This window comes from Turicimonas muris (assembly GCF_002221595.1).
In the GTDB taxonomy this organism is placed as follows: domain Bacteria; phylum Pseudomonadota; class Gammaproteobacteria; order Burkholderiales; family Burkholderiaceae_F; genus Turicimonas; species Turicimonas muris.
Genome location: NZ_NHMP01000004.1, coordinates 286,111 through 334,904 on the forward strand (window position 1 = coordinate 286,111; position 48,794 = coordinate 334,904).

At 45.9% G+C, this 48,794-nt stretch carries 45 protein-coding genes (1 of these 45 running past the window's edge); 6 read left to right on the forward strand and 39 right to left on the reverse strand.

Translation table 11 applies throughout. The features are described 5' to 3' along the window. The 20 genes from mnmC to bcsA all read right to left on the reverse strand — a co-directional run. Positions 1-354: the 5' portion of a bifunctional tRNA (5-methylaminomethyl-2-thiouridine)(34)-methyltransferase MnmC2/FAD-dependent 5-carboxymethylaminomethyl-2-thiouridine(34) oxidoreductase MnmC1 gene (gene mnmC / locus ADH67_RS08365; protein ID WP_066595338.1), read on the reverse strand. The gene continues 1,527 nt to the left of window position 1, outside the view; only the first 354 of its 1,881 coding nucleotides appear in the window; the start codon lies at positions 352-354; the stop codon falls past the left edge of the window. Further along, on the reverse strand, positions 354-2,015 hold the full coding sequence (gene ettA / locus ADH67_RS08370) for an energy-dependent translational throttle protein EttA (protein ID WP_066595340.1): 1,662 nt from the start codon (positions 2,013-2,015) through the stop codon (positions 354-356). Before ettA ends, mnmC begins: the two co-directional genes overlap by 1 nt. A gap of 80 nt (positions 2,016-2,095) precedes the next feature. Beyond that, a complete protein-coding gene (locus ADH67_RS08375) occupies positions 2,096-2,743 on the reverse strand; it encodes a protein kinase family protein (RefSeq protein ID WP_066595342.1) in 648 nt (215 codons plus the stop codon). A 2-nt stretch (positions 2,744-2,745) separates the two neighbouring features. Next, complete coding sequence (gene tatC, locus ADH67_RS08380; protein ID WP_066595344.1) at positions 2,746-3,522, reverse strand: twin-arginine translocase subunit TatC; 777 nt, start codon at positions 3,520-3,522, stop codon at positions 2,746-2,748. Between the two features lie 4 nt (positions 3,523-3,526). Then, on the reverse strand, positions 3,527-4,333 hold the full coding sequence (locus ADH67_RS08385; protein WP_066595345.1) for a twin-arginine translocase TatA/TatE family subunit: 807 nt from the start codon (positions 4,331-4,333) through the stop codon (positions 3,527-3,529). Positions 4,334-4,350: 17 nt separating this feature from the next. Further along, a complete protein-coding gene (gene tatA, locus ADH67_RS08390) occupies positions 4,351-4,587 on the reverse strand; it encodes a Sec-independent protein translocase subunit TatA (protein ID WP_066595346.1) in 237 nt (78 codons plus the stop codon). A gap of 9 nt (positions 4,588-4,596) precedes the next feature. After that, positions 4,597-4,941 carry a histidine triad nucleotide-binding protein gene (locus ADH67_RS08395; RefSeq protein WP_066595347.1) on the reverse strand — a complete coding sequence of 115 codons (345 nt, stop codon included), beginning with the start codon at positions 4,939-4,941 and terminating at the stop codon, positions 4,597-4,599. Between the two features lie 100 nt (positions 4,942-5,041). After that, positions 5,042-5,365 (reverse strand): phosphoribosyl-ATP diphosphatase, encoded by a 324-nt coding sequence (locus tag ADH67_RS08400; protein ID WP_066595350.1) that lies wholly within the window; start codon positions 5,363-5,365, stop codon positions 5,042-5,044. A 9-nt stretch (positions 5,366-5,374) separates the two neighbouring features. Continuing rightward, on the reverse strand, positions 5,375-5,761 hold the full coding sequence (hisI, locus tag ADH67_RS08405; protein WP_066595352.1) for a phosphoribosyl-AMP cyclohydrolase: 387 nt from the start codon (positions 5,759-5,761) through the stop codon (positions 5,375-5,377). A 1-nt stretch (position 5,762) separates the two neighbouring features. Then, positions 5,763-6,524: an imidazole glycerol phosphate synthase subunit HisF gene (gene hisF / locus ADH67_RS08410; RefSeq protein WP_066595354.1), complete on the reverse strand. Its 762-nt coding sequence runs from the start codon at positions 6,522-6,524 to the stop codon at positions 5,763-5,765. Continuing rightward, the gene (hisA, locus tag ADH67_RS08415; RefSeq protein ID WP_066595359.1) at positions 6,524-7,279 is read right to left on the reverse strand and encodes a 1-(5-phosphoribosyl)-5-[(5-phosphoribosylamino)methylideneamino]imidazole-4-carboxamide isomerase; all 756 of its coding nucleotides are present in this window, start codon (positions 7,277-7,279) and stop codon (positions 6,524-6,526) included. Before hisA ends, hisF begins: the two co-directional genes overlap by 1 nt. Before the next feature lie 30 nt (positions 7,280-7,309). Continuing rightward, a complete protein-coding gene (gene hisH, locus ADH67_RS08420) occupies positions 7,310-7,945 on the reverse strand; it encodes an imidazole glycerol phosphate synthase subunit HisH (protein WP_066595361.1) in 636 nt (211 codons plus the stop codon). Further along, a complete protein-coding gene (gene hisB, locus ADH67_RS08425; RefSeq protein ID WP_066595363.1) occupies positions 7,942-8,532 on the reverse strand; it encodes an imidazoleglycerol-phosphate dehydratase HisB in 591 nt (196 codons plus the stop codon). Before hisB ends, hisH begins: the two co-directional genes overlap by 4 nt. Further along, complete coding sequence (gene hisD, locus ADH67_RS08430) at positions 8,532-9,848, reverse strand: histidinol dehydrogenase (RefSeq protein ID WP_066595365.1); 1,317 nt, start codon at positions 9,846-9,848, stop codon at positions 8,532-8,534. The genes hisB and hisD overlap by 1 nt, the downstream gene beginning before the upstream one ends. Further along, positions 9,838-10,482, reverse strand: coding sequence for an ATP phosphoribosyltransferase (hisG, locus tag ADH67_RS08435; RefSeq protein ID WP_066595367.1), 645 nt, complete (start codon positions 10,480-10,482; stop codon positions 9,838-9,840). The genes hisD and hisG overlap by 11 nt, the downstream gene beginning before the upstream one ends. Next, entirely contained in the window at positions 10,479-11,732 is a 1,254-nt protein-coding gene (gene murA, locus ADH67_RS08440) for a UDP-N-acetylglucosamine 1-carboxyvinyltransferase (protein WP_066595368.1), read from the reverse strand. The genes hisG and murA overlap by 4 nt, the downstream gene beginning before the upstream one ends. A 111-nt stretch (positions 11,733-11,843) precedes the next feature. Continuing rightward, complete coding sequence (bcsG, locus tag ADH67_RS08445; RefSeq protein WP_066595369.1) at positions 11,844-13,478, reverse strand: cellulose biosynthesis protein BcsG; 1,635 nt, start codon at positions 13,476-13,478, stop codon at positions 11,844-11,846. 20 nt (positions 13,479-13,498) lie between these two features. Next, positions 13,499-14,599: a cellulose synthase complex periplasmic endoglucanase BcsZ gene (gene bcsZ, locus ADH67_RS08450; RefSeq protein ID WP_066595370.1), complete on the reverse strand. Its 1,101-nt coding sequence runs from the start codon at positions 14,597-14,599 to the stop codon at positions 13,499-13,501. Between the two features lie 10 nt (positions 14,600-14,609). After that, entirely contained in the window at positions 14,610-16,916 is a 2,307-nt protein-coding gene (gene bcsB, locus ADH67_RS08455; RefSeq protein WP_236578425.1) for a cellulose biosynthesis cyclic di-GMP-binding regulatory protein BcsB, read from the reverse strand. Positions 16,917-17,064: 148 nt separating this feature from the next. Next, positions 17,065-19,725 (reverse strand): UDP-forming cellulose synthase catalytic subunit, encoded by a 2,661-nt coding sequence (gene bcsA / locus ADH67_RS08460; RefSeq protein ID WP_066595371.1) that lies wholly within the window; start codon positions 19,723-19,725, stop codon positions 17,065-17,067. Positions 19,726-19,949: 224 nt separating this feature from the next. Here bcsA and ADH67_RS08465 point away from each other — a divergent pair, with 224 nt between their 5' ends. Together ADH67_RS08465 and ADH67_RS08470 are read left to right on the forward strand one after the other, a co-directional pair. Then, on the forward strand, positions 19,950-20,459 hold the full coding sequence (locus tag ADH67_RS08465; protein WP_066595372.1) for a glycine zipper 2TM domain-containing protein: 510 nt from the start codon (positions 19,950-19,952) through the stop codon (positions 20,457-20,459). A gap of 17 nt (positions 20,460-20,476) precedes the next feature. Then, positions 20,477-20,959: a hypothetical protein gene (locus ADH67_RS08470; protein WP_066595377.1), complete on the forward strand. Its 483-nt coding sequence runs from the start codon at positions 20,477-20,479 to the stop codon at positions 20,957-20,959. 100 nt (positions 20,960-21,059) lie between these two features. Here ADH67_RS08470 and ADH67_RS08475 read toward each other — a convergent pair whose 3' ends face one another. The 4 genes from ADH67_RS08475 to ADH67_RS08490 all read right to left on the reverse strand — a co-directional run bounded on the left by ADH67_RS08475 (position 21,060) and on the right by ADH67_RS08490 (position 29,204). Then, positions 21,060-21,785: a hypothetical protein gene (locus ADH67_RS08475; protein ID WP_066595379.1), complete on the reverse strand. Its 726-nt coding sequence runs from the start codon at positions 21,783-21,785 to the stop codon at positions 21,060-21,062. Positions 21,786-21,854: 69 nt separating this feature from the next. Beyond that, positions 21,855-26,666, reverse strand: coding sequence for an autotransporter outer membrane beta-barrel domain-containing protein (locus tag ADH67_RS08480; RefSeq protein WP_066595381.1), 4,812 nt, complete (start codon positions 26,664-26,666; stop codon positions 21,855-21,857). Between the two features lie 648 nt (positions 26,667-27,314). Then, entirely contained in the window at positions 27,315-28,145 is an 831-nt protein-coding gene (locus tag ADH67_RS08485; protein WP_066595383.1) for a hypothetical protein, read from the reverse strand. A 468-nt stretch (positions 28,146-28,613) separates the two neighbouring features. Continuing rightward, positions 28,614-29,204: a surface-adhesin E family protein gene (locus ADH67_RS08490; protein WP_066595385.1), complete on the reverse strand. Its 591-nt coding sequence runs from the start codon at positions 29,202-29,204 to the stop codon at positions 28,614-28,616. A gap of 218 nt (positions 29,205-29,422) precedes the next feature. Between ADH67_RS08490 and ADH67_RS08495 the strand changes: the two genes are divergently transcribed. The 3 genes from ADH67_RS08495 (at position 29,423) to ADH67_RS08505 (ending at position 32,265) form a co-directional block, all read left to right on the forward strand. Then, positions 29,423-29,713, forward strand: coding sequence for a hypothetical protein (locus tag ADH67_RS08495; protein WP_066595386.1), 291 nt, complete (start codon positions 29,423-29,425; stop codon positions 29,711-29,713). Beyond that, positions 29,710-30,066 carry an IS66 family insertion sequence element accessory protein TnpB gene (gene tnpB, locus ADH67_RS08500; RefSeq protein ID WP_066591535.1) on the forward strand — a complete coding sequence of 119 codons (357 nt, stop codon included), beginning with the start codon at positions 29,710-29,712 and terminating at the stop codon, positions 30,064-30,066. Before ADH67_RS08495 ends, tnpB begins: the two co-directional genes overlap by 4 nt. A 177-nt stretch (positions 30,067-30,243) precedes the next feature. Next, positions 30,244-32,265 carry an IS66 family transposase gene (locus ADH67_RS08505; protein WP_066595387.1) on the forward strand — a complete coding sequence of 674 codons (2,022 nt, stop codon included), beginning with the start codon at positions 30,244-30,246 and terminating at the stop codon, positions 32,263-32,265. A 153-nt stretch (positions 32,266-32,418) separates the two neighbouring features. On the opposite strand, the gene ADH67_RS08510 is transcribed toward ADH67_RS08505, so the two are convergent. The 14 genes from ADH67_RS08510 to ADH67_RS08575 form a co-directional block, all read right to left on the reverse strand. After that, positions 32,419-32,688, reverse strand: a complete 270-nt coding sequence (locus tag ADH67_RS08510; protein WP_066595388.1) for an STAS domain-containing protein — start codon at positions 32,686-32,688, stop codon at positions 32,419-32,421. A 1-nt stretch (position 32,689) separates the two neighbouring features. Further along, positions 32,690-33,304, reverse strand: a complete 615-nt coding sequence (locus ADH67_RS08515) for an MlaC/ttg2D family ABC transporter substrate-binding protein (protein ID WP_066595389.1) — start codon at positions 33,302-33,304, stop codon at positions 32,690-32,692. Further along, positions 33,301-34,089, reverse strand: a complete 789-nt coding sequence (locus ADH67_RS08520) for an MlaA family lipoprotein (protein ID WP_066595391.1) — start codon at positions 34,087-34,089, stop codon at positions 33,301-33,303. The genes ADH67_RS08515 and ADH67_RS08520 overlap by 4 nt, the downstream gene beginning before the upstream one ends. A 10-nt stretch (positions 34,090-34,099) precedes the next feature. Further along, complete coding sequence (gene mlaD, locus ADH67_RS08525; protein WP_066595395.1) at positions 34,100-34,573, reverse strand: outer membrane lipid asymmetry maintenance protein MlaD; 474 nt, start codon at positions 34,571-34,573, stop codon at positions 34,100-34,102. A 13-nt stretch (positions 34,574-34,586) separates the two neighbouring features. Then, on the reverse strand, positions 34,587-35,375 hold the full coding sequence (mlaE, locus tag ADH67_RS08530) for a lipid asymmetry maintenance ABC transporter permease subunit MlaE (RefSeq protein WP_066595396.1): 789 nt from the start codon (positions 35,373-35,375) through the stop codon (positions 34,587-34,589). After that, a complete protein-coding gene (locus tag ADH67_RS08535) occupies positions 35,372-36,142 on the reverse strand; it encodes an ABC transporter ATP-binding protein (protein WP_277017739.1) in 771 nt (256 codons plus the stop codon). The genes mlaE and ADH67_RS08535 overlap by 4 nt, the downstream gene beginning before the upstream one ends. Before the next feature lie 324 nt (positions 36,143-36,466). Beyond that, positions 36,467-36,649: a PD-(D/E)XK nuclease domain-containing protein gene (locus ADH67_RS08540; protein ID WP_066595397.1), complete on the reverse strand. Its 183-nt coding sequence runs from the start codon at positions 36,647-36,649 to the stop codon at positions 36,467-36,469. Beyond that, complete coding sequence (locus ADH67_RS08545; protein ID WP_084081576.1) at positions 36,580-36,882, reverse strand: AAA family ATPase; 303 nt, start codon at positions 36,880-36,882, stop codon at positions 36,580-36,582. The genes ADH67_RS08540 and ADH67_RS08545 overlap by 70 nt, the downstream gene beginning before the upstream one ends. 193 nt (positions 36,883-37,075) lie before the next feature. Next, entirely contained in the window at positions 37,076-38,593 is a 1,518-nt protein-coding gene (locus ADH67_RS08550) for an FAD-dependent oxidoreductase (RefSeq protein WP_066595398.1), read from the reverse strand. Between the two features lie 146 nt (positions 38,594-38,739). Next, a complete protein-coding gene (locus ADH67_RS08555; protein ID WP_066595399.1) occupies positions 38,740-39,204 on the reverse strand; it encodes an acyl-CoA thioesterase in 465 nt (154 codons plus the stop codon). A gap of 15 nt (positions 39,205-39,219) precedes the next feature. Further along, a complete protein-coding gene (locus ADH67_RS08560) occupies positions 39,220-40,689 on the reverse strand; it encodes a glutamate synthase subunit beta (RefSeq protein ID WP_066595405.1) in 1,470 nt (489 codons plus the stop codon). A gap of 2 nt (positions 40,690-40,691) precedes the next feature. Next, positions 40,692-45,368: a glutamate synthase-related protein gene (locus tag ADH67_RS08565; RefSeq protein WP_066595407.1), complete on the reverse strand. Its 4,677-nt coding sequence runs from the start codon at positions 45,366-45,368 to the stop codon at positions 40,692-40,694. Between the two features lie 142 nt (positions 45,369-45,510). After that, positions 45,511-46,209: a hypothetical protein gene (locus tag ADH67_RS08570; protein ID WP_066595409.1), complete on the reverse strand. Its 699-nt coding sequence runs from the start codon at positions 46,207-46,209 to the stop codon at positions 45,511-45,513. 111 nt (positions 46,210-46,320) lie between these two features. Continuing rightward, positions 46,321-47,217: a LysR family transcriptional regulator gene (locus ADH67_RS08575; RefSeq protein ID WP_066595413.1), complete on the reverse strand. Its 897-nt coding sequence runs from the start codon at positions 47,215-47,217 to the stop codon at positions 46,321-46,323. 110 nt (positions 47,218-47,327) lie between these two features. Between ADH67_RS08575 and ADH67_RS08580 the strand changes: the two genes are divergently transcribed. Further along, positions 47,328-47,975 (forward strand): LysE family translocator, encoded by a 648-nt coding sequence (locus ADH67_RS08580; protein ID WP_066595414.1) that lies wholly within the window; start codon positions 47,328-47,330, stop codon positions 47,973-47,975. An 81-nt stretch (positions 47,976-48,056) separates the two neighbouring features. Here ADH67_RS08580 and ADH67_RS08585 read toward each other — a convergent pair. Continuing rightward, on the reverse strand, positions 48,057-48,794 hold a 738-nt coding region (locus ADH67_RS08585; RefSeq protein ID WP_473826331.1), incomplete at its 5' end, for a deoxyguanosinetriphosphate triphosphohydrolase family protein.

Sequence of the window (48,794 nt, forward strand, 5' to 3'; positions counted from 1 at the left end):
CAACTCGACGGTTTCGCTTGCGACATCTGGATCGGCAAAGCGGAGCAAATCTTCTTTGGATACGGGAAACTTTTCAATAGAAACGAAATGAAGAGATTCCGAGCGATTTAGATCTTCTCTCCATGTTTTTAAAGTAGTAAGAAAATTCGTCCCGAGCCCGAAACCATTTTCCAGAATGACAAACTCCGGACGGTTCTGCCAGGCCTGAGGCAGATTGTTTCCCTTAATAAAAACATGCAGAGCTTGGCCAACTGCTCCTTGACGAGAGGCATAAATATCTCCGAACTCCGCACTGTAAGGGTGCCCGTCCTGATCAGTGATTTGAGCAGGACGAATTTCCTCCTTCTCTGACATTAGTCTTTGAGAGGCTTGAATCTAAGGCGATGCGGTGTGGCACCCTCACCAAGACGGCGCTTCTTATCTGCTTCATACTCGGTGTAGTTGCCTGCAAAGAATTCGACCTTGGAATCACCTTCAAAAGAGAGGATGTGCGTGGCGATTCTGTCCAAGAACCAACGATCATGGGAAATAACCATGGCGCAGCCCGCAAACTCCAACAGAGCTTCTTCCAAAGCACGGAGAGTTTCAACGTCCAAGTCATTGGAAGGTTCGTCAAGAAGAAGAACATTGCCGCCGTTCAAGAGGGTCTTGGCCATATGAAGACGTCCGCGTTCACCACCGGACAAATTACCAACGATCTTCTGCTGATCTCCGCCCTTGAAGTTGAATCTGCCGATATACGCACGGCTCGGCATTTCGAACTTACCTACCTTGAGAATATCCAGACCGTTAGAGACTGCTTCCCAAACAGTCTTATCGTTCGGGAGAGACTCTCTTGTCTGAGTGACGGAGCTAATCTTAACTGTAGAACCAATATCAATCTCACCCGAATCAGGCTTCTGGTCTCCGGTAATCAACTTGAATAATGTGGACTTACCTGCACCGTTCGGGCCGATAACACCGACAATTGCTCCGGGCGGAATCGTAAAGCTCAGATTATCGAACAAAAGCTTATCGCCGAATGCCTTGGAAACATTCTTGAACTCAATGACCTTATCGCCGAGACGGTCTGCGACAGGAATAAAGATTTCGTTGGTTTCGTTACGTTTCTGGTATTCGTAAGAACTCATCTCTTCGAAGCGCTGCAAACGTGCCTTGCTCTTGGCTTGTCTGCCTTTAGCATTCTGACGGACCCATTCAAGTTCGTGCTTCATGGCTTTGATTCGAGCGTCTTCTTTCTTCTGTTCCATTAAGAGACGCTGTTCTTTTTGATCCAACCAGGAAGAATAGTTTCCTTTCCAAGGAATACCATGACCGCGGTCCAGTTCCAGAATCCATTCAGCCGCATTGTCCAAGAAGTATCTGTCGTGAGTTACGGCAACAACTGTTCCCGGGAATCTCTGGAGGAATTGTTCAAGCCAGTCAACGCTTTCCGCATCCAAGTGGTTAGTCGGCTCGTCAAGAAGGAGCATATCCGGTCTGGAAAGCAGCAGACGGCAAATTGCCACACGGCGTTTTTCACCGCCGGAAAGATTGCCGATACGTGCATCCCATGGAGGCAGACGTAATGCGTCAGCAGCAATTTCCATTTGAGTCTCGGCATTGGTACCGCTGGTTGCAATAATGGCTTCCAATCTAGCTTGCTCAGCTGCCAATGCATCAAAATCAGCTTCCGGATCCGCATAGGCTTCGTAGATTTTGTTCAGCTTATCCTGGGCGGAAAAAACTTCACCCAGACCTTCAGCGACGGTTTCTTTAACTGTTTTTTCAGGATCAAGAACTGGCTCCTGCGGTAAATAACCGATGTTTAAGCCCGGCATTGGAATGGCTTCGCCTTCAATCTCTTTATCTATGCCTGCCATAATTTTCAGGAGAGTAGATTTACCTGCGCCATTCAAACCCAAAACACCAATTTTTGCACCAGGGAAGAAAGACAAAGAAATGTCTTTCAGAATTTGTCTTTTTGGTGGAACGATTTTTCCAACTCGGTTCATCGTATAAACGAATTGAGCCATACCATATCCTTTAAAAAAATGCCCGCAATTTATATGCGGGAGTAATGTAATTGAATTTTATTTGTTCAACGTTCGAATTGTTATTTCTTCTTTGGATGGAATAACCAAATTTTACGTATTTTTTCAAAGCGTTCCGCGGCTTTTTTCCTCTTCTCACCCATTTCATTGGGACGGAAGGCAATCCACTTTTTATATACGCCTCGCAGATCCATCGCCTTTAAGAAACCAACTAACCTAGAAGGCAGGCCCTTTGTTTTCATCGCTGTCTGGAAATCAATCAATGCCGGCCGATTATCCGGTTTAACAATCCAATTTCCCATTGCTCCGGTATCAAGATGAACCAATCCTTTCTTGTGGATGTCTCGAAGAATTCTCTCACACTCAGTTAAGAACTCCGGTGTAATTTTGTCCGCAGGATAGTCCCTCAAAGAGGCTCCCTCAACATATTCAAATGCCAGACAGCAAGAGTCAACAAAGAAGGGATTCTGAGGGACGCCCTCTATGCCGTTAAGCATTGAAATCGCGTTAAGTTCGCGATTGAGAAGAATCTTGGCATAAGAATTTCTGACGAACCAATTGCAATCAGAATAGTCCTTTACGGTCCATTTCTTGTTGCCAAAGGTGAGAATTCCGACTTCCGGATGCCAATGTGACGATGTTCTGAGACGAACATAGTCACACTGGTGAGTCAGAAGATAAATTCGATCAAAAGGCTTTCGAAGTTCCAAAGTTATTCTTCCTCATCTTCATCCAAATTTTTAGCCGTTCCGAAAATGGAGCAAAGCCAAATTCCAACTTGGTAGAGAATTACCAAAGGCAAAGCCAGGAGAAGTTGAGAGAGAACGTCAGGGGGAGTAAAGATCGCAGCAATCACGAAGGCGCCTACGACCATGTAAGGGCGTGCTTTTTTTAGTTTTTCTACGGTTGTAATGCCGAGTCTGTTGAGAACTACCACAACGATAGGAACTTCGAACGTCACACCGAACGCAATAAAGAGGGCCAAGACGAAGCCGAAATAGGAGTCGATATCCGGTGCAAAGTTAACGGAATCCGGTGAGAACCCTGCAATGAATTGGAATACCATCCTAAATACGATGAAATAGCAATAAGCCATTCCAAGGAAAAACATAACCAAAGACGAGATGATGATTGGTAATGCGAGTCTCTTCTCTTTTCTATATAAACCGGGGGCAATAAATCCCCACATCTGCCAAAGTACGTATGGCAGAGCAATAATAAAGGCCACGAAAAGCGTTACCTTCAAAGGCACCATAAACGGTGCGATAACGCCTGTTGCCAGCAGCTTTGCACCTTGAGGCAGAGCGACCATCAGCGGTTGGCTGAGGTAGTCGAAAATCTGCTTCATAAACGGGGAAAGGCAGGCGAATACCAACAAAATCGCCACAGCCATGCGAACGATTCTGGAGCGAAGCTCAACTAGGTGAGCGACAAGGGTCTGTTCCTTGTCATCTTCCGGCCCTTCTAACTCTAAGTCTTTATCGCTCATGAGATTATGAATATCTACTTCTAGTCTTGTGAATTCTATTGAGTTTGGCTGCAACAGCCAATTTGTTTACGTGACCCCGTCTAACAGAACGGATCTGTTTCTTAGATCCCGAAGTACTGGACTGAATCATCGCCTTCAGCTCTTCAACTTCTTTACTCAATACAGCAATTTTTTCCGATTCCGTAATCGAATTAAAGTCCACTCCGCTGGAAGTGCCGATTAAGGAATTTTCTTCGGTTAATGCCGGAGGAACAGGAACCGGAATAGAAGTCTGACCGGATTCCGCGTCGTTCCAAGCAAATGCTCCCTCTAAATTAGAGGTATCGACTTTATCCGGAGTGATTTCCCAAACTGTTTCCTTCCCAGCTGCCGGAGTTTCTACCATATTTTCGATAGAAGCCTCGGATTGGGCTACAGCCTTAGGGGCCGTATCAGAAAGCCATTGATTCTTGGCTTCGTTTTTTACTTCGTTGATTTGAGCCGCAGTATCCTTGGCTTGGTCTTCCATACTTTTGCCAATGGAATTTACTGCGGAATTCAGATCGGATACCTCTTTCTCAATCTGATTTTGTGTGTTGCGCAAGTTATCCTGAAGATCGCTAGCCATTTTCTTAGCGTCTTCTTGAATCTTCTTCAGTTCGGATAACTGAATTTCTTTGTCAATATCAGTCTTGACCTGAGTAACAAAACGCTGCGCTTTCCCTATCAGAGAACCCGCAGTCTTAGCAACCTGAGGGAGTTTGTCAGGCCCTAGCACCACAAGAGCTACCGCAGCGATAAGGCCGATCTCTCCCATGCTGAAATCTAGCATAGGACAATACTTCTAAATTAAGCTTCTTTCTTTTCAGTTGCTTTAACGTCAACAACGTCTTCAGCTTTCTTTTCAGCAACCTGAGCCGGCTTTGTTTCAGCTTTAGCTTCGGCCTCAGCTTCTTTCATGCCTTCTTTGAAGCCTTTAACGGCGCCGCCGAGATCTTTACCCATGTTCTTGAGTTTACTGGTACCGAAAATCAAGACAACAATAACAAGTACGACAAGCCAATGCCAAATAGAAAATGAACCCATTATTTACTCCTAGAGTTTAGTCCAAGGACGGGGACCGCCTAAGACATGAATATGAATATGATTAACTTCTTGGCCGCCGTCGTGACCGGTGTTGATGACCACACGGAAACCATTATTTGCACCTGCCTCTTTGGCAAGGACAGGAGCTAAAGCCAGCATTTTACCTAAAAGCGGCTCTTCGTTCTTTCCCATTACAGCCAGGGAATCGTAGTGCTGTTTTGGAATAATCAACAAATGGACTGGGGCTGCAGGATTGATATCTTTGAAAGCAATTACTTCTTCGTCCTCATAGACTTTCTTAGAAGGAATGTCTCCTTTTGCAATCTTACAGAACAGGCAATCGTCCTTTTGCATAATCTTCTCCAATTTAACATTTAATATTTTTCAATAAATGCTCTCCGTACTCAATATGAATTACCCTAAGATTTACATTTATTGAAGTTTTTATTTATTTCTAATCCTTGCGGGAGGCTTTCTCTACCAAGCCCGAAGTCCCCTCTCTTCTCTGCAGTTCCATTAGAACTTGCTCGGGCCTCAAACCGGCCTGTGATAATGCCACCATCGAATGAAACCAAAGATCGGCAACTTCGTAGATAAGATGGTCAGGGTCGTTATCCTTTCCGGCCATGACAACTTCGGTTGCCTCTTCGCCGACTTTCTTTAATACAGCATCGGGCCCTTTTGAAAACAGTTTTGCTACATAAGAAGTGTGAGGATCCGCGTCTTTTCTGCTGTCGATAACATCGGCGATCTCACTGATTATAGGAATTCTTTCCATTTCTTCCTCTTATTTATGGTTTGCGTACATTACGTCCGGAGACTTAAGTACATCTGAATTCTCTTCCCAAGCATTGCCTTTCAAGGTCTTATAGAAACAGCTTCTATGCCCGGTATGACATGCAATACCGCCGATTTGCTCAACCTTATAAATAACGGCATCGCAATCGCAATCGAGGAGAATTTCGGAGACTTTTTGAATATTGCCACTCTCTTCTCCCTTTCTCCACAATTTTGAACGGGAACGGGAAAAGTATGTTCCACGGCCGGTTTTAACCGTTTCTTCGAGTGCTTCCTTATTGGCCCAAGCCAACATCAAAATCGTGCCGTCCTTGGCGTCTTGCGCTATCACCGGAACGAGCCCTTTAGCATCAAAGTGAATTTCGTCAATAAACATCTTAGTCCAACCTCACTGGAATACCGTGATCCCGCATGTATTGCTTAGCTTGCCCGATGGTATATTCCCCGAAGTGGAAGATAGAAGCAGCGAGCACAGCGTCAGCCTGCCCGATCTTGATGCCGTCGACCAAGTGCTGAAGATTGCCAACGCCCCCGGAAGCAATTATCGGAATATCCACTGCGCTGCTGACAGTTGCCGTCAGTTCAAGGTCAAATCCTTTTTTAGTCCCGTCGCCGTCCATACTGGTAAGCAAAATCTCGCCGGCACCAAGAGACTGAACTTTCTTAGCCCATTCCACGGCATCAATGCCGGTATTGACACGTCCGCCGTGAGTATAGACTTCCCATTTATTGTCGCCTGCTCTCTTGGCGTCGATAGCAACAACGATGCACTGAGAACCGTAGATAGCCGCAGAATTGCCGATAAGATCCGGATTCTTGACGCCGGCAGAGTTGATAGAAACCTTATCGGCTCCGGAATTTAAGAGACGGCGAATATCTCCGACTTCTCTAACGCCGCCGCCAACCGTAAGAGGAATAAATACCTGTGCGGCCACATCTTCAATTACCTTAAGAATTAAGCCTCTGTTATCAGACGTGGCGGTGATATCCAAGAACGTAATTTCGTCGGCACCTTGTTCATCGTAACGACGAGCAACTTCAACCGGATCACCGGCTTCCCGGAGTTCTACGAAGTTAACGCCTTTAACGACTTTACCGTCAGTGACGTCTAAGCAAGGAATAATTCTTTTGGCGAGCATTAGAAACTCCAGTTCTGTTTGTGATTTTTTACTAATTCCAAAGCTTCTTTGAAGTCCAAGGTGTGCTCATACAAAGAACGTCCGAGCACTGCCATGGTGACTCCGTCGTATTCGACATCGAGCAGCTTACGAATATCGTCTAAGTCGCGGATACCTCCGGAAGCAATGACCGGAATATCGATGGCTCTAGCTAAATCAGCAGTGGCTTCAACATTGCAGCCGGTAAGCATGCCGTCACGAGAAATGTCAGTATAAAGAATGGCGTCAACACCGTAATCTTGGAATTTCTTAGCTAAATCGATTGCGGTACGTCCGGAAGACTTGGTCCAGCCATCAGTCATGACGATACCGTCTTTAGCGTCCAAGCCGACAATCACGCTACCGCCGTATTGGCTGCACACATCATGCAGAAAACCGGGAGCTTTAACGGCTGCAGTACCGATCACCACGAAATCAACACCGGCATCCAGAGTTTTTTCGACTCTCTCAAGAGTTCTCATGCCGCCGCCGACTTCGATTTCAACGTCATCACCGAACTCTTCGGAAATTTTACGAATGATTGGAAGGTTTACCGGCTTGCCGGTTCTGGCGCCGTCCAAATCAACAATATGAATTCTTTCTGCTCCCATCTCAACCCATTGTCTGGCCTGTTCTACAGGATCTTCGTTAAAAACGGAGATATTGGATGTCAAATCACCTTGGCGCAGACGGACACACTTGCCGTCCTTAATGTCAATAGCGGGAATTAAAAGCATGGTAGTACTTCTTTTTATAAAAACTTAAGATTAAGGTTTCCAAGTTAGGAAATTGCTGTAGAGCTTCAAGCCCATATCAGCACTTTTTTCAGGATGGAATTGGGTTGCAAAAATATAGTCTTTTGCGACTGCCACAGTAACTTTCCTGCCGTAGTCAGTTGTTCCTGCAATTAAATTCAAATCGGCAGGTACAACGTAGTAACTATGGACAAAATAGAACCAAGAATTGTCCGGAATCCCTTCCCACATATAATGGTCCATCGTTTTACGCACCCTGTTCCAACCCATTTGCGGAACTTTCAAACGAGAACCGTCCTCACCATACTGGTTGGCCGGAAAGCGGACAACTCGTCCCGGAAAGACACCAAGGGCAGAAACATCGCCTTCTTCGCTAAAGTCGAACAGCATTTGTTCTCCAACGCAAACCGCAAAAAAAGGTTTCCTCTTAAGAGAGCCTCTTACCGCCTCTTCCAGTCCGGCCTTGCGAAGATTCCCCATGCAGTCGGGCATTGCGCCTTGGCCCGGGAAAATGACTCTGTCGGCTTCTTTTACTTTGTTCGGATCTTCAGTTACCCAAACATCCGAATTCAAAGGAGCAACTTTCTTTATTGCCTGATAGACGGAACGCAGATTTCCTGAACCGTAGTCAACTACTGCAATTTTCATAGTGTCCCTTTGGTAGAAGGAATGACATTTTTAGAGCGTTCATCGATGGCTGCAGCCATGCGGAGCGCTCTTCCGAAAGATTTAAAAACGGATTCACACTGATGGTGAGCGTTGATGCCTTTCAAATTATCGATATGCAAGGTCATCTTGGCATTCGTGCTCAGTGCTAAGAAGAATTCACGCGGCAGCTGAGAGTCCAAGGCGCCGATCATCGGGGCAGTGAAATCAACATCCCATGAAAGATAAGGACGGCCGGAAAAGTCAATAACGGTTCGAGAAAGAGCTTCGTCCAACGGCACATAGCTAAAACCATAGCGCACAATGCCTTTCTTATCGCCAAGAGCTTGACCGATAGCCTGCCCCAACGCTATTCCGACATCCTCGACGGAGTGATGGCCGTCGACTTCTAAATCTCCTTCGCACTGCACGGTCAAATCAATCAAACCGTGACGAGCGATTTGATCAAGCATATGGTCGAAAAATCCAATTCCCGTCGAGATAGATGCCTTACCGGTTCCGTCCAAATCGACCTTCACGAAGATTTTGGTCTCTTTGGTTTCTCTGCAAATCTCAGCATGCCTGCTCATTATTTATCCTTGCTGTCTAAGTCCTTAACACGGTACATTGCACTGCCGGAGTGAGCGTACAAGAACTCACCGCGGGCCAGCACATCGGCAATCTTACCGAGCTCATAAGCGCCTTGTTTGGAAACCTTGAGAATGCTGGTACGTTTTTGGAAATCCCAAACGCCCAAAGGAGAAGAGTAACGGGCTGTTCTAGAAGTCGGCAGTACGTGGTTAGGACCTGCACAGTAGTCGCCCAAGGCTTCGCATGTGTAAGCACCTAAGAACATAGCACCGGCGTGATGAATCAAATCAACATATTTTTCCGGATCTTCAACAGACAGTTCCAAGTGTTCCGGAGCAATCTTGTCAGCAATGCGGCAGGCTTCCTCGACGGATTCAGTAACGATAATTGCGCCGCGGTTCTTCAAGCTGGCTGCAATGATGCCTTTGCGAGGCATATCAGGCAACTGTTTTTCGATAGAAGTTTTAACTGCTTCTGCAAATTCAGCATCCGGAGTCAACAAAATAGCCTGGGCCAATTCATCATGCTCAGCTTGGCTGAACAAGTCCATTGCAATCCAGTCAGGATTTGTCTTGCCATCGCAGATAACGAGAATTTCAGACGGGCCGGCAATCATGTCGATCCCTACCGTACCGAACACATATCTCTTAGCGGCAGCAACATAAGCGTTGCCGGGACCGACGATTTTATCAACTGCAGGAATTGTCTTTGTCCCGTAAGCCAAAGCAGCTACTGCCTGGGCTCCGCCGATAGTAAAGCAAGTAGATACGCCGGCTAAGCAAGCGGCGGCGAGCACGAGTTGATTAGGAGTGCCGCCCGGAGTCGGAACAACCATAACGATATTTTTAACACCGGCAACGTGGGCAGGCATCGCGTTCATCAGGACGGAAGAAGGATAAGCAGCCTTCCCTCCGGGAACATAAAGACCGACTGAATCCAAGGCTGTGTAGCGAATACCGAGCTTTGTACCATCTTTTTCAGTGATAGACCAGCTTTGTCCGAGTTCATGTTCGTGGAAAGAACGGATTCTTTCAGCGGCTACTGTTAAAGCATGCTTTTGATCTTCCGGCAAAGTCTCAAGAGCGTTTTTCAACTGCTCCTGAGTGATGCGGAATTCTTCCATGCACTTAGCGTTCATGCGGTCGAAACGGTTGGTGTATTCCAAAACAGCTTCATCGCCACGTTTATGAACGTCTTCGACGATTGCTTCAGCTCGTTTTGTAATTTCCGGATCAACGGAACTGTCAACAGCTACTAATGCAGAGAAATTCTTTTCGAAGTCTTTATCCTTCGTATTTAAAAATCTAATCGTCATATTTAACAGTCTTTTCAAAAGTATCAATTATCGGAAGAAGTTCACTGGTTTTGAGCTTCATGGCTGCCTGTCCCACAATCAGGCGTGAAGAGATAGTATCGATCTGCTCGACTTCAACCAGGTTATTTGCCCTCAAAGTGGCACCGGAACTGACTAAGTCCACGATAGCATCGGACAAACCTGCAATAGGGGCAAGCTCCATGGAACCGTAAAGCTTAATCAGATCCACATGTACGCCAATCTTTGCAAAATAGTTGCGGGAGTACTTCATGAACTTGGTTGCGATTCTTAGACGTGCTCCTCTTCTGACTTTAGCGTGATAGTCAAAATCACGAGGACATGCCACGCACATTCTGCATTTTGCAATGTTCAAATCCAAAGGAACATACAAGCCGGCCCCGCCGTGTTCGTACAGTGAGTCTTTACCCGCTACTCCCATGTCTGCAGCGCCGTATTGGACATAAGTCGGAACGTCGCTGGCACGCACCACCACAATTCGGATATCCGGATGGTTTGTACCGATGAGCAGTTTTCTTGAAGTCTCAGGATCCTCTAGCGGAACCACACCGGCAGCTGCCAGGAACGGCAGTGTTTCGGTAAAAATGCGGCCCTTTGAAAGTGCGATAGTAATCATGCCTTAATCCTTTCTATCTGAGCACCCAAGGTCTTTAATTTTTCTTCCATTCTTTCATATCCGCGATCCAGGTGGTAAATACGGTCTACGGTAGACTCTCCCTCTGCGACCAAAGCAGCGATAACCAGAGCGGCACTGGCTCTTAAATCCGTAGCCATCAAGGGAGCACCGGAAAGTTTTTCTACTCCTCTGACAGTCGCAGTGTGACCGTCAATGTTGATGTCAGCCCCGAGTCTTTGCAGCTCGGGAACGTGCATGAAGCGATTTTCAAAAATTGTTTCGGTAATATGAGAAGCTCCGTCGGAAATCGTATCCAAAGCCATAAACTGAGCCTGCATATCAGTTGGGAAACCGGGATATGGGACAGTTCTGATATCAACGGCTTTGGTGCGTCCTTTAGACTTTGCTCGAACCCAAGTATCTCCGGTAATAACTTCCGCGCCTGCTTCTAATAATTTTTCGATAACGGCACCAAGATATTCCGGCTGGCAGTCGGTAACGGTGACATCACCGCCGGTTGCTACCCCGGCTACCAAGAAGCTTCCTGCTTCAATACGGTCTGCCATCACTTTGTAATTAGTTCCGTGAAGTTTCTTCACGCCTTTTATGACAATCCTGACGGTTCCTTCGCCGGTAATGTCCGCACCCATGGACTTCAGGCAACGTGCTAAATCGACAACTTCCGGTTCACGGGCGGCATTTTCAAGAATCGTTTCTCCCTCAGCTAGGACAGCGGCCATCAGGAGATTTTCCGTTCCGGTTACGGTCACCATGTCGGTCAGAACACGAGCACCTACAAGTTTGTCGGCGAAAGCGTTGACATAGCCGTGTTCCAAATTGATTTCCGCACCTAAGGCTTTCATACCCTTGATATGCTGATCAACGGGACGAGCACCGATAGAACAGCCTCCGGGCAATGAGACGGTTGCTTTGCCAAAGCGAGCAATCAAAGGACCAAGCACCAGAATGGAGGCCCGCATTGTTTTGACTAAGTCATAATTAGCCACGGTGGAGCGAACTTGAGAAGCATCGATTTTCACACGATGATCATTTCTCTCAATCTTGCATCCCAAATCCTCAAGAAGACGAATCATAGTATTGACATCAGCCAACTCCGGTACGTTTTCAAAAACAACCGGTTCGTCCGTCAACAAGGCAGATGCTAATAAAGGAAGGGCCGCATTCTTAGCGCCGGAGACTGAGATTTCTCCATGCAGAGGGACACCTCCTTTAATGACTAATTTTTGCACTACATGCTCCAATAAAAAAGAAGGAGTTGGGGTCTTTCGGGCCCCAACACTCGAGTTTATATCTTGTTTCGGTTTAATACATTGATTTGAAGATTATTTTTCAAGGTGACTTTATTTTGCGTATTCACGCCATTCACCTTTATCCATCTTCACGTAATCTTTGTTCTGATAATGAATCACCTTCGCATTGGCGTTTTCTGAAACGGCTTCCGTCTGCGGAAGGTCTTTAACTAGGTCGTTAAGCGGGACGGTACCATGCTCTGCGCTGAAATAGTTGCTTTGCAGAACTCTGCCGATCAAGCTGCTGATTGCCAGATAGCTGGTCGGTTCCTTGACTTGAACTTGTTCGTCTCCGTCACCGATGCCGATGAATTTAACCATGGCAGGAACCTTGGTAATAGACGGGCTCGGGATGTCGCGCAAGTGGGCTACCTGAACCTTATCTCCGCGTTCAGCAGCACCGTGTTCCGGAACCACTATCAGCATGACTTTCTTGCCCGATGCTTCAATATCTTTGATCAATGACTGCAGGTCATCGAGCATCGCCTTAGCTCTCGGCTTAAACGGTGCCAATCTTCTCTTATTGGCATACCTGTTGCCGTCATGAAGAGCAATCAAGTTAAAGAAGGTCGCACTGCGCTTATCTTTGTTGGAAGCAAGAATTTTTTCCCACTCCTTAAAGACAGCGCGAGCATCTCCAATTGGTTCTTCATCGAAAGAATCGTAGCGTTTCGGATAGTTCATTGCACCGAGCTGAGGGCTAAGCCCCGCTAAATGCCTCAAGCTCTGATAGAAATTGTCGTATTTACCGCTGTGGTCCATGAACACGTGCTGGTTATAGCCGAGATGCCCTAAACGGTTCATCAATTCGCAATCCGGATTTCTGCCCTCATATAAATCTTCATGGGAGGGCTGACCACAGACGGACTTCAGCAGACGCAACGCGGCCGGCCCGGAGTAAGAAGTCGCGGAGTTAAAGTTATCGAAGACGACGTTAAACTCTTTGAGAACTTCATGGTTGGTCAAGCCCGCTGTCTGCAGGTCATCGTTGGATAAAGAGCAAATGTTGATGAGCAGAATATCGAACGGAGTATCATCTTTGCCTAAACGCTCAGGGAATACCGCCCTGCGGGCTTTTTCCTTGCTGTGGAAAGCATAAAGCCACTTATCCAGATTTTCGTTGGTCGGACGGTCCTTCTGCGGAAGCAGATCGGATCGAGCCTCCTCCGTTTTTTCTCCTTCTTTTGCGCCTTCGGTTTGAGCCACCACAACCTGTTCAGCAGGCTTCTCAAACCATGGCTGCCAAATCGGACCGCAGATAAGAAGAAACAGATACAGCAAGGTAAATGTGGAGATGCGGACGTAGTCCTTCAAACCGTAGTAGGCGATGATCAGCAGAATACCGACCCCGATCATTTCAAAATTCAGGAAGTTATAGGCGGACTCAAGCAGGTAGCTTGTGCCCATTGCCTCTAAATTATGAAAATTACCTTTGATGCTTTCGAGTCCGGGAAGCCAGCTCTCCGCATAGACCATTGCTGCTGCCGCAGCAATAGCCAGCAGTGTTCTGACGACACGAAGGAAACGACTCTGAATTGGAAAAATTACGAAAGCCGCAAGCAGGCAGTTCTGTAAAAGATTAAGGTGCAAATAGCCGAAACCTGCCAGCAAAAACTCTCCGATAAAGAAAACGTTCCAAAGCCCCAGCCCGCTCCAGCTTGCTGTTCGAGCGCCGCTAACTCTCATGTAGTGTTTTTTCCTTTTTCTTATGGTTTATTTTGAGGCTGATTTACTCTGACCGTCATATTATCTTTCGGGATAAACAAACGGCCCTTCGCATCAAAAGCGTAGTTTTTGTAATCAAAGCCTAAGCCAAATATTGTCAATACATTCCGATAGTAGTTGTCTCCCTCCATTTTAGTATTTGTCAGCAAGGTTCGAATGACTGCGCCGCTCTTATCGTTAGAGACATAGGGTAAAAAGCAAGCACCAAACGCATTCACTTCCCTAGGACCAAAGCTCATGCTGCCTAAACTAACCTCTTCCGGAGGTACATTCAAGGTCTTAACGGCATTGATCATCGGGGCATAGTGGCGAGCCAACTTTGCGTACAACGGATCTTTCGGAGAAGTAATAGCTGCCCACAAATAAGTGCGGATAGCGTTGTAGCTGCCGACCATCTTCTCGGGCTCAACCAATTTTCCGGTTGAGTCGAATTTTGCCCAGTCAGGAGCAGCACCGCCCGGAGAGCAGCGGATCATGGCGTTAATCAAACCTTCAAGGATAGGCAGCCACGACGGATCGTACTCAGCGAAGCGTCTGAGAATAAACGGCGGATAGTAGCTCGGGTTGATAGTTACTACTCCCTTTTCTTCAAAGCCCACGCGAGCAGGAAGAATGACTTTTCCAACAGTCGGAACGTCTCTGACCAATTCTTTGAGCTTAGCCATATAGGCTTTAGCTTTTGTTTCGTAGGCCGGTTCATTCCAGATGCGGGATGCTTCCAAAAGACAGTAAGCAATCCACATATCCGAGTCTGTAGCGTTGTTGGTATCAAGGATTTTGCCCTGGCCGTCTTTTTTGCCGTCAGGAATGCCCCACCACCAAGCAGGTTGATCGGGTCCCAAATTCTTTTCCGACCAAGCAAAAATCTTATCGAAAGATTCTCTGTCGTTAGCCACGAGAGCGAAGAACATTCCGTATGACTGTCCTTCGGAGGTCGTAATCAGTTTAGCATCGCTGTAATCGACAACACGGCCTTCCGGAGTGACGTTTACCGCTTTGAACTCGTCCCAAAGATCCCATGCCTGTGCCGGAAGGTGTACAGCCAAACTCATCAAAAAAGCGACAATCAGTTTCTTTTTCATCTGAATCTCCTTATTTATGACGACGGCTGCGATATCTGATCAAAGAGTGCATCAGGTAGTAAATACCACCGGCAAACAGCAATGCGCAGACGAGAGTAAAGAGAACCAGCAACACGGGTTGATCGAGCATAGAGTACCAAACTCTTTGGTGCCACGGCAAGGAACCTGTGTAGTAAGTAGGTCCGATGTTATAGCTTGTAGGGGTTGCGTTTGTCTTAAAGACAGCGACGCTACCGTCAATCAGCTTTAAGTCGCCCGGGATCATCAATCGCTTATTGATGAGAAAACTTCCGTCCTGACCGTCGCCGAGCACTGCAACGACAGATCTGTCATCGCTGAAAGGAGACTGATATTGAACAATAGCGGCTATGCCAGCATCTTCTGCCACCACCGACTCCATATTCTTGTCATCGGATACTGCCTTAGTCAGAGACTTTTCAATTCCCTGTTTGATTTTATCGATAGCTACACCGGCATCTTCTTTATCGATACCGTCCAAAATCCGGCTGTTTTCACCGAATACCAAGATGTCTTTATCTTTCAGAGCACCTTTATCGATGGTTTCAACAACTGTCAGCTTTGTTGCCGGGTAGCCGGTTTGGGCAGCAAGGCGGGCCATCGTATTGAGATAGGTAGTCAGAACCGCTGCCGGAGCATCCTTTGCCAGCACGACACCAGTCTCAGACAAGTCGGCATACTTTGTAAACGGGAAACCGCTTACCGTGAACAGGTTTAAGTTCGGAAGCTTAGCAAAGTGATAAAAGCCGGAGAAATCGATTGTGGAAGTCGGATCGATTTCAACTTGGCTCGGAATTAGTGCAACGGACTTGCAGTTTTCAACGGATCCGCCGGGAACAGCCAGTCCATACTGGAAGTCAAACTGCATTAAATTATCTGCTCCAAGCAAACCGGTAGGAACGGACGTGTCGTTCCACATATTGGCCAAACCGTTGAGCAGAGAGAATCTAGAGGTGAAAGAGCTGCTGTTTTTCTTCGGATCCAATTCGAAGGACTCAACGAGCTGCTCATTGAGCAAGAAGCGCATTTGAGCAGCTTCGCCGCTTGTCGGTTTGGTGTAGCGATAACGCAGGTCTAAATCGACATTGCTCTTGTTGACCATGTAGAGGTCTGGCGGAAGTCTGACTTCCAAAGAGATAGGCGCAGGATGAAGTCCTGAGCTTCTTAGCTGACCGCGGTACTTGGCGATTTTTTCAAAAGTAACCTTATCGTTAGTAGGAATCCAATTGGGAGCGTCATAAGCTTCACGGTTAGGCAGCGGCTTAAAGTCTTTTACTTCAGCGGAACTGCCGGTAAGAACCTGTGAATTAACGGCGAGCCACTCAGCTGCGGTCAACACTTCAGCTTCGTCTTTACCCCCGATAACGAGCACTTTGGCGTAGAGACTGTTAGGAGCATCAACGACGGTTACGAAGGGTCCGGTAAAAGCCGGCAAGTTCTTCAGAAATTCCGGTCTGCTGTCATTGGTCGCAAAGACCACAAAATTCTGAGCCTGCGGCACTTCTTTGATATAAACGGGGAATTCAGCGCCTCTCCATTCCGTCTTAGTGCCGATCCAAGAAGCAAAAATACCCGAGGCTTTCTTTAAGGCCGGGGAAGGATTCCCGTTGAAAACAACCGGCAAAGTCGTTGCATTCGGGCTCAAGTTGTTGGCAAAAGGAGCCGGCATCAGGCTCAGGTCATTCGCCAAACGCAGTTTCTGCGTATTAAACGACATGTAGCTTGAGTCATCGATGGTCAGCCATAACGAAGGGTTCGCGATATTGCCGCAGTTGTTGGTGTACACACCAACGAACTCAATCGTCATACGATTGCTTTCTTCGATATTTTTAGTATTGAGTTCAACGGTCTGCGTTACCGCATTGCCAAGCTGTTCTTTAGTGATCGGCAGACTCTTTTGGATCTGACCGTTAAGGAAGATATTGAGCTGGCTTTGCTGAGGAATCAACGAAGGCGACGGAGTGTACTTTAACGTAACCGTCACCTTGGAGATGATTTCATCTTTCGGGCTGTAAAACCTGAAGCTTCTTTCCGGATAGATTCCGGTGAGCTTGATCTGTTCTGTCTTACCTTCAGGAATAAAATCAAACAAAGCTACATCCGAACGAATAACAGGAATCTCATCGGTTCTGTAATTCGGAACAACATCTTTGATAAAAGTCGATGCTTCTTGAGGGGCAGCCGAGGAGACAGCCGGCGTCAAAAAAAGAGCCGGAATAATAGCGGCCGCTGCTATTTTCTGGAAAAAGCACAGAGGCCCCGAGCCTCGAGTTCCTATCATTTCTTTATTATTCGACATAAACGTAACTTCTGAGGGTTAGATTCAGACCTTCCTATAGGCAAGGAAAGCCAGTATGTTTCATGGTTTATTAGCGATTACCATTATATTTAATGAGAGCCTTCCTGGAGTCAAATTTCATAAATTAGGTACAAAAAACGCATGCTAATTAAGAAGCGAATACGGTTTGTTTAGATTGACTCCTAAGCTTTGGCACTCTGGGGATAAAGCTAATGATCCATTTCAGAGATCCAACGGTAATATAGAACAGCCAGCTGGATGATGGCGGGGTATAGTGGACAAAAGCCTCCACGCCTTGGCGAGCCATCCGCAAAAGAGCCATGAAACCGTCAAGCATTCCGAATCCTTTGATTTTGGCCTGTTTATTAATCCACAGTTCGGGGACACCGAATGTGCATGCCGTGTACTCTTTTTCTTTCTGGAATGTTTCCTGATGAACTTCAAGATCAATAACGCCGGCAGAGAAGATAGCTGAGACGGTGCAGTTAAATTCATGCACGGTCTTGCCCTCGCCGAATATCAGCTTGACGCTTTCACCAAGCTTGAAGTTAGGTATAGCTGACGGAATCTTGAATACCAACTGACAATCTTTTTGAGAGAAGGCCGCAAGCACAGCTTTGACTTTATGACCGTCAGAAAGTTCAACAGTTACCTTCTGCATAGCAGCAACCCGAGGGAATTTTCTTTGCTGAACACTTTCGACACAGACGGCAATAGAGGCAAAAAGAATGATGAGGTTATAAAGAATCCATCCGATATTAATTGCCAACATCAGTACTTGATACTGAGAAGCACCGATCATCTTGTATAAACCGAAACATAGACCCGCCAAGTTCAGAATCAGCAAATACAGATATGGCTTTGCAACTGACCAGTCTACGTAAGCTTTGTCGATAATACCGCCTTTAGCAGTCACGTTGAATTTACCTTTATGCGGAGCAAAGATTGCCACTAAGGTCGGCACAAAGATATACCAAGAAAGAATCGTTTCGTAAATAGCACTGACAAACGGAAAGCGATAGCCTTTATGGATCACATAAGTCGTCATTGTCGAGTGCACCATATGGGGAACGAGGTACACGAAGATAGCAATGGCGCTCGCGTAGATCACGTAAATGTTGGCGAACAAGAACGGCAACGGTGCGAGCAAGAAGATAATTCTGGGCAAGCCGTGCAAGAAGTGAATCATCGCATTTAAGAAGCACAGCCGCTGCGGAATAGTCAGGCCTTTACCGAATAACGGATTATCCAATCGGAAGATCTGAATCATGCCGCGGGCCCAGCGGATTCTTTGGCCGATATGAGCGGCCAATGTTTCCGTACTCAGACCGGCAGAAAGAGGCGTACTTAAAAATGCGGAAGACCAGCCTTTGCGATTGAGTTTCAGAGAAGTATGAGCGTCCTCAGTCACTGTTTCAACGGCAATACCTCCGACCTCTTCCAGAGCTTTTCTGCGCATGATGGCGCAAGAGCCGCAAAACATGGTTGCATTCCAAGTGTCATTGCCCTTCTGGATAAAGTCATGGAAGAGGGAGTTTTCATTCGGCACGTGATCAGAGAGGTGAAGATTCTTTTCGAAAGGATCCTGTGAATAAAAATGGTGAGGCGTCTGAATCAAAGCAATGTTCTTATCTTTAAAAAACCATCCCATGGTCTTCTTTAAGAAACTCCTGACAGGAACGTGGTCGCAGTCAAAGATTGTGATGAATTCGCCGGAAGTTTTAGTTAAAGCGTGATTGATATTGCCCGCTTTTGCGTGGTTATGTTTTTCACGTTTGATATATCCCGCACCGACGGAATTAGAAAATTCTTCAAACTCAGGACGGCTACCATCATCAAGAACATGCACATGAAGTTTTTCTTTCGGCCAATCCATCGTCAGACAAGCGTAGACGGTCGGTTTAACCACGTCCAAGGGTTCATTATAAGTCGGAATAAAAATATCGACATGAGGCCACAAAGAAGAATCTTTGGGCATAGAAGTCGGTTTTCTATCCAGAGCCCAGCAAACCTGGAAGTAGCCCAACAACATTACGATGAAAGCGTAAGTTTCAGCAAGGATCAGCATCCAAGAGAAAATCACGCTCATGAAACTATTCGGGTTAATCGTCTCCGTGTAGCGCCACCAGATATAGCGGCTGGAGACAATCACGCTGATGACGATCAGCATGAGCAGCGTCAATCTTGTCTGAGCTTGGAAAAGGAGTAAAGCGCTTACCCACAAAATTGACAAAAAGATGATTTGCTCTTCCAAGCTGAAGGGCTGAGTAATACAAAGGAAATAGAGAACCAAGCCGACGGAGAGCAAAATGCCAATCACGGTTTTTCTTACCCAACTCATTTTATGAGCGGGAGGTTCTTCGGCTGAATTTTTACCCTTTTCTGCAGCAGCAGAAGAATCTGAGAGGAGCAATTTAGAGAGCGTCTCGGAGAGATTGCGAATTTCTCGGCCGATATTGACTCGAACATATCTGACGAACTGAGACAGCGTTCCAGGCTGTCCTTTTGCTTTTCGCTGAGAAAACTTATCTTTTGTGATTACAAACAAGCAAAGGAAGCCAAGCTGGATAAGTATACGAAAAGCATCAAGCGGATGCAGAGAGTGGAAGTTAATCTGCGGGAAATAGAAAGCACGGTTACGGAAGATTTTTTTGTATAGTTTGTTTTCTAATGGGAAAATCGCCCATGCAATCAGGAAAAAGAAAGCATTACAAACGTAGCTCCATGAAGAACAGCAATGGCTTTTCAACATAACCAAATCTGTCTTTAGACTCAGATCAAAACTTCTGAATAACTGGGTCAAAAGCATATTGAGTGGTCCTCCGAAGGCATCAATTTTTAGTATAGAAAAATTATAGGCAGTGTAATTTTAAGAAATTAATAATTTCCTAAGGAACTCTTGCGCTCATTACGGAAAACTACTGTTACGGGTTGATGTCCCACTTTACTTTGTGACAACCTTACCCTGTTCATCTGTACCAAGAGCTGCTATATCATTAGATATTAGTGATGAGAAAAATATGGAGAATGGATATGGTTTCAGTTAAACACGCTGCACTTGCTGCTTCCGTTGCCGCATTACTTGCAGGCTGTCAAGCAAACGGCGACATTTATCGCTCTGACGTTTACTCTGCAGGACAGGTTAACCAAGCCCAGCAAGTTCAAACCGTTCAGATCATTGCAATTCAGCCGGCACGAGTCGCTGTCAACAATTCTTCTGACAGAGGCACCAATCAGCTGTTAGGAACTGTAATCGGCGGAATTTTAGGCGGTGTTATCGGCCATTCCATTGACAGCGGCACAGGCACAACAGTCGGTGCGATTGCCGGCGGCGCACTCGGCGCTGCAGGAGCGAGCTATGCTTCCCCCCAGGATGCTCTGGTCAACGGCGTACAAATTACTTTCAAGATGAACGGCAGGATTTTCAATTCCGCACAAGTCGGCCAGCTATGCGAGTTCAAACTTGGTCCGGCCATCATGACATCGACAAGTCCGACAAGCACAAGAATTCAGCCGAACAATCCTTACGGATGCCAAAAATAATTTGGGAGGCATGATCCATGAATCTTAAATTTACTGTAATTGCTTTAGCCGCAGCTTTATCCGGAAGTGTGTACGCCCAACAAATCGTTGAGCAGACCTATCCGCTTGTACCGGTAAGCCCCACGGATCAACAAATTATGGCTGTTCAGCAGGCAGAAAGACAAATTCAAGCCAATGAACAAGCCATTGCTCTGGAAAAAGCCAGAGCTGCTCAAAGACAAGCCAAGGCAAACGCAGCCGCAGCTGCAAAACGCAGAGCCGCCCAGGCCAAGGTTAATGAGAAGAAAGCCGCCGAAGCCGCTCAAAAGAAAGCCTACGACGACGAAATGAGACAGATTGACCTTGAGATGAAGAAGCTTGATCTTGAGCTCAAACGTTCTAATGTCAAAACTAGGATTGACATGAACGATATAGCTCAGCGCAAAGCCGAGTTAGAACTGCAGAAAGAAATGCAGGCTCCGGGAGCAGCTCCAGCCGTACCGGCTCCTAAAGCGCCGTAGACAAATCTAAAATTTGCGACAAAAGCAAAGGGCAGAGCATTTGATTGTTCTGCCTTTACTTTTATTACAGCTTCTCCATCCGGCATAAGCCGGACTCGAATTACTTCTGTTCTTTCTTCGGGACGAGAAGAGCCGAAAGACCTTTATCATCCATTTCTTTTACGCCTTCAAAGACCATCTGTTTGTAGAATCTGCGGACAAACTCAGTATGGAAATCCATGTTGTTGAAATAGGAGAAAGTAAATCTCTTCGGTTCAAGACCGACTTTTCTCTTTTCTGAATCTTCATGGCCGATCCACATGTGATCGGTTACCGGAGCAGCAGTAAAAGCTTTTCCCTGAAGAAGGTTCAGATTCATCTTCATCGTCATATCGTATTCGTAGACGATTTTTTCCGGATGACTTTGCGGGTCAGCTTCTTTGGCAGCGATAGCTTTTTTCGTTTCTTCGTCCATCCACCGAGAAAGATCGACGGTCATAACGCCTTGCTTTTCTTCGTTGTCTTCATCGACGATGATGAACTGACCTGTCTGCTGAAGATAACGTTTAGTGGCTTCCCATAAACCATATTGCTCTCTCCAATCGGCCGGCCTGTCCTCAAACGGTTCTTGAACGATCGGTCTGCCTTCCCATGTGTAGTTGACGACTAAGACAACTTTCAAAGGATTCTCGGCTTTCTGGAACTGTTCAGCCTCAATCAGCTGACTGCCGGTTTTAAACCAGCTTTCTCTAGGATAGTCTTTGTGGTTGTAAGAAGAGCAAGCTCCAAGAGTCAGAGCAAGAGCAGCAACCGCAGCTAATTTCAATATATTTTTTTGTGTTTTCATGATTAGAAATTCCGTCAAATGCAGGTTTTGCAAGCCGGAGAGGCGAAGCTCCCCGGTTCTTCTTGCTCATCAGAACATGTATCTCAAGCCGATTTGAGCCGTTTCGTTGTGATAGCCGGATTTGCCAGCCTGTACACCGACAGTTGCCCATCCAAGCGTATTGCGACTCAAATGACCTTCGAGGCCCATCCGGAACTCACCGACATTGCGTCCGCCGTTGCGATAAATATCGCCGTTGGTCATCCGCACGCCGGGGCTCTTAGTGTTATGGATCCAGTTTCCTTCGATAAAGCCTAAGCCTTTATTCATGTAGTTGGCATGAAGTCTGGCACCGACTCTGATAGAAACGTTATCTTTACCCAGCTGGGTGTACTTGGTTCCCGTATTGTCAACCACGCTGCTGGCCCGTACGCCGTCCCAAACCACCTGAACTTCCGGTTGGAATGTCCAAATCAGCTTGTTGTAGTCTTTTGTTCCGGACTCTGAGAGCGGGATCGTGTAGCCGCTTTCAACGGACCAGACCCAACCGCGGGACTTGTACTTAAAGCCTGGGTTTTCATCGCCCCAAACCTTATTGTCGTAACGGCCGAACAGCAACCAAGAATCTACATAGAAACCGTCATCCGGGCTGTTGCCGGTATAAATAGTTCCGTAGATACCCAATGAGTAACCGTCAGAACGAGACTTAGCGCTATCCCAAGAACGAGTATTTGCGCGATTGTACAAGCCACCGGCAAATACACCGCCAACGTACTTCCAATCCTCATTAGCTTCGTTTCTGATCAAATCAGCACCGACCTGAGTGATTGCTGTTCTAGCGTGTGTCTTGCTGGAACCGGCTTTGAAGTGAGAATGTGTTCCGACTTGGCGAACCCATCCGGAAGCCTTCTTTTCTTCGCCATCAAACGGATCAATGTAATAAGCCTGACCGAAACGATCATGCAGACGCATATGCATCTTTGCCCAAGCTTCCGAGTTAGCGATATAGGCACCGCTTTCCGGTCTCAACACCGGGATATTCGGCAGATCAGGATCCACTGACGGAGAAGGCGGAATGATTGGAGTGGGTTCATCATCCGGCGTATTGCTGTTATATAGTACCCATTCTCTTGAGCCATCTTCCTTTTCGTTATAGCCGAGGCCGTACATCCATTTGTAAGCTTCGTTGTCTTTTGCCTTGACTCCGAACTCTTGCATTGTCAGAGTCAGATCATTTGCATCATGTGTCGGTTTTTGAACAATGAATACAGGGATACCGTTCTCTTTAAGAGTCTTTTCGCCTTGAGACTGGGCAAAGACGCCAACCGGCGGAAGATCTTTGTGATCACCGAATGTTATTTCTGAAGTTCCCGTTGCAGTCTGAGAATGAACAACATCAACTTGAGAGTTGTTTGGTCCCTGAACCAAGCCACGATAATGGATTACAGATCCTGCACTACCTTCGTAGGCATTTTTAACGTTCACAACATTCAGAGTATCAAGTTTTTGTTCTAAATCAGCATTAGAAAGGTAAACTTGACCGCTATTTGTAATAGCACGAATAGTTGCCGTTGTATTGCCAACAGCTTTTGTGGTTGCGGGTGTTGGAGATGTCAAGAAATACAAGGATGAATCTTTTCCAACATTGGCAGCGGCCGCTTCAAGCGCATTTTGATTATTTAATAATCCGCTTGCACCATCCTTGAGATAAACAGTTCCCAAGAAATCCGGGTTGGCAGAGGAAATGTCAAGAGAATATCCCTCAACATTAATAATTGATTTTGTTTCCCCTTTAATGTTTCCAGCGACTACACCGCCTTTTCGTATTGTAAGTTCCCCGTCAGTTGACCCTCGATTGGCGGTATAGGCTTTTCCGTCTGTAGAGGTGACCTTAATAACTGCATCTTCCGTCAAAGAAAGAAGAGCATTCTCTTCTACAGTCAGACTACCAATTACCTGCTGATGGCCTTGTAAATAAAAAGCGGTCTTTCCATTTTTTCCCTCAAGTAATTGGAGCGCAGATGTATGAGAACTGTCGGATCCTAAAGCACCATCAATTCCAGCTGCTAAAAGTGCATCTGACTCAATAAGTGTCACTCCAGTATAAGAGTTCGGCAATGCAGAATTGAATTCGACTTCATCATTGTCACCGTAGTCTTTGACTTTGATGTTGTAGATAGTTTTAGGAGTCCCTAAAACTACAATATTATTTTCTGGAATAACCACACCGCCGTTACCGGTTAGTTCGGCAGATAATGTGTATCTTTCTTGGGGATCAATACTAACTGTAGTTCCAATATCTGTATTTTCTGTAACACCGTTCAAAGTCAACATCTTGTTATCCAAGATATTTAGTGACTTGAGCCAATACTTGATCCCAATACCTCCACTTTCTCCAGCGCTTGTAACCTTTCCTGTATATTCGAGTGGATTACCATTTTGATCTTTATCGGAGATTTTTCTGTCTTCCCCATCGAAGTGGAGATACTTATATATTCCGTAAGTAGCTTCTGCAACTACTTGTCCATTTTGATAGATGTCAAATCCCGGGCGACCATTTTCTTTTATCGGATCAAAGGTCATTAATTTTGCGTCTACAGTCTTCAGTCCATCAGACGTTGAGTCTAAGAAAAATGGACGAGAGTTTCCTTCTAAGAACACACCGACAAAGGTATTTCCGAATGCATTTACACCTTCTCCCTTTCTGAATTTTTCTATTTCCTCAAAAGAAATTTCAACGGCATGTATAGCATTCCCAGTTGAGTCAACTCCTGGATTTACCCCCACATACAAAACCAACCCGTCATAGTGATATCTAAACTGGTGCATCAGCGATGGTCGGTGAGTTGCATTCTGATCTTGCGCTCCTCCTGTAACCGTGGTCGGTTTAAAGTTATATACCATACCATCATCATGAACTAACAATGATAGATTTTGGTCTGCTGAAGTTGCGCCGTCACCATAGTTATGATTGACCGTATAAGTCTTTTTATCTTTAAAAAGATTTTGTGAATCTTTATTGAATAACTTTCCATCACCATCAACCTTACTTACAAGATTCACATAAGCTCCGACCCAGAAATTATGCATACCATTAGTAACATTGGAAACATTGGCACTGTCATGAGAAGTAAGGGTAGAGTGGAAACCTGTCTTGTTAACCACATAGCTCTTGGCGACAAGATCTCCAAGCTGCATAGCGTACTGACTTGCTTCTGAGTTGGAAGTAACTCGGTTCAAGCCTAACGAGTCTTTAACCTCATAATTCGGATCACTTAGAACTTTGTCATAGTTAGATGAGGAAGGATAATAGTCACGAACTATTTCTCTATCAACCTTTGGATTAGCTTCTAAGACTGAATTATCAACATACTGTCCAAAATGAACATATCTCGCATAAACCGCATCAACTTCATTTTCTCCGGTTAGATATACTACACCTCGTCTTCTATTGACGGCTTTTAAAGAAGACTGATCAAGAACAGTCACACCGTCTTCTTCTTTGAATTTTCCCTCTGCGGTAGCAGTACCATAAACTGCTGAGCCATCCTCAAATTTAACATTAAACAATGAGACCAAGTTGGCGTTCAATGGTCTTAAGTCCGAACCACTAGCAGTTAAACGATCTTGAAGTTCCAATCCACCATAAACATTTCCGTTAATTACTGAGTCTTTAATAGAGACTATGTTATTTGCAGCAATTCCAGTAGACCATCCCCCGTAAATAGCATAAGAAAAATCAGCCAGGGTTGAACCGGTATTCCAATCGTTAGCTGTCTTATAGCCAATATAAGAATTGTTAATCGTTACTATATTGTTATTGGCAATAGACGAATGTTCAGCTAACTTCTCGTTATCCCAAACGAGTGAATTATTAATTCTTGTACCTAAATCTACCTGGTTAATTCTCCAGAAGTACATACCTCGGCCGCCAACTAATCCTAATTTTCTGGCGCCACTGTAACCAGCCACGAGTAACGTATCTTTAATCGACACTAAATTTCCACTTGATTCATAGCCCTCTCCGCCAAAGATTCCTTTTGAAATCAACAAAGAAGAATCTCCTGGTTTGCCAACTTCAATAGCATTAGCATTCTTTTCCGCCGTTGGCCCAGAAATGGTTCCTTGGATGAATACCTTGTTGTTATTTGTTTTGAAGCCTTTATGGATGGCTGTAGTGGTGACATTGCCTTTCTCGGTGTTTACAGTGACTGTAGATCCTAAAATAGAATCTAGCTGAGCCGATCGTCCCCCGTAAGTAATTTTCGAGTATAGACGAGACTTTTCTGCAAGATCAAACCGTACAGTATTATTGTTTGTCTCTCCTAAGGTCGCAAGAGTAGAGTCTATTGAAGCTGTTAACCCCCCCCCTAAATCATTCCTAGCACCAAAAAATTTTCCCATAAACGAAACATCTTTCTCTAAGGTCACAGAGAGCATATTCCCGTTAGGGGTCCGAGATCCAATACCTGTGTCCGCAATACTTGTAGCGGCTGCCACCTCTTGTTTACTCGCTTTACTCCCATCAGAAAACAACGAAACGAGACCTCCCGCAAGCCACATAGTTGTATCTGTATGGTCTACAAATTTTCCATCTGTCTTACTATTCCATCCCTGTGTTTGGGAGAGAACCACACTAATGGAACTTGGAGCAGGAGAATCGGAATCGGAATAGGACCACAACCAAGCGTAACTGTTATCGTATGGATCTTTGGTACTTAGAAGAGAGTAAACTGGCTTCTCATTTGTTCCTCCCGTTGTAACTTGAAAGCCACTATTTGTACCCAGTGTCCAGACACCGTCTTGTTCTTTAAACTGGTTTGTGTCAGGAAAAGCACTAACTTGCCCTGAAACTCCCAAAGCTCCAATAGCAACAGAAACTGCCCCACTCAGCAATTTCATAGCAAAAGACGTTCTCTTTGTGTTAGTGTGGCGCTTGAATGAAGCAAAACATCCCTTGGGGTAGGCGTTAATATCCATTTTTTACCTCAGCTTTTCTATTTAATAGTTATTATCAAATTGTATTAATTTTCTACTATTGTCCTACCAAAACCCTCTTTCTTTCAACAAAAAAACAGGTTATACTAATTTTTACCCCCCCCCGTATTTTCCCTAGAAATTTTTATGTGGATCTATTTGTTTATTTTGAGATTTTTAACGTTAGAGAAATACCCGCTGGGACTAATAGGTTCTTTTATTACACCTATTTTTAAGTCAGAAAGTAGAGTCCCATAAACTTGGGAATAAAAACAAATTATGAAATCAATAGATTTATTCTATTGTGCCAATAAATGACGTCTATATGAAACAACACCCTCCGGCATAGGTTGAAAAACTAAATCAAGCGAGGAGAACTTCCAAAAATTTCTAGCAAGAGAAGATCTGCACCTCTGCCCGTAGTTAACCTTCTCTTTAATGCGGCTTAGCCTCGAAGCATAAACCTTGAATCCTCAAGTAAAGTCTCTTTGGAGTCAGTCAGTTGGAAGAGCTAATGGGAAAAGGGTGTTTATCTGCCTTTTGCTGTACTACGGAGGAGTGTTTCATGTGGCTCTAATCCGGCATACGAAGTTTTGACTGCTCAGTCTTCTTCTGCACTTCTCTTAAGCGTTTGCAAGCATCATTGTAATATTTTTGAGACCACAACCCAGGAACTGGTATACAAACCTTTCCGTATTGCTGAAGGAGGAGTTCGGTTTCAGAACTTTTCTGTTCTTCTCGAAGAGATGCCGCTTTATAACACCCGTAACGATAACCAAGAGTACAAGCCTTATCAAACGCATCCTGAATCTGAGCCTTTGTGCTCTTCTGATCTTCTTCTAAGGCTTCGGCATAATCCAAACAAAAATTACTGCCAAGCGTAGAGTCACTTTCGCTGTATTCACAGGCTTTGCTTAAGTTCTCAATTCGATCTTGATAATTGGCAAGAAAAAAACATCCTACGGCAGATTTTCTTTCGCAGCCAAGTTTCCAATTCTTGACCTTGTTTTTTGTATCATCCGCAGGAAGATTGTAGGCATACAAACTGCAACCCTCGCCACTTCCTTTTTCACAGCTCTCCTTTGCCAAAGCTTGGGAATATTTCAGTCCTTCTTGGTATGTGATACCGAGTTCTTTCCAGCGAGTAACATAAATTTTTGCCGCAATAAACATCGCATCAGGGTTGCCGGACTTGGCTCCCTTATGCGCATAGCTTAAAGCTAGAAAAACACGATTGGCTTTCAACAAGGTTCGACTTAATTTGATACAGGCGAGGCTATTGGCAGAGTTAGCGGGGCCATTACAGGCGGTCTTTAAATCTTCTAAGGGCAGCGCGGTTGCGCTCGCCGTCATGGACACCGCAAACAAGAAAATACCCAAAGTTATTTTTTTTGTGTTTTTCATCAATCTTCCCTCAGCTTTAAGACAGACGCAAAGTGTTCCAACGCACTACATTTATCTAAAAGGTCAGAAAGGAAAAACCTACAGAGCCACTTCTTGCAAATCTGTTCAAATTAATTATGGTTTGAGCATTCGGGACTGATTTTACAAATTACGCAAACCCCTGATAATTGGGGTTTATACAATTTTATTGCTGAGAAAGCCCGAACTTACGGGCTTTCCCGAAAATGAGTAGACTAAAAATTACCTAATTTTTAATCTTTCACTCGTAGTTTCACCGAGAAAAAATTGCCTCACTTACGCCTATATGCTTCTGCATCCTCACACCATCCATTGGGCCGAACATGTTATAGGATTTTTCTTGGCGGTTGAATAAACACAAACACCGTCCTGACTTCTTGCAGAAGACTGTGATAGAAAAATCTCCTCCACGTGGCTCTACGCCTCACTAGAGCAGATTTTTCTTCTTTCTTACTTAGCCGAAGAAGCAGCAGCCGGGTTTACAGCCGGGGCTGTAGCAGGCTTCTTACATAGCTTGCCATGCAGGTAATCGATAACGGTCCCAGTCGGAATTGCATGCGGTTGATCGTTGACTCGGCCTTTGGAAATTTCTTTGCCTTTTCCCATTGGCTCGGAGTATGTTGCCCCTGCAAGAATCGTGAACTGTCGCGTGGTGCAGTTTAATTTGTACTGGATCTTTGCGGACTTGCTGTCCTTGTTCTCTTTATTGTTAAGCATCCAGAAGCTGACTTCGTCGCCTTTTCTTCTGATGCCGGTTTTGACAAGGTAGGATGTCTCAGTTAACTTTTCGAGATTGTTCATACCGAGAATCGGCGGAATAAACAATGGAATCGGTACGGGAGCAGTACCTTGCGCTTGATTCTGATTCAATCTTCTTACGGCCGGATTGGGACGATAAACTCGTGCGGGAGGAGTGTAAGTTCTAGGGGCAGAGCTTCTCGGACGAATTGTCGCTCTTCCTCCAAGTCTAGCTGCATATGTTTCAGAGGCAAAAGCGGCAACTAAAAGACACGCAACGGATAAAAGGAAAAACTTTTTCATTTTTTTGCATCCAAACTAATAGAAACTTCCATTTCATTATGAATCTTCAGCTGGATGCTTTCCAGACTTCGAGGCGCTTCTACGGGAAAGCCTGCTCCTCATGAAATCCCTTATTGTCAAGAGCCGCTCTCTTTCTCTGTAAGGTTCCCATGACTGTGATGAATATTTTCTAGCGAAGGTGAAAAATTGGCTTATTGAACAACCGAGAGGAGTTTTACATGAGCCAAGCCGACTACGTTCTTTCCTTTCCATCCGTTACAGTGGAAGCCAATCCGAGCCCAACAGTTGTCCCCGACGAACTTGAGGCAGCCGAGCAAGATATGCAAGAAGACGAGGTTGAGATATTTGAAATCGAGCCGGCCGCAGTAGAAAAGCCGGCACAATTAGGACCAGCCTCGAAGCAAATTACCGTTTCTGTAAGATCGGAGGTTACTGTGAGCTATGAAACGGCGGATCCTAGCCTTGAAGCCAGAGGTTTGATAAAGATGCTTCTCGGAGTGCAGTCATGAGTTTTCTGAACTTTAAAGGATGCAAGATTACGGTCGTCACCACTGCCACTGATCTACGAGCCGGTTACTTTAGACTGGAAGCCTTTGCTAGAAGCACTCTTAATATAGACATCTGCTCGGGCAATCATTGTGTTGTGTTTTTATCTCGTACACGGGCGCTGGCCAAGATTATCGCAGCTGACCAGTCGGGAATGACTTTGATAACCAGACGGCTGCATCATGGGAGCTTCCAACAGCTAATGAGTCTTCTTGACAGCCCGGCTAAAAGAAGCCTAACAGCTGAACAGCTCGTATCCTTTTTAAATGGAAAACGCATTGAAGGAGCCCGCAAAAACTACTTTAAGGAACAATAAGTTGTAACACTTTGTTTGATAACCAGCGTTAAAAAAATCCATCCTATAAACCTTGATCACCAAGGCTTTTAGCCATGGTATTTGAGAGCTTTGGAGGGGACTGCGAAGGCCGGTTTTAATCTGCTTTCAGTTGCTTCATAATTGAACAGTGTTCGGCATTCCCAACCGGAGAGCAAAGTGTTCAACAAGAAGCAGCTCAAAAATTTGTCACAAGAAGAACTCATTGAGCTTGTGCTTAAAACGGAAAAAGAAAAAGAAGAAATACAGGCGCGATTTCGCGGGCTCTCCACAATTGTCATCAACGCATTTCACAACTGTAAAGAAGTGGCCTTATTAGCCGACAAATATCTGATTGCCGAAGATAAATGGATGGGGCTAGCCATTGAACAGCAGATCAGCCATATGCTTGAATCGCTCAGAGTCTTGGCTGAAAATAGTTCGAGTCAATTTCAAGCTTTACTGGGAAAAGGATCGGAAAAAATTGGTAGGGCAGAGGTTGATAAAGAACTCAAAGAAAACAAAGGTTCGTGGGTTAACGGCAGCAAAGAACTGATAGAGGCCACACGCATCGTTGATCAAGTCGTTAAATCGTTGCCGGAGAACACTCCGTTAGCCGGAGAATTTAAAAGCATCGTCAATGAGCCTGCTGCTTCGATTGCCGCTTTAGAAAAGAAACCGAGCCTTGGGCGCCAAAAGGTAAATCCAAAGGTAAGAGAGCGCACCGTTGTTCCTGCTTCCGACAAAGTTCCTCACTGCAAAGGCTGCACGGAAGAGATGGTAAAGCTCTCTAGCTTTGTAGAAACAATAAGAAGAAAGACACTGCCGAAACTGAACAATCTTGAGGCGCTCTCTCAGCGGCAAGATGTTTATGTATGTCCCAAATGCGGACAAGCACATGTCAGGCTCCCGGTCGATGCAGAGCATCCGGTTAACTGCGCACGCACAGTCGGTACATCGATGCTGCTTGAGCTAGCTATGGGACTTTACAGCGGAATACCGCTGCACAGACAGATTAAGGAGCTGCAGCAAAAGCTTTGCTTGGGCCATGACACCGTCTCGTACAACTTGCATGATTTAGCCCGCTTTTACCTGCATCCTCTTGCTCTGCTTTATGAATCCTCTTTAAAGAAAGCCGATGTACTAATTGCAGATGAAACTGTATTTCCGGTGCTTGAAGCTCAGGGAAGAGGAAAGTGTGCCAAGGAGCGCATGAATGAGTCTAAGCTGCGCAAACAGAATTATCTTCTGGCTCTGACAACAGCAGCTTCAGCGCCTGAACAAATATTTATCCTTAAGTATTTACCAAGCCGAAGCGCTCAAGCAATTAGCTCACAAATCACATCAGACTTCCAGTTCAATACTTTAGTAACCGATGGCTATAGCGCCTATGAAACAGTTCTTCAGGCACTAGGCGGGGAAAGAAAGCATCAAAGCTGTTTAATTCACTACCGGCGCAAACTTCTCAGTGCTCTGTTAAGCAGCAGTCTTTTAAAAGAACTTCATCAATCAGCGCTCGGTGAAAAAGAAAAGCTCAAGCAGATGAAGATAAGAGTCCAACAGGCTGAGCCGGGCAGCTGCGTGCTTATCTGTGTTGAGGCACTATCAAAGCTGTATAACCTGCAAGAGGCAATATCGAAGGAAGTCTCGCAGAGGAAGCAGGAAGAATACCGCAGGCGCCAGGACTCTTTATTAACGGCGGTAGACAAAATAATGTCCTACCAAGCCGACAAAATCTGTATAAAAACTCAATCTGGTTTATATAAGAAAGGAGTCGGAGGCGGGTTGTACTCAGCGGCATGCGCTTACTATATGAATTTGCGCAACGAATTTAAGGTCTTTATCGATGACTTCAAAGTACCGGCTGACTCTAATCTGGTAGAAAGCCGCTTGAGGCCGGTGACAGTTCTGAGGAAAAACATTTGGTATAAACAATCGGTTGAGTATGCGGTGGATATGTGCGACATCTACTCTATCTTTAAGACGCTCGAACTCAACGGCATAGCCCCAGTGGAATATTTGAAAAAGTACTGTCGGAGCGTCTATGGTCACGTCCTCGATAAGGCTTGGACGGAAGCGTTAAAAGACGGACACGATAAAACCAAGAAGATAGGTTCCTTGGACTTCAAGCACGGACTGGAAGATTACGACCTCAAGCCATGGCTTCCGTCTACCTACAAACAATTGCAAGCAGAGAGCTAATGCCGGAAAATCCACGGCTCTTATCGAGCCATGGGAACCTTACCTTTCTCTCCTAGCAATTCTGTTGTCTGTCCCATAAACAATTTAGCCAGAACTTTTGTCCTGGCCAATCGTTTACATTTTTTCTAAATAGCTCTGTTTCTTAAGGAATGTCTAATGCTTGGATGGTGACATCAATAACGAAGAGACATTGTAAAGATCACTAAGCTTTTTAAGATTTTCAGAGGCATGAATAAATTTAAGATCGCCTCCTAGTTTTTGTGCTTCTTGCTTCCATTTCAAAGCAATGGCAATAGCAGAACTGTCAATGCGTTCAACTCCGGACAAATCCACGATGAAGTCACCCTGTCTAAGAGCTTTTAGTCCTTCATCCAGAACCTCCATTGCATTTACATTGGTTATCTGCGGCTGGCTAATCTTCATGTTATTTATTAGCTTTCTTTCTAAGTTCAGTAATCAACCCGTTAATGCCGCCGTTTGAAATAACAGAGGCGAATTGGCTGCGGTAGTTTTCAACGAGCCAGACGCCACCGACATTTACGTCAAAAACCTTCCATTCATTATCTTTTGTCTTCAGGAGACGATAATCGAGCTGAATCGGTTCTCTTTGTGAAGCTGTAAGCTTAGTTCTGACCAACACCACCTTTTCATTCGGATTGATGTTGTTTCTGCCAAGCTGCATAGAGTAATCGGAAGCTTCCTTCAAAGCACCGGAGTAAACGGCAATCAACAGCTTTCTAAACAAAGTCTGAATCTCTTCCTTTTGCTCTGGAGTGGCATTTCTCCATTGAGGACCCACTGCCATACGTGTCATGCGAGGGAAGTCAGAGTAGGGAAGAATGTGCTTATCAACTAAGTTGTTGATTGCAGAAGGATCTTCTTTTTGAAGTTCCGGATGATTTCTAATCTGGGTTAAAACTTCGTCTGTAACTTCAGTAATCACTTGCTCCGGCGGATTGGTCAAGTTAACAGATGCGAAAGATACTGCTGCACACAGTGTCAAAACAAAAGTAACTAATAACTTTCCTAAATTTTTCATTTTTTACCGTCCTTTGTAGGCGCAGCTTTGGTATCCGGTTCATCGTCCTCTGCAAATGGATCAAGCATGGAAGAAGCCGGAATTACCGCGGGTTCATCTCCGTCCTGAATTGCTGACTGGCGAGACTGCAAATAAGCATTCCTCATTGCAACGTACGGATCGATTGCATCATCAAGCATGTCCGTTACAGGAAGAAGCCTTTCTCTTGCACTAACGTATTTTCCTCCCCACCAAGACCATTTAGTGGCCGGATTTCCGATATAGGTATTCGGGTCTAAGAAAACTTCAGGGACAAGTGCAATACCGTCACGCACAGTAGACGGTCCGATAATTGGAATAACTAAGAAAGGACCGCTGGATATACCCCATACAGCCAATGTCTGACCAACGTCTTCTTCCTTGCGTTCGATTCCAACTTCCTGGGCTACGTCAAAAATCCCTGCAACCCCGACAGTAGAGTTAATCATTAAACGGAATAAAGAAAGGATTCCATCTTCGACTTTGCCTTGCATTACGTTGTTGACTGCGTTAGCCGGCTCCATCGTATTCTTGAATACGCGTGTTACGCTTTCTCTAACCGGTTTCGGTGTAATGAACTGATAACCTTTTGCCAAAGGTCTTGAAATCACCGTATCAAATCCTTGGTTAAATGCAAAGGTTTGGCGGTTCATTGCCTCCCAGGGGTCTTTAGGATTTGAGCCGGCACCATCCGGAACAGAAGCACATCCGCTTAAAAGCATGGTGCCTGTCAACACAGCGGCTGCCAATAATTTATTATTTTTCATAGAAATCTCCTTACTTGCCCCCGTTGTTTTCCTCTGCCTTGTTAAAGAGGAACTGACTAATCAGATTCTCAAGAACAACTGCGCTCTGGGTGTATAAGATTTGAGAGCCGTTTTTCAGGTTCTCTTCTTCAGAGCCGGGCTGCAAGCCAATATATTGTTCTCCAATTAACCCACTGGTCAAAATTTTAGCCGAAGTATCTTCGGGAAATTGGTACTTACTTTCTATACCAAGCACTAACTTGGCTTCAAATTTATTGTTGTCATAAGAAATACTCTTGACTCTTCCGACGGTAACACCGGCACTTCTGACAGGAGCCCTGACCTTTAATCCTCCGATATTGTCGAAATAGGCAGTCACTTCGTAAGTTTTACCTGAGGTAAAAGATGTGAGGTTTGAGGCCTGCAAGGCTAGAAAAAGCAGGCCTACTGCAGCGAATAATACGAACAGGCCTACAAAAAAGTTAACTTTAGTATTGTTTTGCATATAGAAGCCAACCTTAAGAACTAGTAAACATGAGAGCGGTCAACATAAAGTCGAGCCCCAGTACAACCAGTGAAGAAATAACAACAGTCTTGGTTGTCGCCCGAGATACACCCTCCGGTGTGGGACGAGCCGTATAACCCTCGTACAGAGAAATTAAACCTACAGCAAGACCAAAGAAGAAAGATTTAAGAATTCCGTTGCCAATGTCTTCCCACAGAGCGACACCGGCTTGCATTTGTGACCAGAATGCTCCGCTGTCCAAACCAATCATTGGAACAGCAACAATCCAGCCGCCGATGATGCCCACGGCAGAAAACAGAATTGCCAGCAGCGGCATTGAAATTACAACAGCCAAGAAACGAGGTTCAAGAACCTGCTTAACGGGATCGACGCCCATCATTTCCATGGCGGAAAGCTGTTCGCCCGCATTCATCAAACCAATTTCTGCCGTCAAAGAAGTTCCGGCCCGTCCTGCAAACAGCAATGCGGTGACCACCGGGCCAAGCTCTCTAAGCAAAGAAAGTGCAACTAAAACGCCCAGAGCCTGTTCGCTTCCGTAGGTAGAAAGAACATAATCTCCCTGAAGACCGAGGACAAAGCCTACGAACAAGCCGCTGACGAGAATAATTACGAGTGAGTAATTACCAACAAAGAAAATTTGGCGGATTGTGGACTGAAAATTAACAAAGGCGGAGCCTAAATTTTTAAAAAGACGAAAACTGAAGACTCCAAACTTTCCGAGTTCTTGTATCTTCTCCAGACTCCACCCTCCCAGGCTAGCTATTTTGTTATAAATGTTCATGCTTCGAGTCCTAAATCTTTTGAAAACGGCGGTGCGGGATATTGGAATTTAACAGGACCGTCAGGCAGCCCGTTGATAAATTGGACCACAAAAGGATCTTGACTATGACGAAGTTCTTCCGGAGTACCTTGGGCCGCGATTTTTCCGCTTGAAATCATGTAAACGTAGTCAGCAATTTCGAAGGTCTCGGCCACGTCATGGGTAACAATAATGCTGGTTGAGCCCAAAGCATCATTGAGCTTTCTTATCAATTGAGATGTCACACCCATGGAAATCGGATCCAAACCTGCAAACGGTTCGTCATACATAATCAGCAGAGGATCCAAAGCGATTGTTCTGGCCAAGGCCACTCTTCGGCTCATCCCGCCGGAAATTTCCGCAGGATAAAGAGAAGCAGCTCCTCTTAGCCCCACCGCGTCCAGCTTCATCAAAACCAGCGAGCGAATAAGTTCTTCGGAAAGATTGGTTTGTTCTCTAAGAGGGAAAGCAACGTTATCAAAGACCGTCATGTCAGTAAATAACGCGCCGAATTGAAAAAGCATTCCCATGCTTCTTCTAATTTTGTAGAGGGCTGCTGAATCGGAAGTATCGACCTTCTGACCGGCAAATGTCACCGTCCCCTTCTGGGGCGTTAAAAGGCCTCCGATGAGTTTTAGCAGGGTTGTCTTACCCATGCCGGATCCGCCCATGATTGCCACGACGGAACCCAACTTAAAAGAGAGGTCCACGTCATCAAGAATGATGCGTTCTCCATAAGAAAAACTCATATTCTTAATATCTAATAAAGTGTCTCCCTTTTTCATAACAAGCCAGTAAAGTACTAAAAAATAAAAGACTGAATGCACGTTCAGTCTTGGGCTGATTATGCCACAATGAAAACTGTTCAGGAGTCCGAATAGGAAATAGATTCAATAAGTTTCTTTTCAAATCCTAAAGTGTTGCTGAATGAATCTACCATCCGTATTTGCCGGTTTTGATCTGATGTATACAAAAAGTTTTCGGCTATTAAGACCCAACAAAAAGATTTCTTTTCAATTGCAGTGTTTCTTTTCAATCAGGCGTGCAGACGAGATTTTCGTCAGCAGGTTTCATCAAACACTTCTAAAGGCTTTCCATTCCACATACTCTCTTTTCTCGAGACTGAATACCAAGACGAAACGGATAATTTCTGCGTCACGTCTTTGAAGACGATAATTCTCTTCATTCAGTTGAGAAACTGCTTCTTCCAGCTTCTTTGAGGCATTCTCTGCTCTTTCCGCGCATTTAAACTCCATGACCCAATATCTGCTTCTAAACCGCGAAAATCTCTCAGCCCAAACTTAAACAAGGACTCAAACGTCGAGATGAGAAGTGATTTTCCAAATCTTCTCGGACGAGTTAAGAGGAACTTCTCCTTTTTTGAAGACAAATCAAAAATCAAACGAGTTTTATCAACATAGATTTGGCCTGCAACCTTAATTCTTGAGAAAGAAGAGTTGCCCAGCGGAAGAGGCCTAGGAAGGCTCATGAGCTTAGGTTGATTTGCGTTTTAACTGTAAGTTCTATCGTAAATCATTCAGGCAACCCTGAGAAATTTTTGCTGTTTCTCGGCTCACCAACTTTCCGGACTTCTCCAGCCATTCCGAAAGTTGGACAATAAAAAACCGCTTCTGCCCATCCACGTAGGACCTCAGAAGCGGCCTCAAATCAAAGAACAAAAATTACTTCATGGCTTCAACAGCATTCTTAGCGGCATGACGGCCGGAATAAGAAGCAAATCCGAAAGCATGACCGGAGAAGAAGTCCGGATATGTTGGTCCAACCATATTGGAAACTTCCAAGCCTGCAGCATAAAGACCCGGAATCGGCTTGCTGTCTTTTGTTAAAACTTGGTGGTCTCTGTTAGTAATCAAGCCGCCATAGGCGCTGAAGAAATAGGATTTAAGCTTCAACGCATAGAGCTTCTTACCGGTAAGCGGTCTGAGATAACGGCGGTCTTTCAAGAACATCGGATCATGCTGGAGTTCGCATGTCTTGTTGTACTTAGCGACTGTCTTTTCGAGGGTCTCTGCCGGAACGTTAATAGCTTTAGCCAAAGCGGCTACTGAATCAGCTTCTTTGAAGCCGTCGCTGTCAGCTGCCAATGCGTCTTTGATATCGTTCTTCAGATTGGTGTACTTCGTTCCGATTGGAACTAATACGCCGATACCGGAATCAGCACCTTTGTTCATCAAATAATCGACGGAGTTTTCATCAAAGATAGCCCAGCCATAGTGACCCGGTTGTACATAAATTGCGTTTGCAGCTTCACTGAAGGCGTTGCAGGTAGATTCGTCAGTAAAGCGCTGACCCAATCTGTTAACCCACAAATTTCCCGGCTGCCAAGAAACACCGTACAAGTTGCTTAAGAACTTAATGCCTTTGCCTTCGGTTCCCAAATGGCCGATAAAGCTGACAGGACCTCTTTCAGCACCGGCTTTCATGGCCATCACAATGCCGTCGCCGGTCTTATTAACGGGAACGGAGGACTTCCAGCCTTCAGGATCTCTATGGCCCCAATCTTTTACTTTCTGAGGATCGTCACCGAAGCTTCCGGAAGCAAGAATGACTGCCTTAGAGTTGATGGTGTAAGTGTCACCTTTAGCATCCTTGGCGATAACGCCCACAACCTTGCCGTCTTTGGTGATTAAATCAACGGCCGGAGTAGCAAGTTTTGTATCTACGCCAAGTTTGTCGGCAGCTTCTTTCAAGCCTTTAATCAGGCCGGCACCATGGTCTGTGCCTTTGAAGTTCTTAATAATATGCCAGGTATTATCTTTCAATGGAGTTTCGCGTCTGACTTCAAATTCGATGCCATGGGAAGCCAGCCACTCAATATTTTCAGCGGAACCTTCTACGAAGTCTTTATTTTTGTATGGATCAACCATATGGTTTTGCTTTTGAATAAAGGCTTCATAAGCCTGCTGGCGAGTCAAAGGATCACCGCGCAGACGGTTCCATTCGGAATCGACGGCAAACAAGCCTTCGGCATGCTGAGAATTGCCGCCTACAAACGGATTCTTTTCAAGAAGAACAACCTTCTTGCCTAATTCCGCACCTTGAACAGCTGCACTCAAGCCAGCGGAACCGGCTCCCACAACGACCAAGTCCGTGTTGACCTTGTGGTCAGCTGCATAAGAGATTGTTCCCAAACTGATAGCAAGAGCGGCAGCTAATGCTGTTACGACGGGTTTATTCATTGTGATCTTCTCCTTGTTCTTGAGATATAAGAGAAGATTAGCAAAGTCAATTTTCTGACTATGTAAAACAGCTAACACTTTGAAAAGCGACTAGAAAAAGACCTGGAAAACCTCAATGGCAACCAGGTCCTTCTTACAAAAAGGCGCTAAATCGCAGCTTTGAATAAAATCGTTTTTATTCCGAGCTCTTTAAGCTCTTTGTCGCTGCTCGGAACACAAAAGAACGAAGAAGAAACCTCTTCCGGAATACTTTGGCCGCGCCCCGTCTCGATATCGATAAAAGCCCACTGGGTAGCCCCAAGCATGCATACCTTCTTATCTCTCATCAGATAAAAGCGGCGCAAGCTCGTCTTATCCTGCATGTTTTCCACCCAGGTGTACATCGTCAGTCTGTCGCCCAAGAAAGTCGGACGCAGATATTCGATCCAGTGCGCCTTAGCCACAAACGCCTGTCCGATTTTGAAATATCTCTCGGTATTCCAACCGAGGAGCGAAGAATGTGCTGTAGCAGCTTCTTCCATCCATCTGAGATATTCCTTGTTGTTGGTGTGCTTCATCACATCAATGGACTCCGGTCCGACAACAATTGGATAGGCAAATACTCTGTTCATTCCGTTCCTTTTTCATTAAGCGCTTAAATAACGGTCTACCGCCTCAGCACAACGGCGACCTTCCGCAAGTGCCCAAACTACTAAGCTCTGCCCTCTTCGGCAGTCTCCTGCCGCAAAGACTTTAGGCACATTTGTAGAGAATGAGTTTACTCCTTCATACTGTGCGCGGGCATTGCCCCGAGGATCCGCCTCAACTCCGAAAGCTTCCAGAACCCCTTGATTCGGGTGGAGGAAGCCCATGGCTAAGATAGCCAAATCAACTTCGATTTCGAATTCAGAACCCGGAATTTCTTCAAATTTCGGTCTCTTAGTAACCGGATCAGTTGACCAATTCAGACGGACTGCCTTAATGCCTTTTAGTTCACCCTTTTTATCGCGGATAAACTCTTTGGTCATAATGGCCCAGTCTCTTTCGCCCCCTTCTTCATGAGAAGTAGAGGTTCTGAGAATGCGAGGCCAAAGCGGCCAAACTTTCATCTTGTCGTACTCTGCGCTCGGACGCGGACCCAAGTCGATCTGAAGAATTTCAGCCGCACCCTGACGAACGGCCGTTCCCAAACAGTCGCTGCCGGTATCTCCGCCGCCGATAATCAGCACTTTCTTGTTCTTAGCGTTGATTTCCTCTTTGACCGGGACTTCATCATTGATCTTGTTCTGACGAGGCAAATACTCCATAGCGAAGTGAACACCTGCACCTTTTCTGCCTTTTACAGGCAAATCCCGCGGCTCTTCCGAACCGATGGCAAGAACAACCGCGTCAAAATCACGAAGAAGTTCGGCGGGATCCACATGTTTTTCTGCGTCAGACCAGATGCCCTTAGGTGCTCCCCCGGTGCCGATATAGGTGTTGTATCTGAATTGCACACCCTCGGCCTCCATCTGGCTGATTCTGCGCTCAATAACGGTCTTATCCAGCTTGAAGTCAGGAATACCGAAGCGAAGCAATCCACCGGCTTTGCTGTTCTTCTCAAAAACCGTCACGGAGTAGCCTTTTCTGGCAAGCTGCTGTGCGCAAGCCAAGCCGGAAGGACCGCTGCCGATAACGGCTACTGACTTACCGTTAAGCTGAGCAGGTATTTGCGGCTTGACCCAACCCTGGTTCCAAGCGTGGGTAATAATTGCACGCTCCACCGACTTTACGCCCATCGGCTTGCTGGTGTAGTTAAGAACACAGCCGCTTTCGCAAAGGGCCGGACAGACACGAGAAGTAAATTCCGGAAAACTATTCGTTGAGGAAAGAACCTCGTAAGCGGCTTCCCAGTCTTCCTTATAGACAAGGTCGTTAAAATCCGGCGCAATGTTGTGCAAAGGACAGCTGAACGTACAGAACGGTGTGCCGCAATCCATGCAGCGAGCCGCCTGCTGCTTTGCTTCCTTGGGATTGAGCGGCGTAATGAATTCACGGAAATGTGTTTTTCTCTGGGCTGCCGGCTCGTGCTCTTGTTCGAGGCGTTCAAATTCTAAAAATCCTGTTGTTTTACCCATGATTAAACTCCTGCGAGACGAGCGAGTCCCTTGATAAGGGCTTGTTTATATTCTTTCGGGAAGACCTTGATAAATTTCTGGCGGGCACTGTTCCAGTCATCCAAGATTTCTCTTGCTCTCTGACTTCCGGTGTACTTGAAGTGCTTCTCAATCTGATCGAGAAGAATTTCTTCGTCAGTCTTGCCCAGATGCCATGTGGACGGTTCGCCGGAAACAAGCTGCTCCTTAGAACTCATGACGGATTCCAACTCAACGCTTTCCATGTTGCAGTTAGAGGCAAAGGTGCCTTCCTTGTCGTACACGTAGGCCACACCGCCGGACATACCCGCCGCAAAGTTTCTGCCGACTTCACCGAGCACAACCACAGTACCCCCAGTCATGTACTCACATCCGTGATTGCCGACGCCTTCTGCTACTGCGGAAGCTCCCGACAATCTGACCGCAAAACGTTCCCCGGTAATGCCGTTAAAGAAAGCTTCACCGCTGGTTGCACCGTAGAGAACGGTATTGCCGGCAATGATGTTTTCCTCGCCCTTGCCGCGGAAATCCGTCGGACATCTGACGATAACGCGGCCGCCGGACAAACCTTTACCGACATAGTCATTGCCTTCTCCGACAAGATCCAGGGTAACGCCTTTAACTAAGAAAGCGCCCAAAGACTGTCCGGCTGTGCCGGTAAGCTGGATGTGGATAGTATCGTCCGGGAGAGCTTCATCGCCGTAACGTCTGACAACTTCAGAAGAAATCTTTGTTCCGACGCAGCGGTGAATATTCTTAACCGGAGAAATGAAGCTGACTTTCTGGCCCTTTTCTAAAGCCGGCTTGCAGGCATCAAGCAATTGGAAATCCAATTCTTTTTCAAGCCCGTGAGGAATGTCGATGCTGTGACGCTTTTTCTTAGGATCGGATTCTTCAGGAACGTACAGGATGCGGGAAAGATCGACCTTGCCGCATTTAGCTAAGTCCATGTCTTTCTGCTTCAAGAGCTCCACGCGGCCGACTAAATCTTCGAACTTTCTTACTCCCAAGCTGGCCATCAGTTCTCTGACTTCTTCGGCCACGAAGAAGAAATAGTTGATGACATGTTCAGGCTGGCCTTTGAATCTCTTGCGCAGAACCGGATCTTGTGTAGCAATACCAACGGGGCAGGTATTGAGATGGCACTTTCTCATCATAAGACAGCCTTCGACAACCAATGGAGCCGTTGCAAAACCAAACTCATCGGCCCCAAGAAGAGCTCCGACGACAACGTCGCGGCCGGTCTTGATCTGACCGTCAACTTGGACGCGGACTCGGTCTCTCAAACCATTAAGAACTAAAGTCTGCTGAGTTTCTGCCAAGCCTAATTCCCAAGGCGTACCGGCAAACTTGATGGAAGAAAGCGGAGAGGCTCCGGTACCGCCGTCATGGCCGGCAATAACAATATGGTCTGCCTTAGCTTTTGCTACACCGGCAGCCACGGTACCAACACCCTGTTCGCTCACGAGCTTAACACTGATGGAGGCCCTGTCGTTAGCCATCTTCAGATCGCGGATGAGCTGAGCCAAGTCTTCGATAGAGTAAATGTCGTGGTGCGGCGGCGGAGAAATCAAACCAACGCCCGGCACGGAGTAACGCAGCTGAGCAATGTATTCAGAAACTTTATGGCCCGGAAGCTGACCGCCTTCTCCCGGTTTTGCACCCTGGCTCATTTTAATCTGAATCTGATCAGCACTGTTAAGGTACTGAGCGGTAACTCCAAAGCGGCCGCTGGCAACCTGTTTAATTCTTGAGCGCAGAGAGTCGCCTTTCTTAAGCGGAATATCTACCACAATGCGATCCTCTCCAAGAATCTTCTTCAAGCTGTCGCCCTCTTCAATAATCGGCTTGCCGGCTTTCATCTCCGCTGCGTAACGCTTCGGATCTTCGCCGCCTTCACCGGTGTTGCTCTTGCCGCCGATGCGGTTCATCGCAATAGCCAAGCAAGCATGAGCTTCAGCGGAAATGGAGCCTAAAGACATTGCGCCGGTAGCAAAGCGCTTAACGATTTCAGAAGCCGGTTCCACTTCATCTACCGGAATGGCTTTGGCCGGATTCACCTCAAATTCCATCAATCCTCTGAGAGTCATCTGACGCTGACTCTGATCATTGATGATTTCGGCGTATTCCTTGTATGTCTGATAAGAGTTAGAACGTGTGGCATGCTGGAGCTTATAAATTGCTTCCGGCGTCCACATATGTTCTTCTCCGCGAGAGCGCCAGTTGTACTCGCCGGATTCCGGAAGAAGCTTACCCTTGGTCGGGCTCTTGAAAGCATTTTCGTGATCGTTGACGGCCTCCTGCATCACATCAAAAATCCCCAACCCGCCGACTTTGCAGCTGGTTCCGGGGAAGTAACGATCAACGAAAGCTTTTTCCAAGCCCAAGGCTTCAAAAATCTGAGCGCCGCGGTAACTCATATAAGTTGAGATACCCATCTTACTCATGATCTTCTTAAAGGCTTTCCCGATAGCCTTGATGTAGTTTTGAATGGCAGCTTCCGGATCAATTTCCGTGTTGCCCTTGTAGTGCTTCTTGAGAGTCTCCAGAGCCAAGTACGGATGGATGGCTTCGGCACCGAAAGCGGCTAATAAAGCCATGTGATGGGTCTGCACTGCGCTGCCGGTTTCAACGATGATACCGGTCTCCATGCGCAAACCGTTTTTAATCAAATGCTGATGCAAGGCGCTGATAGCTAAAGGAGCCGGGATTGCAACACGATCTTTGTCGACTCTGCGGTCAGTCACGATAATAATGTTGTTGCCGTTTTGGATGGCATCCACGGCTCTTGCGCAAATGGAAGCCAATCGTGCTTCTACGCCTTCCGCACCCCATTCCGCAGGATAAGTGATATCCAACTCATAGGACTTGAACTTGCCGTTGGTGTACTTCTCAATTTGACGCATCTTGGCAATTTCATTGAAGCCGAGAATGGGCTGAGAAAGTTCCAAACGAAGAGGCGGATTAACGTTGTTGATATCGAGAAGGTTCGGTCTCGGACCCACGAAAGAAATCAAAGACATCACCAATTGTTCACGAATAGGGTCAATCGGCGGATTTGTGACCTGTGCAAACAGTTGACGGAAATACTGATAGAGCGGCTTGGACTTCTTAGAAAGCATGGCCAGAGGCGTATCGTTGCCCATAGAACCGAGAGGTTCCTGGCCTTTTTCTGCCATCGGGAAGAGGACGAACTTCAAATCATCTTCCGTGTAGCCGAAAGCCTTTTGTCTTTGCTGCAAAGGAACCGGATTGTGTTCGGGGATTGGATCGGGCGCAACAATGTCGGAGAGATGGATGTTAAGGCGCTTGGTCCACTCTTTGTACGGATTAGCTAAAGCGAATTGGCGCTTAATTTCTTCGTCCTCGACGATTCTGCCTTGTTCCGTATCGACAAGGAACATCTTGCCTGGCTGCAGACGCCATTTTTTCTTGATCTTGCTTTCCGGGATCGGAAGTGTTCCGGCCTCTGAAGCCAAGATAACAATATCGTCGGTGGTCAGCAAATATCTTGCAGGACGCAGACCGTTTCTATCTAAAGTGGCGCCGATTCTTACACCGTCGGTAAAGCAGATGGCGGCGGGACCGTCCCAAGGCTCCAACATGGCGGCATAGTATTCATAGAAATCTTTCTGGCCCGGCTTCATTTGGGAAGCTTGCTCCCACGCTTCCGGGATCGTCATCATCACGGCTTGGGCCAGCGGATACCCGCTCATGACAAGAAGTTCAAGCATGTTGTCTAAGCATGCCGTATCACTCTGACCTTCGTAAATAATCGGAAGAAGTTTCTTGACGTCATCGCCTAATACATTGGAAGCAACGGTTCTTTCGCGGGCACGCAGCCAATTGAAATTGCCTTTGACGGTATTGATTTCTCCGTTGTGGGCAACCATTCTGTAGGGATGAGCCAACTCCCAGCTCGGGAAGGTGTTAGTGGAGAAGCGTTGGTGAACCAAAGCGATCGCAGAGGTCAGTCTGGCATCCATCAAATCGTTGTAGTAGAGGCCCACTTGATGAGCAAGGAGCAGCCCTTTGTACACGATAGTTCTGGTAGACATGGAAGGAACATAGAATTCCTTGCCGTGCTTCAAGTTTAAGGCTTGGATTTTATGGCCGGCGAGCTTGCGGATAACGTAGAGCTTTCTTTCGAGAGCATTCGGCACCATGACATCTGCACCGCGCCCGATAAAGATTTGTCGGATAACGGGAGCAGCTTTGCGGACGGTTTCGGAGAGTTCGATATTTTCGTTAACCGGCACATCTCTCCATCCGAGAAGAACTTGTCCTTCGGCTTTAACGGTTCTTTCGATTTCTTGTTCACAGGCTCTGCGGGAAGCATGTTCTCGAGGGAGGAAAATCATACCCACGCCGTAATCGCCGGGCTGAGGAAGCAGAATATTCTGCTTGGCCATTTCGGTGCGAAAGAATTGGTCAGGAATCTGAATCAAGATGCCTGCGCCGTCGCCAAGCAGCGGGTCGGCACCGACCGCACCGCGGTGATCCAAATTCTGAAGAATCATCAATGCCTGTTGGACAATTTCGTGGCTTGGTATTCCTTTAACACTAGCCACAAAACCGAGTCCGCAGGCATCATGTTCAAATTTAGACTCATACAGTCCAAATTTCTCAGCCCTTTGACGGATCTCCTGAATGTTTGTCATGGGGATGCTCCTAATTGTTCGAGAATTTTTTATCAACGTAATCGAATGTAAACCAATTAGGAGCATTAAATGCCAAGAGGTCTATTAAACTGTCCCTCTTATTTATAATCCTCAAAGACTACCATATTTAAATGGGGACATATTAATTAGAAATTTCAGATTTTCGAGGTCTTCCTCGGCCTCTTTCAGGCCAGATTCTGCTGGGTTCAACGTGGTTTTCTAATAGAAATTCCCGATCGGCCCAAGGCCATCCTCTGATCAGATGCTTTTCTAAATCTTCCCCTTCTCTTTTGGGATATCCTTCGGGGAATAAGACTTTATAAGCTTTCTGACGCTCAAAAGGAGTATTGCCCAAACCCCAATATTCTTTTCCGGGGGCCATAAAGTAATCATTTCTAAGGCCGGCATGGTGACTATAGCTTGACCAAGGGTACAAAACCGCTTCTTGATACCCTTTGGTCTCCGGCAGCCACTCCATATAGAGCAGTGCATTTAAACAGCGGTCTTTGCCTTGAACTACGCAAGAGCGGAATCTTCCATGCCAAAGCGCCCCTGATCGGCGATAAGCATCATTGAAATAACGGGAGTACAAACGACAGAAGGCCTGCGTGAATTTAGACACATCCTCCGCAGAGTTTCTTGGAGTAATCAGGAGGTCTATTTGAGAAGGAAGGATGGCATAGCCTGTCATGTCCACATGATGCAAAGATACTACCTTGGAAAACAAGCTGAGCATCGCATCCAAATCTTCAAACATCGGCATCAAAGAAATGTCGGCTGCACCGTAAACACGGACATAATGAACTTGGCTTGGGAGAGAGAGTCTGGCTAGTCGGGCCATGGAACTTCCTTTAATCTGTCACTCTTATTTGTTCATTTTATCTGGTCTTGAGCCGATTCGAGGCATATTAAGCAAAAATTCCGTATCGAATGCTGTCTTGAGCAACCATCCCTAACGAAGTTTCTCTAGGACCTGGTCCCGCAGAGCCGATTGAATTAAAGGATTCCAAACTAATGACAATTGAATTTCTGCAGGAGCGTCCACTATTGGCCTAGCGACAATATTCTTTGGAATCCAATCCTTGAAAGATTCTCCTAACATGGCAATGCCTTGTCCGCAGCTCACATAGGCCATCTGTCGAGAACTGGACTGCACTTCATGGCAGATTCGAGGCGTAAAGCCTCCTATGTTTTCGCATATACGCACCAGTTCGTCAAAATATTTAGACGCCACTTCTCTCCGATGAAAAACAAACTCCTCATTGCGTAAATCTTTCAGGTAAATTTCTCTGTTTGCCGTCAGCCGATGCCCCTTGGGCAATAGAATAATCGGCCGCTCCCGACGTAATGGAATCAGCCTCAGCCGCTTATCATCCAAGTCCTTAAAAAGACCAATACCGAAACTAATTAAACCTTCGGAAACCTCAATTTCTACATCCCGCGAGTCAACTTCTTTCGTAAAAATCTCAATCTTCGGAAAGTCTGCCTTGACCTGTTTCTTAAAGTCCGGAACCCAGAACAGCATCGCTTCAGCATTCGCACCGACCGACAAAATCCCGCAAGAATCTTCCCGCATTTGATTTAAGGAATAGTAGAGCTGCTCGGCCTGCGTTATAAAACGTTCAATAGAAGGAAGCGCGGCTTTGCCTTCTTCCGTAAGTGAAACGCCTCTCGGCGAACGCCGTAAAAATTTCAAATTCAGATTTTGTTCTAACTCATTGAGTTGGTTAAGCAAAGAAGGAACCGATAAGTTCAGTTTAGCGGCTGCTTTTCTTACGCTTTGGTTCTCGGCCACCACCGCAAAAAGCAGAAGCTGTCGGATAGTTTTGTGATCGAAATGATGTGCCATGGTTGCGGTCAGACTGTTTGAACACTGTGTATAGAAAGTTTAATCACTGAAAGCCTGAAACGGCAATTTTCTTTTCTACACTTTTTTCGTACAAGGAGAGAAGAAAAATCATGTCCCTCAGCACATTAGGTCTTTTTTTAGTCGTTGTTTTCATCACCTGCGTTACTCCAGGCGCGGGCGTTTTATACACCTTACATAATGCCGTTAATTACGGCGTTAAAAATGCCTTTATGTCGCCGACAGGCAATGCCCTCGGAGTAGCCGTCATGTCCGTCATTGCCGCCAGCGGCATGGGCGCAGTGATTAATAACAGTCCTGTTCTTTTCTACGGCCTACAGACTGGCGGATGCCTGCTCATGGCTTGGTTCGGATGGAAGAGCTGGAAGGCTCCGGCACTTTCTCTCAAAGATCGCCTCGGCACACCATTAGATCCAACGGAACAAAAAACAAGAAACTGGAGCATTCTCGCCAGCGCAGCAGTCTTGCAGATCAGCAATCCCATGCTGATTGTTTTTCTTCTTTCATTGATGCCGCAGTTTATCGATCCGAAGCAAGCGTACCTGCCGCAAATTACAATTCTTATCGCACTCTTTGTTTTTATCTGCTGGCTGGTTCATATCGCCTACAGCTACAGTGCTGCCATGGCCTCCGACCGATGGATGGGGCCGAAATTCTCTTTCTACCTTAATAAGATAAGCGCCTTTCTTTTCTGGGGTATCGGCGGCTCCGTAATGCTTCATCTTTACGGACTGGTTTAAGCAGAAAAAGGCCCGAGATTAAGCTTTGTCGGGCCGTCAACCTCATCAGGCTGACCGTTTTAATCAACCTTTTCTTTTTGTTTAATTTGATGCCTCGTAGGAAGGATTAAACACTCTCTCGTATTCTTTAACAGCGTAGCGGTCGGTCATTCCTGCAATGTAATCGGCCACGGCCCTTTGGACGCCCCCGTTAATGGCTTTTTCGTAAAAGCTTGGAGGAAGCAGTTCCGGGTAAGAAGTAAATTGCTCAAAGAGTTTTTGAATGACTCGAGAAGACTTATTCATTACCCGGAGAACCTGATAATGTTTATACAGGGCTTGCATCAGATAACTCTTTAAGACTCTCATCTGAGCAATTCCCTCATCAGAGAAAGCAATTAGAGGGTATTGAAGATTTCTGACGTCCTGCACAGACTTCAAGGTTTCTCCTTGAATCTTTTCGGAACTGTTAGTCACTAAGTCATCGACTAAGTAACCAATTACTCTTCTGACAACTTCTTTTTGGCTTCTTCTGATCGAAAGCCCGGGATATTGTTTCTCAACTTCTTCAAAAAACTTTCTGTAAATCGGGACGTTCTCAAACAGTTCTTTGTGCGTCAACAGTCCGCATCTCAACCCGTCGTCCATATCATGCGTACTATAGGCAATCGCATCCGCAATATTAACGAGCTGAGCTTCCAAGCTCGGCTGAGTTTTTGTGTGCTCGGCATGAGTGCAATCTAAAGGGTGAAAGTCCCGAGCTCGCCCGCTAGTGGGAAGAGCTAGCGAATCTGCAAGGTGTGTGCAGTGATGTACAGGCTGAAAGAAGCAGATAGCAAA

Bases quoted from the DNA above. Each gene is read 5' to 3' on its own strand.
- ettA (WP_066595340.1), bottom strand. From the start codon at position 2,015: ATGGCTCAATTCGTTTATACGATGAACCGAGTTGGAAAAATCGTTCCA.
- tatC (WP_066595344.1), bottom strand. From the start codon at position 3,522: ATGAGCGATAAAGACTTAGAGTTAGAAGGGCCGGAAGATGACAAGGAA.
- ADH67_RS08385 (WP_066595345.1), bottom strand. From the start codon at position 4,333: ATGCTAGATTTCAGCATGGGAGAGATCGGCCTTATCGCTGCGGTAGCT.
- tatA (WP_066595346.1), bottom strand. From the start codon at position 4,587: ATGGGTTCATTTTCTATTTGGCATTGGCTTGTCGTACTTGTTATTGTT.
- ADH67_RS08395 (WP_066595347.1), bottom strand. From the start codon at position 4,941: ATGCAAAAGGACGATTGCCTGTTCTGTAAGATTGCAAAAGGAGACATT.
- ADH67_RS08400 (WP_066595350.1), bottom strand. From the start codon at position 5,365: ATGGAAAGAATTCCTATAATCAGTGAGATCGCCGATGTTATCGACAGC.
- hisI (WP_066595352.1), bottom strand. From the start codon at position 5,761: ATGTTTATTGACGAAATTCACTTTGATGCTAAAGGGCTCGTTCCGGTG.
- hisF (WP_066595354.1), bottom strand. From the start codon at position 6,524: ATGCTCGCCAAAAGAATTATTCCTTGCTTAGACGTCACTGACGGTAAA.
- hisA (WP_066595359.1), bottom strand. From the start codon at position 7,279: ATGCTTTTAATTCCCGCTATTGACATTAAGGACGGCAAGTGTGTCCGT.
- hisH (WP_066595361.1), bottom strand. From the start codon at position 7,945: ATGAAAATTGCAGTAGTTGACTACGGTTCAGGAAATCTGCGTTCCGTC.
- hisB (WP_066595363.1), bottom strand. From the start codon at position 8,532: ATGAGCAGGCATGCTGAGATTTGCAGAGAAACCAAAGAGACCAAAATC.
- hisD (WP_066595365.1), bottom strand. From the start codon at position 9,848: ATGACGATTAGATTTTTAAATACGAAGGATAAAGACTTCGAAAAGAAT.
- hisG (WP_066595367.1), bottom strand. From the start codon at position 10,482: ATGATTACTATCGCACTTTCAAAGGGCCGCATTTTTACCGAAACACTG.
- bcsG (WP_066595369.1), bottom strand. From the start codon at position 13,478: ATGAGAGTTAGCGGCGCTCGAACAGCAAGCTGGAGCGGGCTGGGGCTT.
- bcsZ (WP_066595370.1), bottom strand. From the start codon at position 14,599: ATGAAAAAGAAACTGATTGTCGCTTTTTTGATGAGTTTGGCTGTACAC.
- bcsB (WP_236578425.1), bottom strand. From the start codon at position 16,916: ATGTCGAATAATAAAGAAATGATAGGAACTCGAGGCTCGGGGCCTCTG.
- bcsA (WP_066595371.1), bottom strand. From the start codon at position 19,725: ATGCTTTTGACCCAGTTATTCAGAAGTTTTGATCTGAGTCTAAAGACA.
- ADH67_RS08465 (WP_066595372.1), top strand. From the start codon at position 19,950: ATGGTTTCAGTTAAACACGCTGCACTTGCTGCTTCCGTTGCCGCATTA.
- ADH67_RS08470 (WP_066595377.1), top strand. From the start codon at position 20,477: ATGAATCTTAAATTTACTGTAATTGCTTTAGCCGCAGCTTTATCCGGA.
- ADH67_RS08475 (WP_066595379.1), bottom strand. From the start codon at position 21,785: ATGAAAACACAAAAAAATATATTGAAATTAGCTGCGGTTGCTGCTCTT.
- ADH67_RS08480 (WP_066595381.1), bottom strand. From the start codon at position 26,666: ATGAAATTGCTGAGTGGGGCAGTTTCTGTTGCTATTGGAGCTTTGGGA.
- ADH67_RS08485 (WP_066595383.1), bottom strand. From the start codon at position 28,145: ATGAAAAACACAAAAAAAATAACTTTGGGTATTTTCTTGTTTGCGGTG.
- ADH67_RS08490 (WP_066595385.1), bottom strand. From the start codon at position 29,204: ATGAAAAAGTTTTTCCTTTTATCCGTTGCGTGTCTTTTAGTTGCCGCT.
- ADH67_RS08495 (WP_066595386.1), top strand. From the start codon at position 29,423: ATGAGCCAAGCCGACTACGTTCTTTCCTTTCCATCCGTTACAGTGGAA.
- tnpB (WP_066591535.1), top strand. From the start codon at position 29,710: ATGAGTTTTCTGAACTTTAAAGGATGCAAGATTACGGTCGTCACCACT.
- ADH67_RS08510 (WP_066595388.1), bottom strand. From the start codon at position 32,688: ATGAAGATTAGCCAGCCGCAGATAACCAATGTAAATGCAATGGAGGTT.
- ADH67_RS08515 (WP_066595389.1), bottom strand. From the start codon at position 33,304: ATGAAAAATTTAGGAAAGTTATTAGTTACTTTTGTTTTGACACTGTGT.
- ADH67_RS08520 (WP_066595391.1), bottom strand. From the start codon at position 34,089: ATGAAAAATAATAAATTATTGGCAGCCGCTGTGTTGACAGGCACCATG.
- mlaD (WP_066595395.1), bottom strand. From the start codon at position 34,573: ATGCAAAACAATACTAAAGTTAACTTTTTTGTAGGCCTGTTCGTATTA.
- mlaE (WP_066595396.1), bottom strand. From the start codon at position 35,375: ATGAACATTTATAACAAAATAGCTAGCCTGGGAGGGTGGAGTCTGGAG.
- ADH67_RS08535 (WP_277017739.1), bottom strand. From the start codon at position 36,142: ATGAGTTTTTCTTATGGAGAACGCATCATTCTTGATGACGTGGACCTC.
- ADH67_RS08540 (WP_066595397.1), bottom strand. From the start codon at position 36,649: ATGGAGTTTAAATGCGCGGAAAGAGCAGAGAATGCCTCAAAGAAGCTG.
- ADH67_RS08545 (WP_084081576.1), bottom strand. From the start codon at position 36,882: ATGAGCCTTCCTAGGCCTCTTCCGCTGGGCAACTCTTCTTTCTCAAGA.
- ADH67_RS08550 (WP_066595398.1), bottom strand. From the start codon at position 38,593: ATGAATAAACCCGTCGTAACAGCATTAGCTGCCGCTCTTGCTATCAGT.
- ADH67_RS08555 (WP_066595399.1), bottom strand. From the start codon at position 39,204: ATGAACAGAGTATTTGCCTATCCAATTGTTGTCGGACCGGAGTCCATT.
- ADH67_RS08560 (WP_066595405.1), bottom strand. From the start codon at position 40,689: ATGGGTAAAACAACAGGATTTTTAGAATTTGAACGCCTCGAACAAGAG.
- ADH67_RS08565 (WP_066595407.1), bottom strand. From the start codon at position 45,368: ATGACAAACATTCAGGAGATCCGTCAAAGGGCTGAGAAATTTGGACTG.
- ADH67_RS08570 (WP_066595409.1), bottom strand. From the start codon at position 46,209: ATGGCCCGACTAGCCAGACTCTCTCTCCCAAGCCAAGTTCATTATGTC.
- ADH67_RS08575 (WP_066595413.1), bottom strand. From the start codon at position 47,217: ATGGCACATCATTTCGATCACAAAACTATCCGACAGCTTCTGCTTTTT.
- ADH67_RS08580 (WP_066595414.1), top strand. From the start codon at position 47,328: ATGTCCCTCAGCACATTAGGTCTTTTTTTAGTCGTTGTTTTCATCACC.